This window comes from Leisingera sp. ANG1 (genome assembly GCF_000203975.2).
In the GTDB taxonomy this organism is placed as follows: Bacteria; Pseudomonadota; Alphaproteobacteria; order Rhodobacterales; family Rhodobacteraceae; genus Leisingera.
In genome coordinates, this window is sequence record NZ_AFCF02000005.1 from 54381 (window position 1) to 109821 (window position 55441).

The 55441-nt window shown below is 62.7% G+C and carries 59 protein-coding genes (2 of these 59 only partly in view); 21 read left to right on the top strand and 38 right to left on the bottom strand.

Annotated features, from left to right (window positions below; all coding sequences use genetic code 11):
- Positions 1-353: the 3' portion of a GcrA family cell cycle regulator gene (locus tag GC1_RS08725; protein WP_019296091.1), read on the top strand. The gene continues 244 nt to the left of window position 1, outside the view; only the last 353 of its 597 coding nucleotides appear in the window; the start codon falls outside the window, past its left edge; its stop codon occupies positions 351-353.
- A gap of 507 nt (positions 354-860) precedes the next feature.
- Here GC1_RS08725 and GC1_RS08730 read toward each other — a convergent pair.
- From GC1_RS08730 to GC1_RS08760, 7 genes are all read right to left on the bottom strand, one after another.
- Positions 861-1271, bottom strand: a complete 411-nt coding sequence (locus GC1_RS08730; RefSeq protein ID WP_019296090.1) for a universal stress protein — start codon at positions 1269-1271, stop codon at positions 861-863.
- Positions 1272-1385: 114 nt separating this feature from the next.
- Entirely contained in the window at positions 1386-2678 is a 1293-nt protein-coding gene (locus tag GC1_RS08735) for a TRAP transporter large permease (protein ID WP_019296089.1), read from the bottom strand.
- Positions 2675-3166 (bottom strand): TRAP transporter small permease subunit, encoded by a 492-nt coding sequence (locus GC1_RS08740; protein ID WP_237754578.1) that lies wholly within the window; start codon positions 3164-3166, stop codon positions 2675-2677. Before GC1_RS08740 ends, GC1_RS08735 begins: the two co-directional genes overlap by 4 nt.
- Before the next feature lie 191 nt (positions 3167-3357).
- On the bottom strand, positions 3358-4365 hold the full coding sequence (gene dctP, locus GC1_RS08745) for a TRAP transporter substrate-binding protein DctP (RefSeq protein WP_019296087.1): 1008 nt from the start codon (positions 4363-4365) through the stop codon (positions 3358-3360).
- Between the two features lie 69 nt (positions 4366-4434).
- Complete coding sequence (ald, locus tag GC1_RS08750) at positions 4435-5550, bottom strand: alanine dehydrogenase (RefSeq protein WP_019296086.1); 1116 nt, start codon at positions 5548-5550, stop codon at positions 4435-4437.
- Between the two features lie 25 nt (positions 5551-5575).
- Complete coding sequence (locus GC1_RS08755; RefSeq protein WP_019296085.1) at positions 5576-7087, bottom strand: CoA-acylating methylmalonate-semialdehyde dehydrogenase; 1512 nt, start codon at positions 7085-7087, stop codon at positions 5576-5578.
- A gap of 32 nt (positions 7088-7119) precedes the next feature.
- On the bottom strand, positions 7120-8442 hold the full coding sequence (locus tag GC1_RS08760) for an aspartate aminotransferase family protein (RefSeq protein WP_019296084.1): 1323 nt from the start codon (positions 8440-8442) through the stop codon (positions 7120-7122).
- Positions 8443-8586: 144 nt separating this feature from the next.
- Between GC1_RS08760 and GC1_RS08765 the strand changes: the two genes are divergently transcribed.
- Complete coding sequence (locus GC1_RS08765) at positions 8587-9153, top strand: cupin domain-containing protein (protein ID WP_052260512.1); 567 nt, start codon at positions 8587-8589, stop codon at positions 9151-9153.
- A 397-nt stretch (positions 9154-9550) separates the two neighbouring features.
- Here the strand turns inward: GC1_RS08765 and GC1_RS08770 are convergent, their stop codons facing one another.
- The gene (locus GC1_RS08770; protein ID WP_029204805.1) at positions 9551-10069 is read right to left on the bottom strand and encodes a YHS domain-containing (seleno)protein; all 519 of its coding nucleotides are present in this window, start codon (positions 10067-10069) and stop codon (positions 9551-9553) included.
- A gap of 273 nt (positions 10070-10342) precedes the next feature.
- Between GC1_RS08770 and yghU the strand changes: the two genes are divergently transcribed.
- Positions 10343-11218 (top strand): glutathione-dependent disulfide-bond oxidoreductase, encoded by an 876-nt coding sequence (gene yghU / locus GC1_RS08775; protein WP_019296081.1) that lies wholly within the window; start codon positions 10343-10345, stop codon positions 11216-11218.
- 69 nt (positions 11219-11287) lie between these two features.
- Here the strand turns inward: yghU and GC1_RS08780 are convergent, their stop codons facing one another.
- From GC1_RS08780 to GC1_RS08790, 3 genes are all read right to left on the bottom strand, one after another.
- Complete coding sequence (locus GC1_RS08780; protein WP_019296080.1) at positions 11288-11701, bottom strand: ester cyclase; 414 nt, start codon at positions 11699-11701, stop codon at positions 11288-11290.
- Positions 11702-11793: 92 nt separating this feature from the next.
- On the bottom strand, positions 11794-12597 hold the full coding sequence (locus tag GC1_RS08785) for an SseB family protein (protein WP_019296079.1): 804 nt from the start codon (positions 12595-12597) through the stop codon (positions 11794-11796).
- The gene (locus GC1_RS08790; RefSeq protein WP_019296078.1) at positions 12594-13211 is read right to left on the bottom strand and encodes a uracil-DNA glycosylase family protein; all 618 of its coding nucleotides are present in this window, start codon (positions 13209-13211) and stop codon (positions 12594-12596) included. The genes GC1_RS08785 and GC1_RS08790 overlap by 4 nt, the downstream gene beginning before the upstream one ends.
- A gap of 241 nt (positions 13212-13452) precedes the next feature.
- Between GC1_RS08790 and GC1_RS08795 the strand changes: the two genes are divergently transcribed.
- The 4 genes from GC1_RS08795 to GC1_RS08810 are packed head-to-tail and all read left to right on the top strand — an operon-like array spanning position 13453 to position 18114.
- A complete protein-coding gene (locus GC1_RS08795) occupies positions 13453-14112 on the top strand; it encodes an ABC transporter ATP-binding protein (protein ID WP_019296077.1) in 660 nt (219 codons plus the stop codon).
- A complete protein-coding gene (locus GC1_RS08800) occupies positions 14090-15748 on the top strand; it encodes a capsule polysaccharide transporter (RefSeq protein ID WP_019296076.1) in 1659 nt (552 codons plus the stop codon). Before GC1_RS08795 ends, GC1_RS08800 begins: the two co-directional genes overlap by 23 nt.
- A gap of 15 nt (positions 15749-15763) precedes the next feature.
- Complete coding sequence (kdsA, locus tag GC1_RS08805) at positions 15764-16597, top strand: 3-deoxy-8-phosphooctulonate synthase (RefSeq protein ID WP_019296075.1); 834 nt, start codon at positions 15764-15766, stop codon at positions 16595-16597.
- A 20-nt stretch (positions 16598-16617) separates the two neighbouring features.
- Positions 16618-18114 (top strand): phosphomannomutase/phosphoglucomutase, encoded by a 1497-nt coding sequence (locus GC1_RS08810; RefSeq protein ID WP_019296074.1) that lies wholly within the window; start codon positions 16618-16620, stop codon positions 18112-18114.
- 213 nt (positions 18115-18327) lie between these two features.
- Here GC1_RS08810 and GC1_RS08815 read toward each other — a convergent pair whose 3' ends face one another.
- A complete protein-coding gene (locus tag GC1_RS08815; RefSeq protein ID WP_029204803.1) occupies positions 18328-20244 on the bottom strand; it encodes an AsmA family protein in 1917 nt (638 codons plus the stop codon).
- A 128-nt stretch (positions 20245-20372) separates the two neighbouring features.
- Positions 20373-21785, bottom strand: coding sequence for a pentapeptide repeat-containing protein (locus tag GC1_RS22835; protein ID WP_237754579.1), 1413 nt, complete (start codon positions 21783-21785; stop codon positions 20373-20375).
- A 271-nt stretch (positions 21786-22056) separates the two neighbouring features.
- Here GC1_RS22835 and rimO point away from each other — a divergent pair, with 271 nt between their 5' ends.
- Positions 22057-23472 (top strand): 30S ribosomal protein S12 methylthiotransferase RimO, encoded by a 1416-nt coding sequence (gene rimO / locus GC1_RS08830; protein WP_019296071.1) that lies wholly within the window; start codon positions 22057-22059, stop codon positions 23470-23472.
- 88 nt (positions 23473-23560) lie between these two features.
- Here the strand turns inward: rimO and GC1_RS08835 are convergent, their stop codons facing one another.
- On the bottom strand, positions 23561-25111 hold the full coding sequence (locus GC1_RS08835; protein ID WP_019296070.1) for a P-loop ATPase, Sll1717 family: 1551 nt from the start codon (positions 25109-25111) through the stop codon (positions 23561-23563).
- Between the two features lie 150 nt (positions 25112-25261).
- Here GC1_RS08835 and GC1_RS08840 point away from each other — a divergent pair, with 150 nt between their 5' ends.
- Positions 25262-25504, top strand: coding sequence for a CDGSH iron-sulfur domain-containing protein (locus GC1_RS08840; RefSeq protein ID WP_019296069.1), 243 nt, complete (start codon positions 25262-25264; stop codon positions 25502-25504).
- A gap of 2 nt (positions 25505-25506) precedes the next feature.
- Here the strand turns inward: GC1_RS08840 and GC1_RS08845 are convergent, their stop codons facing one another.
- The 5 genes from GC1_RS08845 to GC1_RS08865 form a co-directional block, all read right to left on the bottom strand.
- On the bottom strand, positions 25507-25788 hold the full coding sequence (locus GC1_RS08845) for a DUF6455 family protein (protein WP_019296068.1): 282 nt from the start codon (positions 25786-25788) through the stop codon (positions 25507-25509).
- Positions 25785-26045, bottom strand: coding sequence for a DUF6455 family protein (locus GC1_RS08850; protein WP_019296067.1), 261 nt, complete (start codon positions 26043-26045; stop codon positions 25785-25787). Before GC1_RS08850 ends, GC1_RS08845 begins: the two co-directional genes overlap by 4 nt.
- Before the next feature lie 14 nt (positions 26046-26059).
- Positions 26060-26323: a DUF6455 family protein gene (locus GC1_RS08855; RefSeq protein ID WP_019296066.1), complete on the bottom strand. Its 264-nt coding sequence runs from the start codon at positions 26321-26323 to the stop codon at positions 26060-26062.
- A 98-nt stretch (positions 26324-26421) separates the two neighbouring features.
- Positions 26422-26805, bottom strand: a complete 384-nt coding sequence (locus GC1_RS08860) for a YigZ family protein (RefSeq protein WP_019296065.1) — start codon at positions 26803-26805, stop codon at positions 26422-26424.
- Between the two features lie 2 nt (positions 26806-26807).
- Complete coding sequence (locus GC1_RS08865; RefSeq protein WP_019296064.1) at positions 26808-27521, bottom strand: M48 family metalloprotease; 714 nt, start codon at positions 27519-27521, stop codon at positions 26808-26810.
- A gap of 149 nt (positions 27522-27670) precedes the next feature.
- Between GC1_RS08865 and GC1_RS08870 the strand changes: the two genes are divergently transcribed.
- The gene (locus GC1_RS08870) at positions 27671-27907 is read left to right on the top strand and encodes a hypothetical protein (protein ID WP_019296063.1); all 237 of its coding nucleotides are present in this window, start codon (positions 27671-27673) and stop codon (positions 27905-27907) included.
- Positions 27908-27924: 17 nt separating this feature from the next.
- Here GC1_RS08870 and GC1_RS08875 read toward each other — a convergent pair whose 3' ends face one another.
- Entirely contained in the window at positions 27925-28206 is a 282-nt protein-coding gene (locus GC1_RS08875) for a DUF167 domain-containing protein (protein ID WP_019296062.1), read from the bottom strand.
- Positions 28207-28403: 197 nt separating this feature from the next.
- Here GC1_RS08875 and GC1_RS08880 point away from each other — a divergent pair, with 197 nt between their 5' ends.
- Both GC1_RS08880 and GC1_RS08885 read left to right on the top strand, forming a co-directional pair.
- Positions 28404-28982: a nitroreductase family protein gene (locus GC1_RS08880; protein ID WP_019296061.1), complete on the top strand. Its 579-nt coding sequence runs from the start codon at positions 28404-28406 to the stop codon at positions 28980-28982.
- Positions 28979-29668 carry an EI24 domain-containing protein gene (locus GC1_RS08885; protein WP_019296060.1) on the top strand — a complete coding sequence of 230 codons (690 nt, stop codon included), beginning with the start codon at positions 28979-28981 and terminating at the stop codon, positions 29666-29668. Before GC1_RS08880 ends, GC1_RS08885 begins: the two co-directional genes overlap by 4 nt.
- 320 nt (positions 29669-29988) lie before the next feature.
- Here the strand turns inward: GC1_RS08885 and GC1_RS08890 are convergent, their stop codons facing one another.
- Together GC1_RS08890 and mce are read right to left on the bottom strand one after the other, a co-directional pair.
- A complete protein-coding gene (locus GC1_RS08890; RefSeq protein ID WP_019296059.1) occupies positions 29989-30264 on the bottom strand; it encodes a DUF1467 family protein in 276 nt (91 codons plus the stop codon).
- A gap of 56 nt (positions 30265-30320) precedes the next feature.
- Positions 30321-30725: a methylmalonyl-CoA epimerase gene (mce, locus tag GC1_RS08895; RefSeq protein WP_019296058.1), complete on the bottom strand. Its 405-nt coding sequence runs from the start codon at positions 30723-30725 to the stop codon at positions 30321-30323.
- 177 nt (positions 30726-30902) lie between these two features.
- Here mce and GC1_RS08900 point away from each other — a divergent pair, with 177 nt between their 5' ends.
- Together GC1_RS08900 and GC1_RS22685 are read left to right on the top strand one after the other, a co-directional pair.
- Positions 30903-31622: a response regulator gene (locus GC1_RS08900; RefSeq protein ID WP_019296057.1), complete on the top strand. Its 720-nt coding sequence runs from the start codon at positions 30903-30905 to the stop codon at positions 31620-31622.
- A 1-nt stretch (position 31623) separates the two neighbouring features.
- Positions 31624-31767 carry a hypothetical protein gene (locus GC1_RS22685; RefSeq protein WP_019296056.1) on the top strand — a complete coding sequence of 48 codons (144 nt, stop codon included), beginning with the start codon at positions 31624-31626 and terminating at the stop codon, positions 31765-31767.
- A gap of 259 nt (positions 31768-32026) precedes the next feature.
- Here GC1_RS22685 and GC1_RS08905 read toward each other — a convergent pair whose 3' ends face one another.
- The 5 genes from GC1_RS08905 to GC1_RS08925 all read right to left on the bottom strand — a co-directional run bounded on the left by GC1_RS08905 (position 32027) and on the right by GC1_RS08925 (position 38795).
- Positions 32027-33253 carry a DUF1501 domain-containing protein gene (locus tag GC1_RS08905; RefSeq protein ID WP_019296055.1) on the bottom strand — a complete coding sequence of 409 codons (1227 nt, stop codon included), beginning with the start codon at positions 33251-33253 and terminating at the stop codon, positions 32027-32029.
- Positions 33254-33268: 15 nt separating this feature from the next.
- Positions 33269-34654, bottom strand: coding sequence for a DUF1800 domain-containing protein (locus GC1_RS08910; protein WP_019296054.1), 1386 nt, complete (start codon positions 34652-34654; stop codon positions 33269-33271).
- 258 nt (positions 34655-34912) lie between these two features.
- Complete coding sequence (aspS, locus tag GC1_RS08915; protein ID WP_019296053.1) at positions 34913-36697, bottom strand: aspartate--tRNA ligase; 1785 nt, start codon at positions 36695-36697, stop codon at positions 34913-34915.
- Between the two features lie 350 nt (positions 36698-37047).
- Positions 37048-37701, bottom strand: coding sequence for an aminotransferase class IV family protein (locus tag GC1_RS08920; protein WP_029204813.1), 654 nt, complete (start codon positions 37699-37701; stop codon positions 37048-37050).
- Positions 37644-38795 carry an aminodeoxychorismate synthase component I gene (locus GC1_RS08925; RefSeq protein ID WP_019296051.1) on the bottom strand — a complete coding sequence of 384 codons (1152 nt, stop codon included), beginning with the start codon at positions 38793-38795 and terminating at the stop codon, positions 37644-37646. The genes GC1_RS08920 and GC1_RS08925 overlap by 58 nt, the downstream gene beginning before the upstream one ends.
- 201 nt (positions 38796-38996) lie before the next feature.
- Here GC1_RS08925 and carB point away from each other — a divergent pair, with 201 nt between their 5' ends.
- Positions 38997-42353, top strand: a complete 3357-nt coding sequence (carB, locus tag GC1_RS08930; protein WP_019296050.1) for a carbamoyl-phosphate synthase large subunit — start codon at positions 38997-38999, stop codon at positions 42351-42353.
- A 177-nt stretch (positions 42354-42530) separates the two neighbouring features.
- Here carB and GC1_RS08935 read toward each other — a convergent pair whose 3' ends face one another.
- The 3 genes from GC1_RS08935 to GC1_RS08945 all read right to left on the bottom strand — a co-directional run bounded on the left by GC1_RS08935 (position 42531) and on the right by GC1_RS08945 (position 45068).
- Positions 42531-43250 (bottom strand): trypsin-like serine peptidase, encoded by a 720-nt coding sequence (locus GC1_RS08935; RefSeq protein ID WP_019296049.1) that lies wholly within the window; start codon positions 43248-43250, stop codon positions 42531-42533.
- A gap of 632 nt (positions 43251-43882) precedes the next feature.
- Positions 43883-44611, bottom strand: a complete 729-nt coding sequence (gene arsH / locus GC1_RS08940; RefSeq protein WP_019296047.1) for an arsenical resistance protein ArsH — start codon at positions 44609-44611, stop codon at positions 43883-43885.
- Positions 44604-45068 (bottom strand): hypothetical protein, encoded by a 465-nt coding sequence (locus tag GC1_RS08945; protein ID WP_019296046.1) that lies wholly within the window; start codon positions 45066-45068, stop codon positions 44604-44606. The genes arsH and GC1_RS08945 overlap by 8 nt, the downstream gene beginning before the upstream one ends.
- 369 nt (positions 45069-45437) lie before the next feature.
- Between GC1_RS08945 and GC1_RS08950 the strand changes: the two genes are divergently transcribed.
- Entirely contained in the window at positions 45438-46043 is a 606-nt protein-coding gene (locus tag GC1_RS08950; RefSeq protein WP_019296045.1) for a thymidine kinase, read from the top strand.
- A gap of 72 nt (positions 46044-46115) precedes the next feature.
- Here the strand turns inward: GC1_RS08950 and GC1_RS08955 are convergent, their stop codons facing one another.
- The 8 genes from GC1_RS08955 to GC1_RS08990 all read right to left on the bottom strand — a co-directional run bounded on the left by GC1_RS08955 (position 46116) and on the right by GC1_RS08990 (position 51665).
- Positions 46116-47069 carry a 2-hydroxyacid dehydrogenase gene (locus GC1_RS08955; RefSeq protein ID WP_019296044.1) on the bottom strand — a complete coding sequence of 318 codons (954 nt, stop codon included), beginning with the start codon at positions 47067-47069 and terminating at the stop codon, positions 46116-46118.
- 1 nt (position 47070) lies between these two features.
- Complete coding sequence (locus GC1_RS08960; protein ID WP_019296043.1) at positions 47071-47409, bottom strand: tRNA-binding protein; 339 nt, start codon at positions 47407-47409, stop codon at positions 47071-47073.
- Positions 47402-48217, bottom strand: coding sequence for a pyrroline-5-carboxylate reductase (gene proC / locus GC1_RS08965; RefSeq protein WP_019296042.1), 816 nt, complete (start codon positions 48215-48217; stop codon positions 47402-47404). The genes GC1_RS08960 and proC overlap by 8 nt, the downstream gene beginning before the upstream one ends.
- A 40-nt stretch (positions 48218-48257) precedes the next feature.
- Entirely contained in the window at positions 48258-48758 is a 501-nt protein-coding gene (locus tag GC1_RS08970) for a YbjN domain-containing protein (RefSeq protein WP_019296041.1), read from the bottom strand.
- 295 nt (positions 48759-49053) lie between these two features.
- Positions 49054-50130 (bottom strand): DUF2652 domain-containing protein, encoded by a 1077-nt coding sequence (locus GC1_RS08975; protein ID WP_019296040.1) that lies wholly within the window; start codon positions 50128-50130, stop codon positions 49054-49056.
- Between the two features lie 135 nt (positions 50131-50265).
- Positions 50266-50817, bottom strand: coding sequence for a 2OG-Fe(II) oxygenase (locus tag GC1_RS08980; protein WP_019296039.1), 552 nt, complete (start codon positions 50815-50817; stop codon positions 50266-50268).
- Positions 50818-50935: 118 nt separating this feature from the next.
- Positions 50936-51289 (bottom strand): hypothetical protein, encoded by a 354-nt coding sequence (locus tag GC1_RS08985; protein WP_019296038.1) that lies wholly within the window; start codon positions 51287-51289, stop codon positions 50936-50938.
- A 130-nt stretch (positions 51290-51419) separates the two neighbouring features.
- On the bottom strand, positions 51420-51665 hold the full coding sequence (locus tag GC1_RS08990) for an accessory factor UbiK family protein (protein WP_019296037.1): 246 nt from the start codon (positions 51663-51665) through the stop codon (positions 51420-51422).
- Positions 51666-51777: 112 nt separating this feature from the next.
- On the opposite strand from GC1_RS08990, the gene lgt reads away from it, so the two are divergent.
- From lgt to GC1_RS09010, 5 genes are all read left to right on the top strand, one after another.
- Complete coding sequence (gene lgt, locus GC1_RS08995) at positions 51778-52677, top strand: prolipoprotein diacylglyceryl transferase (protein ID WP_019296036.1); 900 nt, start codon at positions 51778-51780, stop codon at positions 52675-52677.
- Positions 52674-53741, top strand: a complete 1068-nt coding sequence (locus GC1_RS09000; protein ID WP_019296035.1) for a class I SAM-dependent methyltransferase — start codon at positions 52674-52676, stop codon at positions 53739-53741. The genes lgt and GC1_RS09000 overlap by 4 nt, the downstream gene beginning before the upstream one ends.
- On the top strand, positions 53738-54493 hold the full coding sequence (gene pgeF / locus GC1_RS09005; RefSeq protein WP_019296034.1) for a peptidoglycan editing factor PgeF: 756 nt from the start codon (positions 53738-53740) through the stop codon (positions 54491-54493). Before GC1_RS09000 ends, pgeF begins: the two co-directional genes overlap by 4 nt.
- A gap of 298 nt (positions 54494-54791) precedes the next feature.
- Positions 54792-54926: a hypothetical protein gene (locus GC1_RS22960; RefSeq protein WP_019296033.1), complete on the top strand. Its 135-nt coding sequence runs from the start codon at positions 54792-54794 to the stop codon at positions 54924-54926.
- 266 nt (positions 54927-55192) lie between these two features.
- Positions 55193-55441 carry the start of a Hint domain-containing protein gene (locus GC1_RS09010; RefSeq protein WP_019296032.1) on the top strand. Its footprint extends 528 nt past the window's final position, so the window shows 249 of its 777 coding nt (coding positions 1-249); it begins with the start codon at positions 55193-55195; the stop codon falls past the right edge of the window.

Here is a 55441-nt window from a genome sequence, read left to right on the forward strand (position 1 = left end):
AGCCCAAGACCGAACCGGCCCGCCCGGCCGCGGCCCAGCCCTCCGCGGACGCCAAGCCCGCAACCCCGGCCCGCCGCCAGATCATCCCGGCCGGCCAGCCGCTGCCGCCGCAGCCCTCCGCCAATGAAATCAGCCCCGAGGCGCTGGCCAAGGTCAACGAGATCGAGAAGAAGGCCAAAAAGCTGGGCCTGATGGAGCTGACCGAGCGCACCTGCAAATGGCCGGTGGGCGACCCGGCGACCGAGGACTTCTGGTTTTGCGGCCTGCCCGCGCAGCAAGGCAAGCCCTACTGCGAGGCGCATGTGGGCGTGGCCTTCCAACCGATGTCCTCGCGCCGCGACCGCCGCCGCTGAGGCTTGGCCGCTTTAGTGAATTTGGCCCCGGCATTGCGTCCGGGGCTTTTCTTTTTGAGGCCCGCCTTTTGGCAATTAGTGCTACGTGGCAAAAGGCGTTCAGCTGTCGCAAGAGCATCTAGCGGCAGATATCCCCCACGCAACCCAAACATCAGCCAAACATCGGGCTGTGTCCGCGTTGCTTAGAGAGCAGGCATGTCAATTCATCGGGTTGGATAACACTTATGCGGCGCGGAGGCTGAATTCGCTGCTCATACGCTTATGGCCGGATCAGGTGCTCTCATTACGGCCAATCCTTAAAGAATGGGCAGAACATTGCGAACCCGCCATGCAAGGGTTCCGGAATGCGCGCTGGAGGGCGTCGCAAACACGCCCTCTATCTAGCTGTCCCAAGTCAGGTGGCAGCCAATTAGTCCAATCGGCATAATTAAGAAATGCTCCAACCCTGCTTTGACTGCAAACCATTTGCACAGGGCTGGCTGTTCGATCAGCGGCCGTTATAAGCCGTTACAGGCGGAGGACATGAACCGAACAATGAGCGTGGCGGACGACCAGCGCGGCGGTCGAGCCCAAAAAGAACTCCTTCATCCCCGGTTTGTGCGAGGCAAGGACGATACAGTCGATTTTGTGTTTGTTGGCATATTCCGTTATAGCTCGGCCCGCTGACTGGCTTTCCAGAATGACGGAGTTCACACCCGCTTCACCCTGCAACCGGTCAGCCAGGCTTGCCTGGGCTTTCTGGTAGGATTTTTCGACAACATTTTGCTCCATGTAATACATGATCTGCTTGTTCGGCGGCTCGTGAATATGGGCTGCGGTGATCTTTCCACCCTCGGACAGGAGGGCACGTGCTGTGGAGAGTGCCTGTTCGCTGATGCCATGTTCCAGGGACAGCGCTACGAGTATGTTGCTATACATGGTGTTCCTCTTGTGTTCAGTTTCTGGGGCTGAAGGTTCGCGGCTGCCTGTCCGGCATCCGCCGCCGGCAGGGGAACGCCCCCGGTCCGGGGGGCGCAGGAATAGGTGGCCCCCTTATTTGCTGAGCAGGAGGTCGGGCAGGAAGAGCGCCAGTTCCGGGACAAAGGTCGTCAGCATCAGCGTCGGCAGCCAGGCGAAGATGATAAAGATCAGCGTCGGCCACAGCATGCGCGAGACCGGTTCGTCACAGACCTGGGCACCAAGATAGAGAAGCGGCGCCGTGGGTGGTGTGATGTTCGCCATGCCCAGGTTCACGCCGATCACGGCAGCAAAATGGATCGGGTCCATTCCGGTGCTCTGCGCGATGGGCAACAGGATCGGGGTCGCCAGAAGCAGGCCAGAGATATCATCCATCAGCATCCCGATCAGGATCATCACGATGTTGATCATCAGCAGGATCACAATCGGGTTGTCAGATACGGAATAAACAAGATCTTTGGCCAGTTGCGGTGCGCCCTGCGAGATCAGGTTGTCCGACACGATCAGAACCATGAAGATCATGACCATCACCACGCCGATTGTGACGCCGGAATTCTGGATGGTCTGGGCCAGCGTTTTCCAGGTCAGGCCGCGGTAGAAGTAGATCGCAATCGGGATCGAATAGACCACGGCGATGCCGGCGGCTTCGGTCGGGGTCATGATACCGCCGTAGATCCCTCCCAGAATGATCAGCGGCATCATCAGCGCAGGTCCCGCCAGGCGCGCCTGGCGGCCAAAGGTGGGCAGAAAGGGCCTGGGGCGTTCTGTCAGGTTAATGCCATCGTATTTACGCAGCATGAACTGGTTCACGACAATCAGCAGTGTGATCAGGATGAACGCGGGGATCACGGTGGACAGAAAACATTTCAGCACGTGCTGCTGTGCCACCCAGCCATACAGGATGTGCGACGAGCTTGGCGGGATCAGAAGGCCCAGAGGGCTTGCCGCCACGATCAGAGCGGCGGACTGCCCGCCGGGATAGTTGGCCTTTTTCAGGTGCGGCATCATGATGCCGCCGATGCAGGTCAGGGTGGCGTTGGCGCTGCCGGAAATCGAGCCAAAGACCCCGCAGGCCAGGACGCCCGCAGCGCTCAGCCCGCCCTTGATATGGCCAATGAACATTTCGGCGAGTGAAACCAGAGGCGCCGCGATCCGCCCTTTTTCCATGATGCCACCCGCAATCATGAAGAGCGGGATGGCCAGCAGAACCAGTGACCGGATTCCCGTGGACCCCGTCGGCAAGTACCCTGTGATCGATTGATCACCGACCATGGCAATGAAAATCAGGACCGCCCCGAAGGCCACAAAAACGCTGACCCCAAGAAGCAGCATGGCGCAGACGATAAGAAGACTACCGGTGATGATCATTTTGCGGCCTCCTTGGCAGCAGCTGATTTGAGCGGGAGACCGAGACCCTGACGGATATGCACGTAGAGATAGGCAGTGGTGAACATCGCCATGAAGCCAAAGGCGATCATGATTCCGATCCGCCAGGTGACAAAGGGGATGCGCAGCACAGGGGTTGCGCGCAGCCGCGGGAACGAGAAGTCGTCAAGCAGCGAGACATAGCACGCGTACATGAGAAACAGGATCACCAGCAGCTCGACCGTCAGCACGATGAACCCGCGCCACCAGATCATCCGCGGGTTTTGGATGACGATGCCCAGAATATCCGCGTTGATATGCAGATTGCGCGCAGAGGCCAGAACAGCGCCTGCAAAGAAGCCCACGATGCTAATGCCCAACAGCCATTCTTCGTAGGCGAAAAGATCGCCGCCAAAGCCGTATCTGATGACAACAACCGCGCCAAAGGTGAATGCCATCAGGAACCCTGACACCATTACAATCTGTCTCATGAGAAATGCGATCGCCTTCATCGGGTAGCCAATGATGGCCGGCAATTCGTCGGTTATTTTGTTCCGAATGCCGTGAACTTCGTTCCCGGCGGCTGGTGGTTGTTCGCTTACCGAAACGGACATCTTTCTCCCTCCCATTGTTTTGCTCAAGAACAAAAAAGGGCCAGCTGGTCTGCCGGCCCTTTTCCTGATCAGTTGTTCTTGGCTGCCAGCAGGCGGTCGATGATGTCCTGACCAACGCTTTTTGCCATCTGCGGCCAGACCGTTTCCTGAACATGTGCGGCCATCGCAGCCTGTTCTTCATCGCTCAGGCGAAGGATGGTGTAGCCCTTATCAAGCAGCTTCTGACCGAAAACCTCGTCATTCTCTCGGTTGTAGCTGAAGAAATCATTCGACGCTTTGGTCAGGGCCGCCTGCAACGCTTCACGCTGTGCGTCGTTCAGCTTGTCCAGCGTCCGCTGCGATGCATAGAACGTTGTCAGTTCGGAGATCGAGTTGTACTCGACGAAGTGGGTACCGACATCCGACTTGGCGAAGATGGAGTAGGTCGCGGTTTTGGTGCAGCAGATCGCACCATCGACGATACCGGCTTGAAGCGCCGGGAAGATGTCCCCCCATGCCATGGTTGTTGCCTGGTAGCCCAGTTCTTCAACCATCGACTTCACAACGCTGGACGACCAGACACGAATGTTCATGCCTTTGTCTTCAAAGCTGCTCCAGTTCTGGGGCTCTTGCGAAGCAACGATGCCGATGAACCCTTCAGGGTTCTGAGCCATCACCCGGACGCCGTATTCGTCGGTGATCTCCTGCAGGATGGTGTTGAACTCGGAATCCATGTTGAGCAGCGTATTTTCCATGTCATCCCATCCTCCAAGCAGGAACGGCATGGACAGGAACTCAAGGCGCGGATCGGTGTCGGCGTAGATAAAAGCCGAAGCCAGATCGATGTTGCCGCGGGCGACATCTTCGAACAAGGCTTCACCGGAACCGAGCTGGTTTGCAGGGAACACGTCGATCTTCAGGCCAACATCGGCTGCTGCAACATCTGCGGCAACCTGTTCCATCATTTTTGTGCCCTGGTGGTCGATCGGGAACACGCCTGCGAAACGCAGGGTCATGTCTTCGGCGAAAGCCGCGGTCGACATCAGAGTGCTCAGCGCGCCAGCGGCCAGACCTTTGGTAATCTTGTTGAAACTCATCGGGTAGTTCTCCTCCTGTTTGACGAATAACGCCCGCACAGCGGCATGCTGTTGCGGGCGCGGATTTGCTTAAGTCAGCAAATTTCGGGGATCCTCGAAGCCGTATCCGAGGTCATCGGCCACAGCCTTGCAGGTCACCTCGCCGTAGGCCACGTTCAGGCCGTTCAGCAGGTGATGGTTGTCGGCCAGCGCTTGCTGCCAGCCCTTGTTCGCAATGGCGATGGCATGCGGCAGGGTCACGTTGTTCAGCGCATAGGTCGAAGTCCGGGCCACCGCGCCGGGCATATTGGCGACGCAGTAATGCACAACATCATCAACGACATAGATCGGGTCTGCGTGTGTCGTTGCCTTGGAGGTCGCAAAGCATCCGCCCTGGTCAATGGCAACATCCACGACCACTGCACCGGGTTTCATTTTCGCAATCAGATCGCGCGAAACAAGCTTGGGTGCGGCGGCGCCGGGGATCAGAACCGCCCCGATCACGAGGTCGGCATTGGAAACCTCTTCCTCCAGCGCGGCCTGGGTTGAGTAAACCACCTTGGCGGATGCCTCAAAGTGGTTTTCGAGTTTCTCCAGAACGGCCGGGTTCCGGTCCAGAATGGTGACGTCAGCATGCAGGCCAACTGCCATCTGCGCGGCATTGAAACCGACAACACCGCCGCCGATGACAACAACCTTGCCGGGCTTCACCCCAGGCACACCGCCCAGGAGAACCCCGCGCCCGCCCTGGGCCTTTTCCAGGGCACCGGCACCGGCCTGGATCGACATCCGGCCTGCAACCTGGCTCATCGGCTTCAGGAGCGGCAGACCGCCGCTATCGTCCGTTACCGTTTCATAAGCGATGCAGACCGCGCCAGAGTTCACCAGATCTTTGGTCTGCTCCGGATCTGGAGCCAGGTGCAGATAGGTATAGAGGATCTGCCCCTCGCGCAGCATCGCACGCTCCGCTGCTTGCGGCTCCTTCACCTTTACGATCATTTCGGCGTGGGCAAACACCTCGGCTGCGTTTGTTGCGATCTCCGCACCAGCAGCACGATAAGCATCGTCATCCGCGCCAATGCCCAGGCCCGCACCGGTTTCGACCAGCACCGCATGACCGTTCGTGATCAGCTCAGCCACGCTCTCGGGCGTCAGCCCGACGCGGTATTCGTGGTTTTTGATTTCCTTGGGTACACCGATGTACATTGTCTTCACTCCAGGAAAGAGAGGCTCACTTGGCCGTTGGCATAACGAATTCAGCACCTTCCGAGATGCTTTCAGGCCAGCGCTGCATGATGGATTTCTGCTTGGTGTAGAAACGGACGCCCTCTTCGCCATAGGCGTGCATGTCGCCGAACAGGCTCTTTTTCCAGCCGCCGAAGCCATGCCACGCCATCGGCACCGGGATCGGAACGTTGACGCCGACCATGCCGACCTGAACCTGTTTGCCGAACTCACGCGCGACGTTGCCGTCCCGGGTGAACAGCGACACGCCGTTGCCGAACTCGTGGTCGTTGATCAGCTGCAAGCCTTCGGCAAAGTTCGGCACGCGGACACAGGCCAGAACCGGGCCAAAGATCTCTTCGCGGTAGATCTTCATTTCCGGGGTAACGTTGTCGAACAGGGTGCCGCCCAGGAAATAGCCGCCTTCGTGCCCTTCGACGGTGTAGCCGCGGCCATCGACCAGCAGGTCAGCTCCTTCTTCGACGCCGCTATCGATATAGCCCTTGATCCGGTCGCGCGCGGCGGCGGTGACGATCGGGCCCATTTCTGCGTCCAGTTCGAGACCGTTCTTGATCTTCAGGGTCTCGGCGCGTTCTTTCAGCACCGGCATCAGCTTGTCCGCGGCATCGCCAACCAGCAGCGCAACCGAGATGGCCATGCAGCGCTCTCCGGCTGAACCGTAGGCTGCACCGATCAACGCGTCAGCTGCCTTGTTCATGTCGGCATCAGGCATCACCAGCATGTGGTTCTTGGCCCCGCCCAAGGCTTGGACGCGCTTGCCGTGGCGGGCGCCGACTTCGTAGATGTAGTTGGCAATCGGGGTCGAGCCGACAAAGGACACAGCCTTGACGTCTTCGTTTTCCAAAAGTGCATCCACGGCAACCTTGTCGCCCTGAACGACGTTGAACACGCCATCGGGGAAGCCTGCCTGCTTCATCAGATCCGCATAAAGCAGCGAAGCCGAAGGATCGGTCGGCGACGGTTTCAGAATGAAGGTATTGCCTGCGGCGATGGCGATCGGGAACATCCACATCGGCACCATGACCGGGAAATTGAAGGGCGTGATCCCGGCCACGACGCCCAGGGCCTGGCGTGTGGTCCAGTTGTCCATGCCGGTGGACACCTGCTCCGTGTAATCACCCTTAAGGAGCTGCGGGATGCCGCAGGCAAACTCGATGATATCAATGCCGCGCTCGACCTCGCCCTGGGCATCGGTGAAGACCTTGCCGTGTTCGACAGTGATGGCGCGGGCCAGGTCGTCCTTGTGCTGACGCACCAGCGCCAGGAAATTGTTCATCAGCCGGGCCCGGCGGATCGGCGGCGTGTTCGACCACGCAGGAAAGGCCGCCTTGGCCGCGGCGACCGCAGCGTTCACGGTTTCGACGGTTGCCAGGGACACATCGCCGGTATGTTCACCGGTTGCGGGGTTGTAGACGGCCTGGGTGGTTTCGCCGTCGGGAGCTGTGTTTTGGCCACAGATATAGTGGCCGATCGAAGCGATCGGGGCAGCATCTTTCATGATTGCAGTCCTTTGGATTTAGAGGGGAAAGGTCACGGAAGCTCAGCCAGAACTTCGCCAAGCGTCTGAACAAGCGTGTTGATTTCAGGTTCCGAGATGATCAGCGGCGGAGAAAGTGCGATGATGTCGCCGGTTACCCGGATCATGATCCCAGCGTCCCAGGCGCGTTTCATCGCCTCATAGGCTCGCTCGCCCGGCGCGCCTTCGCGCGGGGCCAGCTCGATGGCACCAACCAGCCCAAGGTTGCGGATGTCGATGACATTGGGCAGATCCCTCAGGCTGTGGAGCTGATCCTCCCACGGTTGCGACAGCAGCGCCGCGCGGCGGAACAGGTCGTTCTGTTCGTAGCTTTCCAGCGCCGCCAGTGCGGCTGCGCAGGACACCGGGTTGGCCGAGTAGGTGTAGCCGTGGAACAATTCGATCGGCGCGTCGGCGTTTTCCATGGCGGAATTGTAGATCGCGTCGGACACGATGACCGCGCCCATCGGGATGACGCCGTTTGTCAGCCCTTTGGCGGTGGTGATGATGTCCGGCGTAACGCCAAAATATTCCGACGCGGTTGCCGCACCCAGACGGCCGAACGCGGTGATGACCTCGTCAAAGATCAGCAGGATGCCGTGCCGGTCACAGATCTCGCGCAGCCGTTGCAGATACCCCTTGGGCGGCAGCAGCACACCGGTGGACCCTGCCATCGGCTCGACGATGACGGCCGCGATGGTCGAGGCATCATGCAGCGCAACGATGCGCTCCAGATCATCGGCCAGTTCGGCGCCATGCGCGGGGCAGCCGCGGGTGAATGCGTTCTTTTCCAGATCATGAGTATGACGCAGGTGATCGGTTCCGGTCAGGAGCGTGCCGAAGTGCATGCGGTTTTTCACGATGCCCCCGACCGAGATGCCGCCGAAGCCGGTGCCATGGTAACCGCGTTCGCGCCCGATCAGACGTGTGCGGGCGCTGTCGCCGCGCATCCGGTGGTAATGCAGCGCAATCTTGAGCGCGGTGTCGACCGACTCAGACCCCGAGTTGGTAAAGAACGCATGGCTCATCCCCTCGGGCATCATCGCCGTCAGCTTGCCCGCCAGCTCGAACGCCTGCGGGTGGGCAAACTGGAAATTCGGAGCGTAGTCCAGCTCGTGAACCTGCTTCTGCACCGCCTCTACAATCAGCGGATCACGATGGCCTGCATTAACGCACCACAACCCCGCGGTGCCGTCCATAATCCGGCGGCCGTCCGAGCTGGTGTAGTACATCCCTTCGGCAGACTGGATCATGCGGGGCTCGCGAAGGAAATCACGATTGGCCGAAAACGGCATCCAGAAAGACGACATGGTATTTGACTGAACGGGCATGTCCATTCCTTGCAAGGCAGATTATTATTTGATGAGAGATACTTGCAAAGTTTCACCCTTTCGCACACCCGGCTTTGTAGGAATGTGTAAGTCATTGAAAAACGGATCGGGCCGGCCTAAGGTGCTTTCGATCAGAAGCAGGAAATCACGATGAGCGACTCTTCGGCACCCGATCTGGAAACCGCAAGGCGCCTGCGATTGATTCGAACCTCAAAAGGTCTCAGCCAACGCGAGATGGCCAAGCGCGCGGGGGTGGGAAGCGGTACGATTTCCCAGATCGAGAGCGGATCAACCCAGCCTTCAGTGGCTCTGCTCAAGAAAATTCTCGCAGGGGTTGATGTTAACCTGGGTTTTTTCTTCAGCTTCGAACTGAAGAACGAGGACAACTTTTTCTTTCCTCACAGCGGTATGCGGGACCTGGGGTCGCCGGGCGTATCCTACCTGCTGGTCGCAGGTGAGCGGCGGAATCGAAAGCTGCAGATGCTGATTGAAGAGTACGGTGTCGGTGCAGACTCGGGCCGTGGAGCCCTGTCGCATGAGGGCGAAGAATGTGCGGTCGTAATTGAGGGGCGTCTGGAAGTCACAGTAGATGGGCAATCCCGAATTCTAGGCCCAGGAGACGCTTATTACTTTTCCAGCATCCTGCCACACCGGTTCCGCAACGCCGGGGACAAAGTGTGCAAAGTCATCAGCGCGTGCACGCCTTCATCGTTCTAGGCCGGGTCGGGTGTCCGGGCTAACGATGTTCCAAGATGGTATTTTCCTGGTGGTTCCGGCCGATTTGCCCAAATCATTGGTGCCAGGCAGTACATAGAATTGTGCCGAATGTTCACTAATGTCCTGCAGCCCGGGTCCCGGCTCTCTGAGGATGCTGTGTTGCACCTGACCGGAAGGTTTGACCAAGCTGCACTGCGGCGGCCATAGGCGGGACCAACGGCAGCTTGGCTCCGAACATGCTTCGGCCAATGGCGGCTTTACGCGTTTCCTTGCCGCTAACTGCCTAGTGCAGCATTTGGCGATGCGGGCTCAGAGCCGCCGATCGCTGGGCCTTGGCCCAATAGCAGCCTTGAATGGAGCATGCAGGCAAAGCCCTCGCCTTGCCTGCAAACGCTAATCAGTTCGCGACCGGGCCCTCAGATGTGAACTTCGGGATCACGCTGTCCGAGGCCGCCTTACCCTCAATGCCCGGCCAGTTGCCTTCGGCCAGGTTGATGTTGCCGGGGATGTCCTCTTCCCAGAAGCCAACCACCACGTCGGTGATGTTCAGATAGAGCTTGTCGTCGACGATGCGCCAGAGGTTCGGGTTGGCCGGTACCTTGCCGCCCTTGGAGACGCCATAGGCGCAGTGGCCGTCATACTGCGGCGCATAATAGGCCGGGTTGGCGGAGAACATGTCGCGGTTTTCTGCAGAGACGAAGGCCCAGGTGGCGCCGTTGTACTCGGCGGTGAATTCGGTACTGCCGCGCACCGGGGCGGTCTGCGGCGTGCCGACCGGGTTCATTTCCAGGCTGCGGTAGGCCACCACGTCGTAGCCGGACACCGCATAGCCGGTGCCATCGACATACTGTTCCCCGGCAAAGGCCGGCAGAGCAAAGGACAGTGCTGCCGCAGCAGCAAAAACAAGACGCTTCATGAAATCATCCCTTTCATCGGTGATCGCTTCAATTCGGGCACCGGTCCAACGCACCGGCCTTGGCACTGACATTACCGCCCCGGCAGCAAATGCGAAGGGGGGCTCACGGCTCTGTGTCCGGGAACGAGAGGACGTGAGCACATTGTAAAATTTCCGCGTGCAGACCTTCCAGTCATTGGAATTTCCGGAACACCCCTTATCTCTGGCTGAGCCGGTCGCCGCAGCGCGTGCGATTGAGACGCAACAGGAAACAATTGAGAGCAAGGCCGACAGATGAGCGACACCCCCTACACCCCGCCGAAAGTCTGGAAATGGGAACAGGCGAACGGCGGCGAATTTGCCTCGATCAACCGCCCGATTGCAGGCGCGACCCACGACAAGACGCTGCCCGCCGGCAAGCACCCCTTCCAGCTCTATTCGCTGGCGACCCCGAACGGGGTGAAGGTCACCGTGATGTTCGAGGAGCTGCTGGCCGCGGGCCACACAGATGCCGAGTATGACGCCTGGCTGATCAAAATCGGCGACGGCGACCAGTTCGGCTCCGGCTTTGTCGAGGTGAACCCGAACTCCAAGATCCCGGCCCTGCTGGACCGCAGCGGCGCGGAGCCAGTGCGGGTGTTCGAAAGCGGCTCGATCCTGCTGCATCTGGCGGAGAAGTTCGGGGCGTTCCTGCCCAAGGCGGGCGCGGCACGTACCGAGACCCTGAACTGGCTGTTCTGGCAGATGGGCAGCGCGCCCTACCTGGGCGGCGGCTTTGGCCATTTCTATGCCTATGCGCCGGAAAAGTTCCAGTATCCGATCGACCGTTTCACCATGGAAACCAAACGTCAGCTGGATGTGCTGGACCGGCAGCTGGCAGAGCGGGACTTCATTGCGGGTGACGAATACACCATCGCCGATATCGCCATCTGGCCCTGGTACGGCCAGCTGGTACTGGGTCGCAACTATGGCGATGCGGCAGAGTTTCTGGATGCGGCGAGCTACACCAACGTGGTCCGCTGGGCCAAGGCCATCGACGCTCGCCCGGCGGTGCAGCGCGGCCGCATGGTGAACCGCACCTCCGGAGATCCGGAAACGCAGCTGCATGAACGCCACAACGCCAGCGATTTCGAGACCCGCACCCAGGATAAGCTGGAACCGGCAGAATAACCCCCGCCTTCAAGGCTCAGGTTCAAGGATTGCCAAGCGCCCGCCTCGCCGCGGGCGCTTTTTTTCCGGCTACATCCAGCCCACCTGCGTCAGGGCATGCACATCGTTCCAGACCTTGGTCATGTGGCGGATTTTGCCGCCGTCAAAGTCCAGCACGTAGACATAGTCCGAAGCGACCGTCTTGCCCGTCGGCGCGCCGTTGCCGGCGTCCACCGTATGGGTGCCATGGAAGACTGCAAACAGGACCGCACGGCCGGCGTCCTCATCCACCGTGAGGGATTTGAACTCCGCATGGGCGTCCGGCATCGGTGTCAGCAGACCCTTGGCCCATTCGGTATAATCCGCAAGCGTCTTGATCTCCGCCAGCGCGTCCGCTTGGACCGAGAAGGTGGCGTCCGGCGTGCACCATTCCTGGCAAACTTCCCATCCTTTGCCCGCGTCACAGGCCTCGCAGAAATCATGTGCGGTTTGTTTGATAGACATCGTTTCCCCTCCCTGCTGGGTTGCCGGGCACGGGCCGCAGCCCTGCCCTTGCAGCAGCAGATAAGGCGAAAACGGCGGTGGGCGAGAAATGCCTATTTGAGCCGCGGCGGCTTTTCCGGGTCGCTGCCGGGTTTCACCGGTTTCAATTCCTGCGGCGCCTTAGGCTGCGGCAGGTCAAAACGCAGGCCGACGCGGGCCAGGCTGGCCGCCACCGGGTCCTCGGCCGCGAAGAAGCCCACATCCATCGCACCGGCCTCAATGCCGGAGAAGGTCAGCGCTTCGCTGGCGGCCTTGGCAAGCGAGGCCTGCGCGGCCTCCTTGGCACCGACGAAGCCCAACAGATGCCCTTGCCCGCCGCCAGCATAGCGCACACCGGCCAGATAGGCCGCCGCCGCCAGCCCGCCTGCGGTGGCAAGCTTGGCGTCCAGCGCCGTTAGCAGCGCCTCCGGCAGGCCCTTGGGAGCGGTGAATTCGGTGACGCCGGCCTCGACCTCCTGCGGTGCATGGCCCAGGGTCTGGTGCAGCCAGTTGATCGCCTCTGCCGGGATCAGGAAGGCGGAGGGCGCCACCTCCAGGTTCAGCCCCAGTCCAATTCCCTGGCCAATCCCCTGCCCGGCCAGCATCTGGCAAATCACCCGGCCTGACAGCGCTGCGTAAGGCACCGCCTGGCCGGCAAATTGCGCCAGCCGCTCCTCCCGGTCGAACACCAGAACGAAGGCGCCGTCCGGCGTCTCGAACAGCGCTGGTGAGATCTGCTCCCCCACGGCTTCTTCCTCCAGCATCAGGAACAGCTCCGCATCCGCCAGCCGTTCATAGAACCGCAGCCGGGCGGCATCATCCTCGGGCGCAGCCTCCATCGCGGCGTGGGCCAGATCCAGCGGGGTTTCATCTGTCATCGCATCAGCTCCTTCACCCGGGCCTGCAAAACCGGCAGCAGCTCCGCCTCGAACCAGGGGTTTTTCTTCAGCCATCCGGTATTACGCCAGGACGGATGCGGCAAGGGGAAGACCTGCGGCGCATGATCCCGCCAGCCGCGGACAACATCCGTCACCGGCCCCTTCAGCCCCAGGTGATAACGCTGCGCATGGGCGCCCACCAGCACCTTCAGCTGCACCTCCGGCAAGTGGCCCATCACCTGATGATGCCAGGTTTTGCCGCAGACCGCAGGCGGCGGCAGGTCAGCTTTCTTGTCGTTGTAACCGGGAAAGCAGAACCCCATCGGCACCACCGCGACGCGGTCCTTGTCGTAAAACTCCGCCTCGCTCAGCCCCAGCCAGGCCCGCAGCCGGTCGCCGGAAGGATCGGTAAAGGGCCGGCCGCTTTCGTGCACCCGCAGCCCCGGCGCCTGGCCTGCAATCAGGATGCGCGCTGCAGGGCGGAACCACACCACAGGGCGAGGCGCATGCGCGGTGGCGGTCGCTGCAAAGCGGTCCGCGCAGATCCGGCAGTTGCGAATCTGCGCCTTCAGCCGCTGGCTGGCCTTCATTGTTTCAACTTTGGAAACAGCCATCTTGCGCCCCGTAAGTCTGTTCTGCCTGCAATTTCCGGCACCTGCGGTCAGGACAGGCGGCAAATTGGTTAAGACTTGGTTGATGATTTATGTCACAATTCGACATAATAAGGCCAAATTCACCCCGTAGGCCATTAACACTCTTTTGATAAGAAAGGGCCATGGGCGCGCTGTAAGCGCCTGGGCAATGAGGCACAACAGAGCCCGCCACTGGGCCGCAAGGGCAGTACCGGAACAAGCGATGCTTGAGTTTGAAAACGTCAGCAAGTCCTTTTGGACAGGAACCCAGCGCAAGGTGATCCTTGACCGCGTGTCGTTCCGCATCGAGCCCGGCAAATCGCTGGGTGTGCTGGCCCCGAACGGCACCGGCAAAACCACCCTGATCAACATGATGGCAGGCCTCGAAAAACCCGACGAGGGCGAGATCCGCCGCAACTGCAAGGTGTCCTTCCCGCTCGGGTTCATGGGCGGCGTCATCAGCCGCCTGTCGGCGATGGAGAACTGCCGCTACATTGCCAAGCTTTACGGCCTCGATCCGGATTATGTGGAGGCCTACTGCCGCTGGCTCTGCGGGCTCAAGGAATATTTCGACCAGCCGGTGGGCACCTATTCCTCAGGTATGCGGGCGCGGTTCAGTTTCTCGCTGATGCTGGCGCTGGACTTCGACATCTACCTGATCGACGAGGGCATGCCCTCCACCACCGATGTGGAATTCAATCGCAAGGCCGGCGAGATCCTGCAGGAACGGCTGCAGACCACCACAATCATCATCGTCTCGCACCAGGCCAAGACGCTGGAAAAATTTGCCCGTTCAGCTGCCGTCCTCTTGCAGGGGCAGCTGCACATGTTTGACACTCTGGAAGAAGCGAAACAGCTCTATGACTACGAAACCGAGAGCTAAGAAGTTCCGCATCCGCCGCAGCGCCTCTGTTGCCGGCGCCGAGGCCCAGCCGCAAGCGCCGGAGCAGCCGCGCGCTGCCGCCGCTGCGCAGCCGGCAGCCCCGGCGGCCGCGCCTTCGGGGGCTGCAACGGCTGGCGACGGGGATGGCGGCGCGCCGATGTCCGGCATGGTCAGCTCGCCCCGCGAAACCAGGATGGAAACCGATATCGACGCGATCCGCCAGGAGGGTCTCACCGGCCGCCAGCTGCGCCTGGCACGGCGGATGGCGCAGAAGCACAACCTGCCCGCCACCTCGGATTTCGAAGCGGTGCGGATGCTGCGCGAGCGCGGCATCGACCCATTCAAACGCGCCAACATGCTGGAGCTGGTGGTGCCCCAGAACAAGGCGCAGCCTGCAGGCACCCCGCCCGCCCCCGGCTCGGTCCAGCTGCCGCAAACGGTTCCGGCCGGCAAAACCAACCTGCCCTCAACAGAGCTGAGCCCGGCAGAGCGGCGCGCCCGTGAAATCCAGGACATCCAGCGCGACATTGCCCGCCGCCGCCGCCGCAAACTGTCGCTGCTGGCGGCGCGGCTGGCGTTCTTCGTGATGCTGCCGACCCTGGCCGCTGGCTATTACTTCTATTCGGTGGCCACACCGATGTTCTCCTCCAAATCCGAATTCCTGGTGCTGAAGGCCGACAGCGCAGCCGGCGGCGTCGGCGGGCTGCTCAGCGGCACCCAGTTTGCCACCAGCCAGGATTCAATCGCGGTGCAAAGCTACCTGATGTCGAAAGAGGCGATGCTGCGGCTCGACGACGAAGTCGGCTTCAAGGCGCATTTCACCCAGGAATGGCTGGACCCGATCCAGCGGCTGGAGAGCAATCCGACCAATGAGGAGGCTTATGCCACCTACAACCGCAATGTGAAGATTGGCTACGACCCGACCGAGGGCGTGGTGCGGATGGAGGTGTCTGCCGCGGACCCCGAAGTGGCGGCGGAGTTTTCGCGCAAGCTGATTTCCTATGCGCAGGAGAAGGTAAACAACCTCTCGCAGCAGAAGCGCGCCGACCAGATGTCCGAAGCGGAGCAGGCCCTGCTTGACGCCGAGGCCCAGCGCCGCGCGGCGCAGGAACGGCTGGTGGTGCTGCAGCAGCAGGGCGCCGTCCTCGATCCCGAGGGCGTAGTGGCCTCGCTGCGCACCCAGATCAGCACATTTGAGATCCAGCTGGAGGAAAAACGGCTGGAGCTGGCCGCGCTTCAGGACAACGCCCGCCCGAACCGGGCCAAGGTCAGCGGCGCGGAGGCCGACATCCGGCGGCTGGAGGCGGTCATTTCCAGCCTCAACAACCGGATGGTCGATGCCTCGGCCGGCGAAAACTCGCTTGCCAACCTGCGCATCCAGATCCAGATGGCGCAGGCCGACCTCGCCACCCGCGACCTGATGCTGCAATCGGCCTTGCAGCAAGTGGAAACCACCCGGCTGGAGGCCAACCGCCAGGTCCGCTACCTGACCACCGCGGTGGAGCCGGTTGCCAGCGACGAGCCCTCCTATCCGCGCAAGTTCGAGAATACCGTTTTGGCATTCCTGATCTTTTCCGGTATTTACCTGATGTGTTCGCTCACCGCGTCCATCCTGCGGGAGCAGGTCTCATCGTAAAGCCATCGGGTACCCATGAAAAACATCGATATCGCCGGCCTCACCGTTGGCAATGACCGTCCGCTGACCTTCATCGCCGGTCCCTGCCAGCTGGAAACCGAAGACCACGCCCGGATGATTGCCGGGCAGCTCAAGGAAGCCTGCGACAAGGCAGGCGCCCAGTTCGTGTTCAAGGCCTCCTACGACAAGGCCAACCGCACCTCGCTGTCGGGCAAGCGCGGCCTTGGCATTGACGAGGGGCTGAAGGTGCTGGACACCATCCGCCGCGAATTCGGCGTGCCGGTGCTGACCGATGTCCACACCGAGGAACAATGCGCTGTGGCGGCTGAGGCCGTCGACATCCTCCAGATCCCGGCCTTCCTGTGCCGCCAGACCGACATGCTGCTGGCTGCGGGCAACACCGGCAAGGCGGTGAACATCAAGAAAGGCCAGTTCCTGGCGCCCTGGGACATGGCCAATGTGGTCGCCAAAGTCGAAAGCACCGGGAACACCAACATCCTGCTGACCGAGCGCGGCACTTCCTTTGGCTACAACACACTCGTGGCCGACATGCGCTCGCTGCCGCAGATGGCACAGGGCGGCTATCCGGTGGTGATGGACGCCACCCATTCGGTGCAGCAGCCCGGCGGCAAGGGCGGCTCCACCGGCGGCCAGCGCGAGTTTGCCCCGCTGATGGCCCGCGCAGCGGTCTCGCTGGGCATCGCCTCGGTCTTCATCGAGACCCATCAGGACCCGGACAATGCACCGTCCGACGGGCCGAACATGATCTACCTCGACCAGATGCCGCAGCTGATCGACAGCCTGATGCGCTTTGACGCGCTGGCCAAGGCCGACCCGATCCGTATTTGACCTAAAAAGAGATTTTCAACATGACCAAACCGCTGTCCGAGGTGACCCCGAACACCTGGAGCTTTCTGCGCGACGCGATGATCAAGCCGACGGGCTTCCGCGAATATGATGCGCGCTGGAAATACCCGGAAGAGATCAACCTGCCCGGCATGACCGCCCTGGGCCTGGGCCTCGGCACCCAGATGCGCAAGCGCGGGATCGACCCGGTGATCGCGGTCGGCAACGACTACCGCGACTATTCGCTGGCGATCAAAAACGCGCTGATCCTGGGCCTGATGCAGGCCGGCATCCAGGTCAAGGACATCGGCCCGGCACTGTCGCCGATGGCCTATTTCGCCCAGTTCCACCTGGATGTGCCCGCGGTTGCCATGGTCACCGCCAGCCACAACCCCAACGGCTGGACCGGCGTCAAGATGGGCTTTGACCGCCCGCTGACCCATGGCCCGGACGAAATGGGCGAACTGCGCGACATCGTGCTGAACGGCGAAGGCCAGCCCGCCCCCGGCGGCTCTTATGAGTTCGTGGAGGGCGTCAAGGAAGCTTACCTGGACGACCTGGCCGGCGGCTTCAAAATGTCCCGCCCGCTCAAGGTGGTCTGCGCCACCGGCAACGGCACCGCCTCGGCCTTTGCGCCGGAGCTGTTCAAGCGCATCGGCGTCGAGGTGGTCGAGAGCCACAACGAGCTGGATTACACCTTCCCGCATTACAACCCCAACCCTGAAGCCATGGAGATGCTGCACGACATGTCGGCATCCGTGAAGGCTTCCGGCGCCGATCTGGCGCTCGGCTTTGACGGCGACGGCGACCGCTGCGGCGTGGTCGATGACGAGGGCGAGGAGATCTTTGCCGACAAGGTTGGCGTGATCATGGCCCGCGACCTCAGCAAGATCTATCCGAACTCCACCTTTGTGGCGGATGTGAAATCCACCGGCCTGTTTGCCTCCGACCCGGAACTGCAGAAGAACGGTGTGACGGCGGACTACTGGAAGACCGGCCACAGCCACATGAAGCGGCGGGTGAAGGAAATCGGCGCCCTGGCAGGGTTTGAAAAATCCGGCCACTACTTCCTGGCGGAACCGGTGGGCCGCGGCTACGACTGCGGCATGCGGGTGGCGGTTGAGGTCTGCAAGATGCTGGACCGCAACCCGGATATGTCGATGTCGGACCTCAGGAAGGCGCTGCCCAAGACCTGGTCCACCCCGACCATGTCACCCTACTGCGCCGACACCGAGAAATACGCCGTGCTGGAGCGGCTGGTACAGAAGCTGGTTGCCAAGCATGAGGCGGGCGAGCAATTCGCAGGCCGGGCGATCAAGGAAGTTGTCACCGTGAACGGCGCCCGGGTGATCCTGGACAACGGCTCCTGGGGGCTGGTGCGGGCATCGTCCAACACGCCGAACCTGGTGGTGGTCTGCGAAAGCTCCGAAAGCGAAAACGAGATGCGGGCGATCTTTGCCGATATCGACGCGGTGATCCGCACTGAGCCGCTGGTGGGCGACTACGACCAGACCATCTGATCCCGGTTCACATGAGGGATTTCGCCTGCTTCGCAGGCGATCCGCGCCCGCCTTTGGCGGGCGCTTTTCTTTTGGCTGAGAAGCGACCTAAGGGCAGCTCTGCCCTTAGATGCGCGTTCCCCAGTTTAAGACGCCTGCAACCGCGTCAAGGGCGCGCCGGGCTGCGCCCGGAGGCCGCGCGCCCTTCCTTGACCCGGCTGCAGGCCCAATGGGTCAATCGCCGCCAAGCAGGCGCAGCAGCTGGTCGCGGGCTTCCTGTTCGATCCGCTGTTTCAGCACATCGTTCAGGTCCTGCTCGGGCGCGATTTCGGTTTCCAGGTCCAGCTCCTCGGCCAGTTTCTGGCGCACCCGGTCTTTGGCTTCCTGCTCGATCTCTTCGATCTTCGGCTGCAGCGCCTGGCTGAAATCCGGGCGGATGTCCGGATTGTCCCAGCTGCCGCGGATACGCACCGGAATAGTCAGCACCTGATCCCGGCCCGCCCGCACCAGCTGCGGCGTAAACAAATAGTCGATGTCGCGCGCCCCCAGCCCGATCCGGCCCTTACCTTCGGCCCGGAACCCCTTGAGCAGCACCAGCAAGTCTTCGTTGCGCAGGTTGCCGCCTTCGATCGTGTAGCTCGCGGTCAGCTGGTCGAACACGGTGCTGCCGCCATTGCCGCCTGAGCGCATCAGCTGCTCCAGGTCGAACCCGGTGAAGAAGCCCTTGCCCGCCTCCAGCCAGCCCTTGCCGCTCAGCGAGCGCATGATGGCCGCCACCGAGTTGCCGGAGCCGAGGAATTCCAGTTCGCCAAGCGCCTCGCCATTCAGCCGGTCATAGCCCGCGGTTTCACCCAGCGCGCGTTCCAGCCGGATACCGGTGAAGGTCATCTTGCCCGCCACCGACAGGCCGTTTCGGTTGTTGGCCACCAGCTGCCCCTGCACCTGGCCGCCGAACATCGCCGCCGGCAGAAATTTCAGCACCGCGCGGCTGCGCTCCACCGTCAGGTTCAGTTTGCTGGCCCCAAGGTTCACCCCGCCGGTGCGCAGGCTGTCAAACGTCAGGTCCACCACCGCATCCGTCAGCCCCAGCGCCGAGGCGTCAATCACGTCCTCCGGCCAGCCGCTGCTGCCGGAGGTGCCGCTGCCCGCGCCGCCAGCGCTGCCCGCAAAGGCCGTGAAATCCAGCGCCCCGCCCCGCAGCTGCGCGGTTATATTGGGGCGGTCCCTGAATTCCACATCCGCGGCACCGGTCAGCCGGTTGGCGCCCAGCTCCAGCGCCAGGTCCCGCATCGACAGCCGCCCGTCGGCGGTATAGGTCACATCGGCGCCAAACACCGCCTTCTGCGCCAGCGCATCCGGCAGGAACACCCCCAGCGCCACGCCGGTCTTCAGCGCATCCTCTGCCCCAAAGGTCAGCCGCCCGCTGGCCTCGCCATTGATACCGGCGTGGCCGTCAAACCGCCCCTTGCCGCCCGGTGCCGTGATGGTTGCGCCAACCGACGAAACCTCCCCCGCCAGGAAGGCTGCAAAGGTGCCGATCTCCGCGTCCACCTCCACCGGTTCCCCCGCCGGGCGCAGGGTGGCCTTGGCGTTCACGGTGCCTGCCGGGTCCGGCCACAACAGGCTGAGGTCGATGTTCTTCATCTCCACTGGCGCTTCGCCGTGGGCCGCATAGCGCAGCGAGGCCCCGGTCAGCTCCACCGCCTCGATCCGGAGCGGCAGCGCACCACCGCTTGCAGTGCCCGAGCCGCCCGCCGCCGCGCCGCTGCCGCCCATCACCCAGTTACCAACACCCTCCGCATTGGTCGCCAGATTGAGATGCGGCAGGATGGCAGAGACCTCGGTGACCCGCACATCGCCCTGGATCAGCTCGGCGGCGGAAACCCCGATGGTCAGCCGTTCGGCCTGCAGCATCGGCTCCGGCCCGGCCCAATCCGCATTGGAGAGCGTCACCGCATCGGCCTTGACGCCCAGCGTGGGCCAGAAGGTAAAGCGCACCTTGCCGCCAAACGCCAGCTTGCGCCCGGTCTGGGTTTCCAGCTGATCGGCGGCCAGCCGCGCGATCTTCTCGCCCGGCAGCAGCAGCACCAGCCCGGCCAGCAGCACCACCGTCAGCACCAGCGCCGTCACAACCCGGATTATCAGCTTCATCATCCCGCTCCCTTATGCCTTGCCCCATGTTCCCCAACGGGTTTTGCGCAGCTTACCGTGTGGGCGGGCGGGTGCAATGCACGAAGCCCCCGCACGGCATCAAAGCTTCGCGCGTTTGCGGCTGATGGTCAGCGCAACCGGAACCGCTGGCGCAGGCCCAAGCCGAGGAAAAACAGGAGCGGCAGGCTGGCGACGGACTGAACGCCGGAGAAGAATTGCAGGACGGCGGGCAGCGCCTTCAGTTCCTCCAGCAGGAACGTCCGCCCGAACCCGAACAGCGGAAACAGGTTGGAAAAGCTGAGCGCCATCGCCGACCCCATCGGGCGTTCGATCACGTCATGCGGCGCTGGCACGCAACAACCGGAGAAATAGCCCCAGAAGGCAGCAAATCCCAAGGCCCAGACGCCCAGCAGCCACAACGTTGGCCGCAGGATGGAATAGCCGTATTCGGAGAACAGGCCGAACAGCAGATAGGGCAGCCGCTGCCAGATGGAGCCGATCTTCCCGGCAAAGTGCATTTCCCGGCGGAAGAAGAAGTGCTCGTCTTCGGAGAGGCCTTGTTTGGCGAGGAGGTGTCGGATAGTGGCGCAGGTTTGGCGAACAATTTCAGGATTTTGCGTGGTTCTCTCCGGCCAAAAGGTCGTATTGTGGAGATACTCAAAATCTTCTATATCAGCAGGAGTGGGTTTTTGCCTTGCGGTAAAAGTCACACTATCAGGAAAGCTGGCATCGCCTAAATTGGGATAGATGTCAAAGAACTCAGCCCTCGAAAAGGTAATATACCTTCTAATTTCAGCTTTCCCAAAATCCACACGATCTTTCTTCACATCCCCCTTGAAACGTGCGCATGAGAAATCGGCACCTTCTTTAAACACTGACGCAAAAAAATGCACGCCACCAAAAAAGGAAGCGTACGCAAAATGCGCACCCCTTTCAAAAGATGTTCCTCCAAAAAAAGTAAACCCTTCAAACTTTGCACCCGAAAAACCACAACCATTTGAGAATACGGTGAGCCAAAACCGTATTTCACCTTTCACGACAACGTCATTAAATTCCGCCCGCCCGAAAAAATAGCAATTGTCAAAACCCACTTCCTGACCGAAATTTGACGCCCGAAAACTCACCTCTCTTGGAAACACCATTCCGTCACAATGGACTGTCGCTGAGAACGCAATACTTGAAAGGTCGATTTCTCGTACTGGTGAAGGTATCTCTGGCAACAGCACGGTTCCGGGGTTTCTGGAAAGGAAAGCCTTCGTAAATCTGCTAGACAACTCTTCAGAGTGATCGACCCAAGAATCCGGATCACCTGTATGTCTAGACACGACACTTTTTGCTAATTCTAGCTCCTCGAGTGTGAAACCTTGGCACGCCCAGGTATTCCATGCCCTTCGGTTCTTCTTATGAAGTTCCCAATCAATCCTATCCCCCTCCTGCTCCCCATAAAGCGTCATCAGCACATACCAGGGGTTCTCGTTGGCGGGGGTCAGCTTGGGCTGCGGGGCGGCCGGGGCATCCGACGTTTCAATCTCATCACGCATCAATCGCTCTCGTCATGCAAACAGGCTTTCCCGCAGGCTACGGGCTTTGGCGCTCCACCTTCAACACCTAACGGAGGGCAGCCCCCGGCCTCAGGCGGGGGCGAAGCCCCCTCCCGTGGGGGAGGTCGGGGGGTGCCCGGCCTATAGTCCGGGCAAGGGGAAAATGCAGCCTCTGGTGCACAGGGGTGTGCACAGGGGGTGTACAGGCGGTGCACGGCCGGCACCCCCTGTTTTCCTTGCCTCCTGCCGCATTCCTGATATATGCGCGCGCATGACCAGCACCCCGTCCAGTAACCCGCCCAGCCTCCGCCCTGACCTTGCCCCGGAACCGCAGTTCCGTGAGGTGCCCCGTGACGGCCAGCCGACCCTCGGCATGGTGTCGCTCGGCTGCCCCAAGGCGCTGGTGGACAGCGAGCGGATCCTGACAAGGCTGCGCGCCGAAGGGTACGGCATCTCGGCCGATTACGCCGGCGCCGACGCGGTGATCGTCAACACCTGCGGCTTCCTCGACAGCGCCAAGGCGGAAAGCCTGGAGGCGATCGGCGAGGCGCTGAAGGAAAACGGCAAGGTGATCGTGACCGGCTGCCTCGGCGCCGAGCCGGACTATATCCGCGAGCACCACCCGCGCATCCACGCGGTCACCGGCCCGCACCAGTACGAGCAGGTGCTGGACGCGGTGCATTCCGCGGTGCCGCCCAGCCCGAACCCTTACGTGGACCTGCTGCCCGCAGCCGGTGTGAAACTCACCCCGCGGCACTTCAGCTACCTAAAGATTTCAGAGGGTTGCAACCACAAGTGCAAGTTCTGCATCATCCCGGACATGCGCGGCAAACTGGCGTCGCGCCCGGTGCACGCGGTGCTGCGCGAGGCGGAGAAACTGGTTGAGGCCGGGGTGCGCGAACTCTTGGTGATTTCGCAGGACACCTCTGCCTACGGGCTGGACCGCAAGTATTCCACCCACCCCTGGAAAGGCGCCGACGTGCGCAGCCATATCCTCGACCTGTCCCGAGAGCTGGGCAAGCTGGCCCCGGCAGAGGACCTGTGGGTGCGGCTGCACTATGTCTACCCCTACCCGCATGTGCGTGAGCTGATCCCGCTGATGGCGGACCCGGACAACGCGCTGCTGCCGTACCTGGACATCCCCTTCCAGCACGCCCACCCGGACGTGCTGCGCCGCATGGCCCGGCCCGCCGCCGCCGCCAAGACGCTGGACGAGATCACCGCCTGGCGCGCGACCTGCCCCGATATCACCCTGCGCTCCACCTTCATCGTCGGCTTCCCCGGTGAGACCGAGGCGGAGTTCCAGCATCTGCTCGACTGGATGGACGAGGCGCAGCTGGACCGGGTGGGTTGTTTTAAATACGAAAACGTCGACGGCGCGCGCTCCAACGACCTGCCGGACCATGTGCCGGAAGAGGTGAAGCAGGAGCGCTGGGAGCGGTTTATGGAGAAGGCCCAGGCGATCTCCGAGGCCAAGCTGGCGGCCAAGGTTGGCCAAACGATGCAAGTGATCGTCGACGACATCGACGAAGACGGCATCGCCACCTGCCGCACCAAGGCCGACGCGCCGGAGATCGATGGCAACCTGTTCATTGATGAGGGAACGGACGGGTTGCAGGCCGGTGATCTGGTAACCGTTGAAGTAGATGAGGCGGGGGAGTATGACTTGTGGGGGCGACTTCTTTAGCCACCCACATTGCAAAGATTTTTTACTTTTCCCGATCAAAGGATATGAGGGGGCCTAAAGCCCACCTCATTAGAGCAGAAAATACCACTCATCCCGCACCTCTTTCGTCAATCAATGTCAGGTGCTTCCACAATGATTTGTGGATCATCATTCTCTCTGCATCATTGAGAGCCGTATTTCCCCTAAAAACGAATCTAGTTCTGTACTGCGGCTTTCCTGATCTCATTCGAACGACAAAGTCATTCCCCACAACGCCAATGCGATACAAATCGGTGAGTATCTTAGAAAGAGAATATTTTTCAACGAGCTCTTGAACCGGCCTGTCGTTCCTATGTCGCTTCAAAACCCTATCTTCAAGCTCGCTCTTCAAAAACCTCGCCTTGAAGCCTAGGAACAATTTCTCGATAGCCTTAATTTCCGCCGGAGAGTAGACAGCCTGCAGTTCTTCGGTGATCTCTATCCAAGTTTGCTTTGAATACTCCGTTGACGTCTCATCAAAATGCGCGGAAGAGAAGGAGTTTGCCTTTGAGTCATACTCTCGGGCCACTTTTAGCAGCCTCACAATATCTCTAGGCCGAAAGTATGACGCCCTCAAGATAAAGGCAAAAAACTCCTGATTGTTAATTTTTTCAGGGAAAAATTTCTTACGGACATCACATTCATCTACACCGCAAGATTTTGCAATTTTCTTGTAAATTAAGTTCAAAAGAGGATGATCAGCTCGCTCTTTGCCAATGTCCCAAGTCAGCACTACACCGTAGTCATCGATATCCCTATTTATTTCATGCCCCATCTCCATAACAGAGTTAATAACCTCAGTCCTCAGAGCGGCACATGTGACGCATGGCTTTTCAAACTCTGCCATTTTGGCGTTCACGGACGTTATAGCGGAAATCAAATCACGAAGAATCCGCCTGTCCCGATCAAACTTGTCGTCACTTTCGTGGTAGAGTTCCAATTCATCAAACAGAAGGTAAACAGAGCAGGGAAAATTAATTTCTGATATCAGATCCTCACAAGCACGATTTAGGTCACTGATATTTACGCGAATCTCTTCAGAAGAAGTTTCTGCTGTTATTCCCAACTCTACGGAAACCCCCAGAACCTCCCCAGAAACGTTCAAGCATCCATTTTTAATCGATGAAAAAAGTTTAGATAGAGAGCCTACGCGTCCAGACGTTTGATTTGTCAACTTCGAAAGAGATTCAATCTCCGCTCCAGCAGCCCCGGACTTCAACAGCGCAGCAGTCATCCTCTTGTAAATATACCACTTCCATGGCTCCTTGAAATCTTGGTGGAAGCTGTGCTCACCATCGGTATCAACGATTTGATAACCGGAAGCATTTGAAAGCGTTTGCCGGTCGTCCTCCGTCACGTTTGACTTAAACAGTACGACTTCACTAAAGTTTCCTTTTTGCCGCTGCATCTCGTGAAAATATCGCAAAACAGCAGTTTTCCCTGTCCCCTTCAAACCGATCACAAAGAACTGAACTCCAACTTCAAAACTTTGAAAGTCTACATTATCAACTTTCAGAAAGCTGTCGGCGAAATAGCTCGTCTTCAAGCGAGCATCTTTTAGAAGTTCATTCTTTGCATCTATCTCACCAAAATTAAGATCCTTCAAAATAACGTCAGACATAGGGTGGTCTCCCGGAAAATTGGTTTCTTCGTAAAGGCTATATCCCCACACGACGTGACAACTTTAGCCTGAAACATCAAGTGTTTTCTCCACGTCAGAACAAACTATTGTTAGGCTGCATTTACAACCATCCAGGGAGAGCACCCAGCCATGTCAGACACTCCGGAAATCGCCCAGAAAGCCCCCTTCCCCGTCGAGGTGACGGAGGGAAAGACCTATTTCTGGTGCGCCTGCGGCAAGTCCAATCGGCAGCCGTTCTGCGATGGCTCGCACAAGGGCACGGATTTCGAGCCGGTGAAGTATAAGGCGGAGAAGGACGGCAAAGTGTTCTTCTGCGGCTGCAAGCACTCGGGCAAGAAGCCGCTCTGCGACGGCAGCCATTCCAAGCTTTAGGGTCAGGGACCGGGCATCAGCCGCTTGAAGACACCGGCGCTGGGGCAGAACTCCGGCACCGCGGGCGCGTCATCTCGGCGGGCAGACAGCCATAGGGCGCAGGACTTGCTGCAGCCGGCGCTGCGGCAACTGGTGACCATGCGGGCATAATCCAGACCGCTGAGGCGGCCTGCCTTCACCGCCGCGTCCAGGTCGACGCCTGCGGCCTCTGACACGGCGCGCAGCAGCCACAGGTGGCGGAAGATATTGCCGAGGCCCTCTGCCTCCGCTGCCATGTCCTTCATGCGCCGCGGCCCTTCAGCTGCATCAGCTGGTCCGCATTGCGGCAGCCGGGCATCGGCGCACCGGCGCGGGTATTGGCATCCAGAAAGGCCTCGCACTGCGCGGGCGCATCGCATCCGCGGCAGCGGGTGATCATCGCCGCCCAGTCCTCGTGGCTGATGGCGCCGGAGGCAAAGGCGGCGGACAGGTCAACGCCCGTGGCCTGGCCCATCCGGGCCATCAGGCGCAGATGGTAAAGGGGATCGCCCAGCGGCTGCATGGCATCAGCTCCTGTTACGCGTGGCTTTCGTTCAGATAGCCGAGCAGGTCGCGGTTGCGGCAGAAATCCGGGGCATCAGCGCCCGGGCGCTGGCCCTCTGCCAGCCATTTGCGGCAGGCGCCGACGCCGCCGCAGCGGGTGCAGCGCAGCACCGCCTCGGCAATCTCGTCAAAACGCAGGGTGCCGGAAACGGCCTCTTCCTCCAAGTCCAGCCCGACGGAGCAGGCCATCCGGTCAAACAGTTCGGCGTGGGTTTTCAGGTCAGCTTCGGCGGTCATCGCGCATACCCCGTAATCATGCATTGCCGGGGCAGCTTAGCGGCAGGCGGCGGGTGCGGATTTGACTCAGGTCAACCGGCGGGAATTTTCACGCTGGGCTAACTGCTCCGGTGGTCCAGATAGGCGCGTACCGCGTCCTGCACCCGGCGGAAACGGTCGCCGCCCAGCTTCTTGCCGCCGTACCAGCGGGTAACGATGATCACATGATCGCTGATGCCCTCGCGCTCCAGCATCCGCAGGATCACCATGCCGGCGCCGCTTTCGCCGTCATCGGCCTTGAGCCCGCCTGCGGGCAGCATCGCAGCCCAGGTGTTGTGGGTGGCCTTGGCATAGGCGCGATCAGACTTCAGCTCCGCCAGAACCGCATCCACCTCCTCCCGCGAGGTGACCCGTGCGCCGGTGACCGCGTATTTCGAGCCGCGGTCCGTCAGCACCACGCCGAGCTTTTCCAGCGCGGGGGCGGAGGTATCCCTGGCAGCCACGGTCAGTTCAGGTTGTTGCGGTCGATTGTCGCCTGCACCACCCGCACCCGGTCCGGGTTGGCCGGGTGGGTGCCGAGGAACCGGTCGCCCGGATCCGGCAAGCGGTTGAAGAAGCGCACGCCGACGCTGGGCCGGTAGCCGGACTTGTGGGTGATGATGGTGCCCAGCTCATCCGCCTCCAGCTCAAAATCCTTGGAATAGGTGCGGGCGCCGACAAAGCCGCCGATATCCTGCGCGGTTGACACGCTGGCAGACCCGCCCCCCGCCAGCGCGGTGATCAGCCCGGCGCCGACGCTGACCAGCGCAGAGTTCTGCGCCTGCCGCGCCAGGTGGCCGCGGATGTGGTGGGCTGCCTCATGCGACATCACAAAGGCCAGCTCGTCATGATTGGCAATCTGCCCCAGCATCCGCCGGGTGAAGGTGATCACCGGGCGGCCGTTGCGGTCGAGGCTCTGGTAGGCGTTGGGGGCGGCGTTCGGGTTCGGATCGATGCGGATCAGGAAATCGCAGTTCAAGCCCTGAGTGCGGCTGCGGCATTCGCGTTCTGCCACCGGCTCCACCCGGCGGGTGACAGCGGCAAAGGCACTGCTGGCCTCACCCGGCGCCAGCCCCTGCACCGGCTGCTGCGGCGCGGTCCCGACAGGTTGGGGCCCCGGTTCCACCACCATGTTGCAGGCGCTGGCAGTCAGGGCAATCAAACACAGAAAACGGCGCATGGCACATCCTTTTGACAGTCGTCCGCACATTATCGCGCAAGCCCCGGGGATGGCAATTGCCCGGCGGCGGAAGTTCGCCGTTACATTGGAATGATCGCCAGCAATTGCAAGGCCTTGCCAGCAGGTCGCGCGCAGTGCAGGCTGGGGGCATGTTTACCATCGAACATGAATTCGACTCGACGGTCATCACCCTTGTTGACGAGAACAACACTCCGCTCAACGAGGATGTAACCATCAATTCCTTTGCCGAATGCGTGACGGTCGAGCAATACGACCCGCGCACCGACAGCGTGCAGAAAATCACCCTCTCGCACCTGATGGTGCGGGACCTGGCCGCCGCCCTTGACCTGCCAGAAGGGGTCTACCGGCTGGTGGGCGAAGACTAACGCTCAGGCTCTGATCCTCAGCCTGGCCCGGTGTAGACGAACACCTTGTCCCGGGAAGTTGCGCCGCGGCGCAATTCCAGGTTCGACGCCGCGGTGCCCATCGCCGCGGCCAGCAGGCTGCGGATGGCTTCGGTTGCCTTGCCGTTTTCCGGCGCCGCGGTGACAGAGACCTTCAGTGTGCCCTCTGCCTGCACGATGGCATTGCGCGCCGCCTTGGGCGTCGCGCGCAATGCTATCTCTGCACCCGTAACGCACATATGGCTCAGATCCGGCAGGTCTTTCTTTCTTGGCTTCCCCATGCAGCAACACATGCCCTGTGCCGGCGGCAAAAGCCATAGACTTTGCCGCCCTCCCGCAGCTATCACCCACACAGCGAAACCCAAGCCCCGCCGCCTGCTGCATTTCCGGCACAGATGGTTCGCAAGGCCCGTTGGCTCTTGAAAAAACACCCCCAGCTGCCGAGATAGGCAGCAACAGATGTAAAAAGGTTTCACATATGCCTGCACGCAATGACGCAGCCCTTGATTTTCTGCTGTCGCGCCGCTCCCGCCCGGCCAAGACGCTGGTAGCGCCAGCACCTTCGCGCGAAGAGCTGCTGCCGATCCTGACCGCCGCCGCCCGTTCCCCCGATCATGGCAAGCTGGAGCCCTGGCGCTTTGTCGTGGTAGAGCAGCCCGCGATGGCGCGGCTAGCGGAGCTGACAGAGGAATGCGGCCAGCGCCTTGGCAAAAGCCCGGAGGATACCGCCAAGGGCCGCAGCCAGTTCGACCAGGGACAGCTGGCCGTGGTAGTGATCGAGGTGCAAAAGGACAGCCCCAAGATCCCAGCCATCGAGCAGACCTACTCCGCCGGCGCCGTTTGCCTGGCGCTGCTGAATGCGGCGCTGGCTGCCGGCTGGGGTGCCAACTGGCTGACCGGCTGGGCCAGCCATGACAGGGGCTTCTGCGAAGCCGCCTTTGGCCTCGCAGAGAACGAGCGCATCGCCGGCATCATCCACATCGCCACCGAAAGCTCCGCCCCGCCGGAGCGCCCGCGCCCGGACCTTGAGGCCATCACAACCTGGATGAGCGCATGATCTTCACCGCCTTTTTCAAGACCCTCGGCCAGACCGGCGACCCGCGCTTCCGAAAGGTGCTGTTTCTGGGGCTGGGGCTGACCATTGCCTTGCTGATCGCGGCCTACGCGGGCTTCCTGATGCTGATCCAATGGCTGGTCGGCCCTGAGGCCACGCTGCCGGTCCTGGGCGAAGTCACCTGGCTCGACGACCTCCTGTCGTTCGGCTCGCTGTTCTTCATGCTGTTCCTGTCGGTCTTCCTGATGGTGCCGGTGGCCTCCGCCATCACCTCGATGTTCCTGGAGGAAGTTGCTCAGGCGGTGGAGGACAAGCACTATCCCGCCCTTCCCCCGGCGGCCAAGGTGCCGTTCTGGGACGCGGTCAAGGACACGGTGAACTTCCTCGGCCTGCTGATCGGGGCCAATATCCTGGCGCTGTTCCTCTATGTGATGTTCCCGCCCGCGGCGCTGTTCATCTTCTGGGGCCTCAATGGCTTCCTGCTGGGCCGGGAATATTTCACCCTCGCCGCCGCCCGCCGGGTCGGCACTGCTGAGGCCAAGAAGTTGCGCCGCCGCCATTCCACCACCATCTGGGCCGCTGGCACGCTGATGGCCGTGCCGCTGTCGGTGCCGCTGGTGAACCTGGTGATCCCGATCCTGGGCGCCGCCACCTTCACCCACATCTACCACGCGCTGGCCCGCCGCTAGGCCAGCGCTGCCCACCCCGGCCGCAGCCGGGTCAAGGCCGGCGCCAGCCGCCGCGCGCACGCGCGGTTCCGCCTTGACGCGGTGGAGGCCGCAATACACTTGCGATAGCGCCTTGAGGGGCAGCCCTGCCCCTCAAGCGCTTCTCAGCAGAAAATCCATTCATCTGATTTTGTTACCCCGGCCCGCTCCAGCCCGCCGGGCTGGCCGCAACCGCGCCGCGCGCCAGCGCGGCGCCATGCCCAACCGGCCGTGAGGCATATCAATGCCTCCCGGGCCAGGCGGGAGATCCTGTTGTCTTGGTAGTCAGATGCGGAACCGGATCACTGCTGTTCCGGCATCATCCCCATCCAGTCGAAATCATGCACAGAGATCACGCCGGAGATGATGATCGCGCAGATGACAGCCCACAGCACTGCGGCGACGCCGGTGGTGATCCAGGCCTTCTGCTTCAGGAAGTGCTTTTCCGGGGCGCCTGCATGGGTGCCGGGCACCACTTCACCCTTGTCGCCCTGGGTCTCCAGCCGGATTGGGATGATCACCAGGAAGGTCATGAACCAGATCACCGCATAAAGCACGATTGCGGATGTAATGCCCATTTCCCTGATCTCCCGGAATTGCCCTGCCCCGCAGCCGGGACAGGGTGCTCATAGCGTCAAACTTCTTCGAGTTCCACCAGGCAGCCGTTGAAATCCTTGGGATGCAGGAACAGAACCGGCTTGCCATGGGCGCCGATCTTCGGCTCGCCAGAGCCCAGCACCCGCGCGCCTTCGGCCTGCAGGTGGTCGCGGGCCGCCAGGATATCCTCGACCTCGTAACAGACATGGTGGATGCCGCCGGCCGGGTTCTTTTCCAGAAAGCCGTTGATGGGGGAGTTCTCTCCCAGCGGATACAACAGCTCGATCTTGGTGTTGGGCAGTTCGATGAACACCACGGTGACGCCGTGATCCGGCTCATCCTGCGGGTCGCCCACCTTGGCGCCCAGCGCGTTACGGTATTGCGCCGAGGCGGCCTCCAGGTCGGGGACAGCAATGGCAACATGGTTCAAGCGGCCGATCATCTCAGTTGTGCTCCTCTCACAAACATTCCTCCGCTGCGGTTATGGGGCCATTGCTGCGCCGCGGCAAGTGCGCCAATCCGCACGGCAGAGGCCTGCGGGCACCGGCGCGCGCTGCGTTAACGAGTAATTAGCCTCGAATCCCTAGCGTCAGAACATATCCCGCAAGGAGGATACGTTATGGACGATTCGGAACTGTTTGCTGCCGCCCAGCGCCTGCCCACCACCCGGCGCCCGCTTCTGGGGCTGACCATCCTGGTGGTCGAGGACAGCCGCTTTGCTTGTGAGGCGCTGCGCCTTCTGTGCCTGCGCAGCGGCGCACGGATCCGGCGCGCCGATTGCCTGAAATCCGCCCGCCGCCATCTGCAGGTCTACCGCCCGTCGGTGCTGATCGCCGATGTTGGGCTGCCGGACGGCTCCGGCCTAGACCTGATCCGCGAACTGGAGGATGCCAGCCCGCGCCCCAGCGTGATCCTTGCCACCTCCGGCGACCCCAGCCTGGCAGAGGCCGCGATTGAGGCTGGCGCTGCAGGTTTCCTGGAAAAGCCGATCACCTCGCTGGCGGCCTTCCAGCAGGCGGTGCTGTCCAGCATGCCCGCAGACCGCCAGCCTTCCGGCCCGCGCCTGCTGGACGACGAAACGGTGCAACCGGACCTGATCGCCTTCCGCGATGACATGGCCCATGCCGCCGACGTGCTGAACATGGGGCAGGAGGAAAAGACCCTGGCCTATCTGGCGCAGTTCGTGGGCGGCGTTGCCCGCAGTGCCGGCGACAGGCCGCTGGCCGATGCCGCCGACCGCTTGGCGCGGTCACGGCAGAAGGGCAAGCCGCTGTCACAGGACGCCGCCACGCTGGCCGGCCTGGTGCAGGAGCGGCTGCAGCGCCGCGCGGCGATCTGACATGGCCGAAGCCTGCCTTATCGCCCTCGCCACGCTGATCATCGTCCTTTACGGCCAGGTCCGGCTGGAGGCCCGCGCCATCCGCCGCAACCGCAGCAGCAAGGCCCATGACCGCACCCTGATCCTGCAGACCGGCAAGCGCTAGGCGCCAGCGGGCGCTCCGCAGGTCCAGCTCTTTCCGGCAGCCGCCGGGAAACGCCCCGCGGCCTGCACATCTGTCACCGGTTTCTGCCTGCACCCGCCACTCCGCGGCGCCGTAACCGCCGGCCCAACTCCCGCGCTCCCCCAAATCACTCGCATCCGCAGTTCTCCCGCGCCCGCAGCCTCCCGGCTTGCGCCGGGCCGCTTGGCGGCCTTGGGCCCGGACCGGCGGGAGCACAACCCCCTGTCAGGAACTTTAACTGCTACAGCAGCAGGCCCGGGTCTGCGCCCATGTCCAGACCGGGGAAAACATTGGCCTGCAAACCGCTCCTGCCAGCACCGGTCAGCCCGTGCAGCAGCCAGGCCAGCTGGCCGCGCACATCCGCGGTCGGCATCAGATCGCGGCGGTCATAGAGATCCGTCTCCGCCAATCCCGGCCAGCGCCCCAGCACCCGGCCGCCGCGGATGGCGCCGCCCGCCAGCAGCATCGCGCCGCCGGTGCCATGGTCGGTGCCGCCGGTGCCGTTTTCCCGCACGGTGCGTCCGAACTCGCTGACAGCCACAACCGCCGTCTTCCCCCAGGCTTGCGGCCCCAAGCCGCTTTGCAGGGTCAGAATTGCCTCGGACAGCCGCCCTAGCGCATTTTTCAAGCCATTGGCCTGCCGCTGATGGGTATCCCAGCCGTTGATCGAGAACGCCGCAATCCGGGTCTCGCCGCGCAGCTGCTGCGCTGCATAGGCGGCAACTTCCTGATGCGCCTTGCCCTTCGGCGCGGTCATCATGGACATCATCATATCCTCGCCCTCATCGCTGCTGCCATCCTCCTGACCCAAGTCCAGTGAAAGATCCTGACGGGTCAACTCCAGCGCCTCATTCAGGGCCGCACGGAACAACGGGTCCTCCTCCATCAAGAGGCCGGCCAGCCGCTCCGCCTGCGGGCTCATCGCCAATCCGGCCCCCGGCGCCCATTGCGAGACCGGCGCGCCGCCTTCCATCAGCAGCATCCGCTCCTGACCGATGGCAAAGGCGGTGCGCGCCTCCACCCCCGGCAACTGCTGCAACAGCCGGTTCAGCCAGCCCCCCTCCGCTTCGCCCGGCCCGGCGGTACCGGCCTCCAGCAGGTCCTGGCCGTCAAAATGGCTGCGCCGGTCGCGGTAGGGGGTTGAGACCGCCTGCACAAAGCCCAGCTGGCCAGCACGCCACAGCGGCAGCAGCGGTGCCAGCGCCGGGTGCAAAGCGTAGAACCCGTCCAGGTCCGCAGCCCCCGCCGCCGGGCCGCCTGCCAAGCTCTGCCGCAACCCGGCATAGTCCGGGTCGCCATAGGGCTGCACCACATCCAGCGCATCCATGCCGCCGCGCAGGATGACCACCACCAGCCGTGTGTCCCAGGGCGCAGCGGCAAAGGTGACCGGGGTCAGCAGCGGGCTGGCCGCCAGCGAGCAGCCCAGGGCGGCGGAACGGGCCAGAAGCGAACGTCGGGTCATCTGCATCTGCAAATCCTCCTGTCAGCGGCGCTGGAACGCGGGAGAAGAGAGGATCAAGCCGATCCCCTCGGCTTGGGTTTCTGCCGCTCGGGCAGCAAAGCGGACCCTCTCATTGGCGTATCCGCCCAAGGCGTTCTGCGCAAAGTCCCGCGGATCCGGCAGCTCTTGCAGCAGCCGCCGCGGCGCTGCCATCGCCCAGCGCAGCCGGGCGGCCAGCGCCTGCGGGGTGATCCAGGCGGTGTCTGCCTCCGGCCAGCCGTCCGGGCCGCTGGAAAACTCCCATCGCTGCCCCATCGGCGTCAGCGGCGCGAGCAGCAGGCGGTTCTTCTGCCCGGGCTTGAATGTCTCAATTCGGGCTGCAGGCACGGCCAGTGCCCGGCAGGCAGAGGCAACAAAATCAAACGGCGGTTTCACGTTTTTCAGTTCGGGAGCCCAGGCCTGCGGATGCTCCAGCAGCGCCTCGTAAACCGCCAGCAGGGCCCCATCCGATTCCAGGTAGCGGGCAGCCATATGATCAACCAGCGCCGTCTCCGGCGTGTCAGACACAAAATGCACCGCCAGTTTCCGCGCGAGATGGCGCGCGGTGGCGGGATGGCGCGCCAGGTCGCGCAAGACCTCCAGCACCTGTTCCAGCTTTGGTTTGCCGCCGCCATAGGTCCCCCCCAGAACGGCTTCGGACCCCGGCTCAGTCATTCCCGGCCGGAACACGAAGCTTGCCTCTTTCGAGATGCTCAGCCCCGTGAACAGTTCCGCCAGCTGCCGCACATCTGCCTGGCTGTAGGGCCCGTCCACTCCCAGTGTGTGCAGTTCCAGCACCTCGCGGGCCAGGTTTTCGTTCAGCCCGTTCAGCCGCTTGCGCCGCGCTGCTGCGCGGCTGCCGGGGCCGGAGGAGCGGCTCTGATCCAAGTATTGCAGCATCAGCGGGCTGGTAGCCGCGGCAATCAGCATGTCCTCGAACCGGCCCACCACATGAGGACGGATCACACTCTCGGCATAAGGAGCAGCCAGATGCCGCCAGGCGCCGGTCTTGCCCTGCGCGGTGAAATGGTCAGCCCAGAACAGGGCCAGTCTCTCCCGAAAGCCATCCCTGGAATGGACCATGCGCAGCAGCCGCTGGCCATGCCATTCGAAACGCAGGCGGTTCTGGGAGCGGCGGTAGCTTTTGAACGCTTGCTGAGCCGCCTCGGCCCCGGCTGCATCCTGCTGCTCTTTGCGCGCACGCCGCAGCTGGCGGTATTCCTGGACACCGGCAGCGACGTCTTCAAACCTGCTCACCGGAAACCGCTGTGCAATGACATCTGTTTCCTGCAGCCGCTCCAGCATGTCTGCGGCCGACGCCGGCGGCGGCAGCAGCGGCGACAGCCCTGCACCAAAACGGATTTCAGCCAAATAGCCGTCGAATTGCATGGCCCTGCTTGCCCCCGGACTGTCAGTACACCTGCAGGTTAGAGCATCACCGTCCCCGCCCACAGGTGAATTTCAAGTGATACGCAAGTTTCCGCGGTTTGCCATATAACTTATCGGAAAACCGATTTCCGGCGCGGAAAACGGCCAGGAAAACACCTGTGTTGCTGGCCGGAATTTTCGCAGAATTCCGGCTGCGCCCCGGCGGCAAAGGAAAAGGCCCGGGCAAATACCCGGGCCTCAACAAAATCCTCGCGGCAGTTACTGATCCTGCGGAATCACCCGCAGCCCCAGCTCCATCAGCTGCTCGCTCAGCGGCTCCGACGGTGCCGACATCATCAGGTCCTCGGCGCGCTGGTTCATCGGGAACATGATGACCTCGCGGATGTTGGCCTCATCGGCCAGCAGCATCACCATGCGGTCGATGCCGGCCGCGCAGCCGCCGTGCGGCGGGGCGCCGTACTGGAAGGCGTTGACCATACCGCCAAAGCGCTTCTTCACCTCGTCTTCGCCGTAACCGGCAATTTCGAAGGCCTTGAACATGATCTCCGGCTTGTGGTTCCGGATCGCGCCGGACACCAGCTCATAACCGTTGCAGGCGAGATCGTACTGGTAACCCTTCACGGCCAGCGGATCGCTCAGCAGCGCGTCCATGCCGCCCTGCGGCATCGAGAACGGGTTGTGCTCGAAATCGATCTTGCCGGTTTCCTCGTCCTTCTCGTAGATCGGGAAGTCGACGATCCAGGCAAAGGCAAAGCGGTCCTTGTCGATCAGGCCCAGTTCCTCGCCGATCACGGTGCGGGCCTTGCCTGCGACGCCTTCAAACGCTTTCGGCTTGCCGCCCAGGAAGAAGGCCGCGTCGCCGACGCCCAGGCCCAACTGCTGGCGGATCGCCTCGGTGCGCTCGGGGCCGATGTTCTTGGCCAGCGGGCCTGCGGCCTCGATCCCCTCGCCCTGGTCGCGCCAGAAGATATAGCCCATGCCCGGCAGGCCTTCGCCTTGCGCAAACTTGTTCATCCGGTCGCAGAACTTGCGCGAGCCGCCGGTCGGCGCCGGGATAGCGCGGATTTCGGTGCCTTCGTTTTCCAGCAGGTTTGCAAAGATCGCGAACCCGGAGCCGCGGAAATGCTCGGAGCAGTCCTGCATCTTGATCGGGTTGCGCAGGTCCGGCTTGTCGGTGCCATACCATTTGGCAGCATCCTTGTAGGAGATCTGCGGCCAGTCGGCGGCGGCGTCCACCTTGCGGCCCTGCCCGAATTCCTCGAACACGCCCGCCATCACCGGCGCGATGGTGTCAAAGACGTCCTGCTGGGTCACAAACGACATTTCCATGTCCAGCTGGTAGAAGTCCGCGGGTGACCGGTCAGCGCGCGGGTCCTCGTCACGGAAGCAGGGCGCGATCTGGAAATACTTGTCAAAGCCCGAGACCATCATCAGCTGCTTGAACTGCTGCGGCGCCTGCGGCAGCGCGTAGAATTTGCCCGGATGCAGGCGCGACGGCACCAGGAAGTCGCGCGCGCCCTCGGGGCTGGACGCGGTGATGATCGGGGTCTGGTATTCGTTGAAGCCGATGTCCCACATGCGCTTGCGGATCGACTGGATCATATTGGCGCGCAGCACCATGTTCTTCTGCATCTTCTCGCGGCGCAGATCCAGGTAGCGGTAGCGCAGGCGGGTTTCCTCCGGGTATTCCTGCTCGCCGAACACCATCAGCGGCAGTTCCTCGGATTTGCCCAGGATTTCGATGTCGCGGATGAAGACTTCGATCTCACCGGTGGAGATTTTCGGGTTCACCAGGCTCTCGTCGCGGGCCATGACATTGCCGTCGATCCGGATGCACCATTCGCTGCGCACCTTCTCGATCTCGGCAAACACCGGGCTGTCCGGGTCGGCCATCACCTGGGTCACGCCGTAGTGGTCGCGCAGGTCGATGAACAGCAACCCGCCGTGGTCGCGGACGCGGTGAACCCAGCCGGACAGGCGGACGGTTTCACCGACGTTGGATTTGTTCAGTTCGGCGCAGGTGTGGCTGCGGTAGGCGTGCATGGCTCGGCCTTTCGTTATGCGGGTCGCGGGTCCTTGGGGACCGTCATTCGGGAAATGCGCATTCGGGCGCTTAAATTCGTCCGGGGTGGTACACAAGGTTGCAGCGCGCTTGTCAAGCAAACAGGGGCATTTCGGCGCGGACGAACACCTGAAATCGGCGGTTCCGGACGCTATCGGGGATCTCCCGCCCCCTCCAGCCCCGCCGCTGCCGCGACGGGACCTTCAGCGTTGGGCCAGGCGCCGCGCCTGCGGCGCGGCGTGCAGCGCACCGTCAGGTGCGCTGCCGGGCCCAAGGTCAACGGCCCGCTGGCGCCAGCCAGGGGGCCGGTTGTGCGCGGGAGCACTGCCTGTCAGACCAGCCGCACCGGGATCAGCCCGCGCAGCGAGTTGCCCATGTGGATGGCTTGCGCACGCTTCAAGTCCTGCAGACCCAGAACCGCCTCCTGGCACTTTTCACGCTCCAGAAGCACTTGCCGCAGGATGCCCGGCAGCAGGCCGCAGGAAAGCCGTGGCGTCACCATCCAGCCATCGGCACAGGTCACAAAGACATTAGTGATGGTCCCCTCGCAAACCTCGCCGCGCTGATTGAGGAACAGCAGCTCATCTACGCCATCCGGCAGCGCGGCCCGCGCAGTGTCATAAAGCGTGCGGCGGGTGGTCTTGTGCTGCAGCCAGAAGTCACCGGCCTCCACCCGGGTCTCTGCAATGCCGAGGCGCCATTCAGACGGGGTGTTTCCCAAAGGAGCCGTGGTCAGCGCCAATCGCCCCTCCGCATCCAGCGTCAGGCGGCAGCGCAGCGGCGCATCGCCGGCAGCCTCTGTCAGAACCGCTTGAGCCTCATCAGGATCAAAGGGAATGCCAAAGGCCGCCGCGCTGCGCTCCATCCGGGTCAGATGCGGCTGCAAATACCGGAACCCCTGCCCCGGATGCCAGCCCAGCGTCTCGATCAGGCGGAAAGCGGGATCGTTCTGGACGGCGTCACGCGGGCGAACCGGGCTTTCCATAGCGCTTCCTCATATTCCGATTCCGCGGTGCTGTCCCAAACCACGCCGCCACCCACATTGAGCGTCGCGCGGCCGTCCTCCAGCATCAGGGTGCGGATCGCCACGTTGAACTCGGACGACCCGTCTGGCGCTGCCCAGCCAATGGTGCCGCAATAGATGTCGCGCGCCCAGGGCTCCAGCTCCGCCAGGATCTCCATCGACCGGATCTTGGGCGCGCCGGTGATGGACCCGCAGGGGAACAGAGCGGCAAAGATCTCTGCCAGCCCGGCATCACGCCGCAATTTTGCCCGCACCAGCGACACCATCTGATGCACGGTGGCGTAGCTTTCCACCGCAAACAGCTCCGGCACATGCACGGACCCGGTCTGCGCCACGCGGCTGATGTCATTGCGCAAGAGGTCGACAATCATCAGGTTCTCGGCGCGGTTCTTCTCGTCCTGGCGCAGGAAGTCGCGGCGGCGGGCGTCCTCGACGGGATCGTCGCTACGCGGCTGAGTGCCTTTCATCGGGCGGGTCTCAATCACGCCCTCCGCATCGGTGCGGAAGAACAGCTCCGGCGAGCGCGACAACAGGTCCGGCAGCCCGTCCTGTTCGACTAGAACGCCGTGGCCAACTGCCTGTTTCGCCTGCAAGGCCGCATAGAGCTCCTCGGAAGAGCCATAGGCCTCTGCATCAATCGGGAAGGTCAGGTTGGCCTGGTAGATGTCACCCTTGCCGATATTGCGCTTCACTTCGGCGAAGGCCTCGGTGTAACGCTCCTGGCCCCAACGAGGGGTAATACCCTCGAGACCCGCATCGCTCCCCCGCGGCCGGGCGTTGCTCTCGGTGTTTTGCAGCAGCGGCTCCTTATAAACCCCAAAGCAGATCAGCGGCAGCCGACGTCCCTCGGGCATCCGGCACGCCAGCTTCTCCTCCAGCGCATAGCCCAGCTCATAAGACGCATAACCCGCCAGCCAGTGCCCGGCGTCCCGCGCCGCATCCAGCGCAGCCAGTGCGGCAGGCACCTCTTCCGGCCCGTCCGCGCGGATCATGCGCAGCGGCTGGTCAAAGCATGTGCCAGCCCCCTTGGGGCCCCGGTCAAAGCGAATCCGCACTGAAAAAATCTCCGCGAGTTTCTTGCCCCCACATATATCTGTTCGCTATGCGAACAAAAGGGGTGGATGCGGCATTTCCAATTCCGTTTCCGATACCCCTTGAACCTTTCGGCGCGGTCCCTATAACGCAGGACAATTTGGGCGCACGCCAGCGCCCGTGATTCAAAGCCTGCCCGCGCGAAAAACCAGAGGAAGCCTGCCATGCCCAAAAGAACCGACATCCAGTCGATCATGATCATCGGGGCAGGCCCCATCGTCATCGGGCAAGCCTGCGAGTTTGACTACTCCGGCGCCCAGGCCTGCAAGGCGCTGCGCGAAGAGGGCTACCGGGTCATCCTGGTGAACTCCAACCCGGCCACCATCATGACCGACCCGGGCCTGGCCGACGCCACCTATATTGAGCCGATCACCCCCGAGGTTGTCGCCAAAATCATCGAGAAAGAGCGCCCCGACGCGCTGCTGCCGACCATGGGCGGCCAGACCGGCCTCAACACCTCGCTGGCGCTGGAAGAGATGGGCGTCCTGGAAAAGTTCGGCGTTGAGATGATCGGCGCCAAGCGCGACGCCATCGAGATGGCCGAAGACCGCAAGCTGTTCCGTGAGGCGATGGACCGCCTCGGCATCGAAAACCCCAAGGCCACCATCGTCACCGCGCCCAAGCGTGAAAACGGCACCGCGGACCTGGACGAAGGCGTCCGCATCGCGCTGGAAGCCCTCGATGAAATCGGCCTGCCCGCGATCATCCGCCCCGCCTTCACCCTCGGCGGCACCGGCGGCGGCGTGGCTTATAACCGCGACGACTACATCCACTTCTGCCGCTCCGGCATGGATGCCTCGCCGGTGAACCAGATCCTGGTCGACGAAAGCCTCCTGGGCTGGAAAGAGTATGAGATGGAAGTGGTCCGCGACAAGGCGGACAACGCGATCATCGTCTGCTCCATCGAAAACGTCGACCCGATGGGCGTGCACACCGGCGACTCGATCACCGTCGCCCCGGCGCTGACGCTGACCGACAAAGAATACCAGATCATGCGCACCCACTCGATCAACGTGCTGCGCGAGATCGGCGTAGAGACCGGCGGCTCCAACGTGCAGTGGGCGGTGAACCCCGCCGACGGCCGCATGGTGGTGATCGAGATGAACCCGCGGGTCTCGCGTTCATCCGCGCTGGCCTCCAAGGCAACCGGCTTCCCGATTGCCAAGATCGCTGCCAAGCTGGCGGTGGGCTACACCCTGGATGAGCTGGACAACGACATCACCAAGGTGACCCCGGCGTCGTTTGAGCCGACCATCGACTATGTCGTCACCAAAATCCCGAAATTCGCCTTCGAGAAATTCCCGGGCTCCGAGCCCTACCTCACCACTGCGATGAAATCCGTGGGTGAGGCGATGGCCATCGGCCGTACCATCCATGAATCGCTGCAAAAGGCGCTGGCCTCGATGGAATCGGGCCTCACCGGCTTTGATGAAGTCGCTATAGACGGCGTCGGCGCAGGCCCGTGGGAACCGGCAGGCGACAAGGCCGCGGTGATCAAGGCCATCGGCCAGCAAACCCCCGACCGCATGCGCACCATCGCCCAGGCGATGCGCCACGGGTTGTCTGATGACGAAATCCAGACGGTCACCAAATTCGACCCCTGGTTCCTGGCCCGCATCCGCGAGATCGTCGAGGCCGAAGCGGAAATCCGCACCGACGGCCTGCCGTCGGATGCTGCCGGCCTGCGCGCGCTCAAGATGCTTGGCTTCACCGACGCCCGCCTCGCCAAGCTGACCGGCCAGAAAGAAACCGACGTCCGCAAGGCCCGCCGCGCCGCTGGCGTCAACGCTGTGTTCAAGCGGATTGACACCTGCGCCGCCGAGTTCGAGGCGCAGACCCCCTACATGTACTCGACCTACGAGGCCCCGGCATTCGGCGACGTCGAATGCGAGGCGCGCCCGTCGGACAAGAAGAAAGTCGTGATTCTCGGCGGCGGCCCCAACCGGATCGGCCAGGGCATCGAGTTCGACTACTGCTGCTGCCACGCCTGCTTTGCGCTGACCGGTGCGGGCTATGAAACCATCATGATCAACTGCAACCCGGAAACCGTGTCGACCGACTATGACACTTCGGACCGGCTGTATTTCGAACCGCTGACGTTCGAGCATGTGATGGAGATCCTGCGGGTAGAGCAGGACAACGGCACCCTGCACGGCGTCATCGTGCAGTTCGGCGGCCAGACACCGCTGAAACTGGCCAACGCGCTGGAGGCTGAGGGCATCCCGATCCTGGGCACCTCCCCCGACGCCATCGACCTGGCCGAGGACCGCGAGCGCTTCCAGGCGCTGGTCAACCAACTGGGCCTGAAGCAGCCGAAGAACGGCATCGCCTCCACCGACGAACAGGCGCTGGAAATTGCAGGTGAAATCGGCTTCCCGCTGGTGATCCGCCCGTCCTATGTTCTGGGCGGCCGGGCGATGGAAATCGTCCGCGACATGGCCCAGCTGGAGCGCTACATCGCCGAGGCGGTGGTGGTTTCCGGCGACAGCCCGGTTCTGCTCGACAGCTACCTGGCCGGCGCGGTGGAGCTGGACGTGGACGCGCTCTGCGACGGCAAGAACGTGCATGTGACCGGCATCATGCAGCACATCGAGGAGGCCGGCGTGCACTCCGGCGACTCTGCCTGCTCGTTGCCCCCCTACTCGCTCGAGAAGGACATGATCGAGCAGATCAAGGTCCAGACCAACGCCCTGGCGCTGGCGCTCAATGTGGTCGGCCTGATGAACGTGCAGTTCGCGATCAAAGACGATGAAATCTACCTGATCGAGGTGAACCCGCGTGCCTCGCGCACTGTGCCGTTTGTCGCCAAGGCAACCGACAGCGCCATTGCCTCCATCGCCGCCCGGGTGATGGCCGGCGAGCCGCTGACCAACTTCCCGATGCGCGCGCCGTACCAGCCGGACGCAGGCTATGACGTCAACACCCCGATGGCCGACCCGATGACCCTGGCGGACCCGGACATGCCCTGGTTCTCGGTCAAGGAAGCGGTGCTGCCCTTTGCCCGTTTCCCGGGCGTTGACACCATCCTCGGCCCGGAAATGCGATCCACCGGTGAAGTCATGGGCTGGGACCGCTCCTTTGCCCGCGCCTTTCTGAAGGCGCAGATGGGCGCCGGCATGGTGCTGCCGTCCTCGGGCCGCGCCTTCATCTCGATCAAGGACGCCGACAAGGGCAAACTGATGCTGGAAGCGGCGCAGATCCTGGTCGAGCAGGGCTTCACCCTGGTTGCCACCCGCGGCACCCAAAGCTGGCTGGAAGGCCAGGGCGTCGCCTGTGATCTGGTGAACAAGGTCTATGAGGGCCGCCCGCACGTGGTCGACATGCTGAAGGACGGCGACGTCCAGCTGCTGATGAACACCACCGAAGGCGCGCAAGCGGTCGAAGACAGCAAGGAAATGCGCTCCGTCGCGCTCTATGACAAGATCCCCTATTTCACCACCGCAGCCGGTTCCAACGCCGCTGCGCGTGCGATCAAGGCCCAGGCCGAAGGGGATGTCGAGGTGAAGTCGCTGCAGGGCTAACCCCCCGCGGACGCCCTGCCGTCACGGATTTAAACAGAAAGGCCCCGGGATCCCCCGGGGCTTTTTGCTTTGCTGTGCGGCGCTTACGCCGGATATGGAAACAGCCCCGGGGGAACCAATCGGGGCTGTTTCGCATTCTGATGCCGCGCGCCGGCGGCAACAGTATCTGTGCGCGGGTCAGCCCGCCTGGCGGATCAGCGCCTGCAGTTCATGGCCCAGCGGCGCTGCCAGCGACACACCGCGGCCGCTCATCCGCGCCTTGGAGGAGATCACCGACACCAGCTGCGGCAGCCGTCCAGGCCGTGTCTGCAGCACCGGCGAGCCGGAGGCGCCGAAGTCAACCCGGCAGGTGGTAATGACCGAGCTCTGGCGAGCCGACAGCACCTGGCAGGCGCTTTGCAGCCGGGGCGAGGTGGCGTTGCTGTGCGAATAGGACATGACGTCCACCTGCGCTCCCTTTTGCGGCGCGGCGGCCAGCGACAGCGGGCGGACCACATCGCCGCTGATCGCGCGGTCCAGGCGCAGCACGGCAATGTCGGTGCCGGTCTGGAACTGGCTGGTCTGGCCGTGACGGTAGCCGGGGTGGATCACTGCCTTGGCCACCTTGCGGGCGGCCTTGGACTGGCGGCCGTTAAGGCCAGCCTCGAACCGGATGCTGCGCGGGTTAACCTGGCGGCCATGGCGGACATCAAACATGCAATGGGCCGCTGTCACCACCAGATCCGGCGCAATCAGCGTCGCCGTGCACATCGCGCGGCCGCCAATGTTCAGACGGCCCACCGCCTGCCACCCCGGCACCGTCTGCACTGCGGTCCCCTTCCCTCCTGCGGCCGCGCTGCCGGCGCTGCAAACGGTTGCGATGGCTAAAGCGGCGGCTATTCCCAGTAGTCGTTTCATAACTTTCACTCCATGTTCCCACATCTCCAATGTCGGTGAGCTGTGAGGCTGGAATGGGGCCTGCTGCGGTGCCGCGCTGGCAGAAAGATGCGCAGAATATGACAGGGTTAACAGGGTCTTAACAGGCGCTCGTTTTGCCGGAACTTGCGCCTGTAAACTCCTTATTTACTTAACGGGCGCCGGCAAATTTTGGAAAATTCCCTTAAAAACACAGGAAAATCCTATCCGTTTCGTTAGGAGGAAAATCTGCGGTTTTCGCTGGTTTTACGCAATTTCCGGCGCCGCTGGTAACTTCGCGGCCCAATTGCGGCGCAAATGAGCCTTAACAACCGGCTAATGGCCGGAAACAGCAGCGCCCAATTGCTTAACCGCAGGGCACACCCATAAGGGGAACCGGCCCGCAGCCTGTCGCCCGGCGCTTCACCGCCGCCGCGCTTGCGCCGCGGGTTTGCCTGCGGCAAGGATGGGAAATCCACCTTTCAAAGGAGCCCCCGAATGCGCCTGACCCTGCTGCTGACCGCCCTCCTGGCCTTGGCCGCCTGCGATGTGCCGCTGATCCCGCTGATTTGAACAACAAAAGCCCCGGCGCTGCCGGGGCTTTGTTCATCTGGCCGCGGGCACCCTGCCCCGGGTTATTTCTGCGACACCCGCTTGTGCACCTCTTCGGCGCTTTCGACCCGCTCGGAATAACGGTCGGTCAGGTAATCCTTGCGGCCGCGCACCAGCCAGGTGAATTTCACCAGCTCTTCCATCACATCCACCAGGCGGCGGTAGAACGGACCCTCAGGCAGGCGCGCGCCCTCCTCAAATTCCAGCCAGGCCTTGGGGATCGAGCTTTGGTTCGGGATCGTCACCATCCGCATCCAGCGGCCCAGGATCCGCATCTGGTTCACGGCATTGAAGCTTTGCGAGCCGCCCGACACCTGCATCACCGCCAGCGTCTTGCCTTGGGTGGTGCGGATGCCGCCCTGCAGGGACAGGGGCAGCCAGTCGATCTGCAGCTTCATGATGCCGGTCATCGCGCCGTGGCGCTCCGGGCTGGACCAGACCATGCCCTCGGACCAGACCGCCAGCTCGCGCAGCTCCGCCACCTTGGGATGCTCCGCCGCGCCCGCATCATCGGGCAAAGGCAGGCCTGAGGGGTCGAAGATCCGCGTCTCGCAGCCAAGCGCACGCAGCACCCGTGCCGCCTCCTCTGCCGCCTTGCGGGAATAGCTCACCTCGCGCAGGGAACCATACAGCAGCAGGATACGCGGCGGATGGCGCGGATCATCCGGTGCTGCCAGCGTCTCCACGTCGATTCCATGCAGCTGCCCTTCCGCAATGCCGGGCAGGTCGCTCAGATCCGGTGTGTCAGGCACTTTCTTCTTCCAGATGCAGCTTCATGTCCAGCAGCACCTGCTGCAGCAGCACCGTCTCGCGCAGCAGGCGCTTGGCCTCGTTCACGGTGATGATGCCGTCTTCCATTGCAGCCTGGTATTCGCACATCAGCTGGGCAAACCGCTGGCTGAGAGCAATCACGTCCGAGTTCACACCGCCGCTGCGGCCGGTTTCCTCAGCACTGCCGTTGCCGTTGTAGGACAGCGTGATGTTCTTCAGATCCGCCAGCGCCGAGGTCACATGCGGAAAGGACGCCGCACTTTCCAGCTTGGCCACCGCATCCACTGGCATAAACCGGTCGGCGTGCTCTGCATTGTCCGAATAATAGCGCCCCAGCGTCGCCTTCGACTTGCCGGTGATCTGGCAGGCGGCTTCGATGCCGACATCCTTCACCAGCGCTTCTGTGTGCTTCTTCAGATACGTCCCGATTTCAGCCATATACGTCCTACCTGGCTTGCCCGCCGCCCCTTAGGGGAACGAACTGATTGTTTTCCCATTTCTGAGTTGTAGAGGAATTGCGATACCTTATCCATCCCTCAGGTTTTCAGGGATTTAGCAAGTGACATGGTGCAATTGGCATCTGTTGTCCAGTGCAAAGCAGGACGGAGTGAGTGACGGCCTGCCTTCAGGGTAATTGGTCTGCCCGGAACTTGCGCTCTCCGGGGCAAATGGCGTTGGCCGCTAACAGGGGTTTTGTTCCACCCCGGCCGCGTCTGCCCCGGTGAGCCTTCTCAGGCCGCAAGCCCTGCACTGTTTCCGCCAAGAAACCGGTTTCCCCGGCGCCGCCATGCGGGTAAACCCGCCGCCATGGCCAAGCTCTATTTCAACTACTCCACCATGAACGCGGGCAAGTCGACGGTACTGTTGCAGGCGTCGCACAATTACCGCGAAAACCATATGGAGACCTACCTGCTCACCGCCCGCCTGGACGACCGCGCAGGTATGGGCAGAATCGCTTCCCGCATCGGCATCGGCGAGGAGGCGGACATGTTCGCCGCCGGTGACGACCTTTTTACCCGCATCAAGGCGCGCCTGGCCCGCGGTCCGCTGGCCGCGATTTTCGTGGATGAAGCCCAGTTCCTGGAGCCTGCGCAGGTCTGGCAGCTGGCCCGCGTGGTCGATGATCTGCGGGTGCCGGTGCTGGCCTACGGATTGCGGGTGGATTTCCAGGGCAACCTTTTTCCCGGCTCCGCCACCCTTTTGGCGCTGGCAGATGAAATGCGCGAGGTCCGCACCATCTGCCATTGCGGCAAGAAGGCCACCATGGTGGTCCGTCAGGACGATCAGGGCCGGGTGATGACCGAGGGCGACCAGGTACAGATCGGCGGCAATGAAACCTATGTCTCGCTCTGCCGCCGCCATTGGCGCGAGGCGGTGGGAGACCTGCCTCAAAGAAAAACAGCAGCGGAATAACCCGCTGCCGCTTCTTTCTGGTTCAAAATACTCCCGGGGTCCGGGGCGGAGCCCCGGTCCCAAAAACCGGCCTCAGACCCGGTTCGGCAGCGCCTCGCCAGCCAGATAGGCCGCAACATTGTCCAGCGCCATATGGCCCATGTTGCTGCGCACTTCCTCCGTCGCGGTGCCCAGATGCGGCAGCAGGGTGGCGTTGTCGAGATCAATCAGCGCCTGCGGCACCTTGGGTTCGAACTCATAGACATCCAGACCCGCGCCGCCGATGCGGCGGTTCTGCAGCGCGTCGATCAGCGCCGCCTCCTCCACCACTTCGCCGCGGGCGATGTTGATCAGATGGGCGTGGGGCTGCATCGCGTTCAGCACCTCTGCGTTGATCAGATGCGTGGTTTCGGCCCCGCCCGGCACCGCCACCACCAGGAAATCGACCTCGCCTGCCATGGAAATCAGGCTCTCGGCCCGGTCCGCCGGGAAGTCCAGATCCTTCTCCGAACGCGCCACATAGGACACATCCATGCCAAAGCCGAAATGGCAGCGCCGCGCAATCGCTTGGCCGATCCGGCCCATGCCGGCGATGCCGACGCGTTTGCCGGTGGCGTGCAGGCCCAGCATCTGGGTCGGGTGCCAGCCCTCCCAATCGCCCTTGCGCAGCATCCGCTCGCCCTCGGAAGCGCGGCGCGCCGACATCAGGATCAGCGTCATCGCGATATCGGCGGTGGCATCAGTGACCGCGCCCGGCGTGTTGGTCACCTCGACACCCGCCGCCCGCGCGGCCTCCACGTCGATGTGGTTGTAGCCGACGCCGAAGTTGGCCAGCAGCTTGCAGCGGGGCGTGCCCGCCTTGGCAAAGATCTCCGCGGTGAACTTGTCGCCCAGCGTCGGCACCACGATGTCGAACTCGCTAAGCGCGCGCAGCATCTCCGCCTCGCTCATCACCGCGTTGGTCTCACGGATTTCCAGATCAGCAAACGCCTCCCGCGCCCGTGCCGTGACCGCTGCCGTCATCGGCCGCGCAATCCAGATTTTCATCTCAGTGCATCCTCCCGCCCAGCGGGACCTGTCCATCAGGCCCGGCCAGGAATATCTCTCCGTTTTCATCCGGCAGGCCCAGAACCAGGATCTCTGACATGAACGTGCCGATCTGCCGCGGCGGGAAGTTTACGACGGCCAGAACCTGCTTGCCCACCAGCGTTTCCGGCATGTAATGCGCCGTAATCTGCGCTGAGCTCTTTTTTACGCCAATATCCGGCCCGAAATCGACCCAGAGCTTGATTGCCGGCTTGCGCGCCTCGGGAAACGGCTCCGCACGGATGACTTCACCGACCCGGACATCGACTTTCAGGAAGTCGTCAAAGGAAATCTCAGCCACGCGACAGCTCCTTGGAGCGGTTGGTTGCCGCCGCCACCGCACGGTTCAGCAGTGCCGGGAAGCCGTCGTCATCATCCATCAGAACTTCCAAAGCGGCCTGGGTGGTGCCATTGGGGCTGGTCACATTGATGCGCAGCTGGCTGGGGCTTTCCTCTGCCGCCTCTGCCAGCGCGCCGGCGCCTGCGACGGTTGCCTTGGCCAGCTGCATCGCCAGTTCGGCGGGCAGCCCCTGCGCCTCGCCCGCGACGGCCAAGGTTTCGATCAGGTGGAACACATAGGCGGGACCGGAGCCGCTGACGCCGGTGACGGCATCCATCTGGCCCTCGTTGTCCAGCCGTACAACCTGACCCACGGCCTTCAGCAGCCCTTCGGCCCGGTCGAGGTCGGCGTCGCTGGTGTGACTGTTGCCGATAATCGCGGTAATGCCGCGCCCGACGGCGGCCGGCGTGTTCGGCATCGCCCGCACGATCGGCGACTGCGCACCCAGCACATCCTCGAAGGTTGCGATCGAGGTGCCTGCCGCCACCGAGATGAACAGAGTGGAACCATTGCCGTAGCTCTGCAGCGTGGGCAGCGCCTCGCCCATCATCTGCGGCTTCACCGCGATCAGCACAATGCCCGGCGCCGCGGGCAGTTCTGCGTTGATGTGAACCCCGGTGCCCTTCAGCCAGTCCGACGGGTGCGGGTCGATCACCCAGACCGAGGATGCGGGCAATCCGCCCTCCAGCCATCCGGCCAGCATCGCCGATCCCATCTTGCCGCAGCCCAGCAGCACCAGGCCGCGTGCAGCAATATCCTGCATATCCATCTTAAGCCCCTCCCCTTGGTGTCAGGTTCAGGGCACAGGTTTACGCCCGGCCGTAGGCCTCTGCAATGGCGACCTGCATCGCCTCCTGCGGGCTGCGCTGGCCCCAGACCGCTAGCTGGATCGCCGGATAGTAGCGCTCCGCATTGGCGACGGCTGCATTCAGCATCGCGTCGATCTGCTGCGGGCTGGCCATTTGGCCGCCGGACAGCATCAGCCCGTAACGGAACAGCATCAGCTTGTGGTCTGCCCAATAGGTAAAGGAGCCTTCCCAGCACTGGTCGTTCATGCAGTTGATCAGCTCATAAAGCCGCGGCAGTTCTGCCTCCGGCGGCTCCATCTCAAAGCTGCAGACCAGCCGCAGGCATTCTTCATAGCCCGACCAGGCCAGCGTCAGCGAATAGGTGCGCCACTGCCCTTCCACCGACATCGCAATCTGATCGTCCCCGACCCGGTCAAAGTCCCAGTCGTGGTGCGACGCCAGATGCTCAACGATGTCGATCGGATGGACGTCTTCTTCCAGGTGAAGCTCGGATAGTGCCATGATGCCACCTCTCTTTTTGCCTAGCACATCAGGGCACATAGGCACCCTATAGCTAGGTTTTTGTGCTATGGGCCGGGGAGGCATCCCCGCTCCCATACTAGATATGGTGGAGCCGAAAAGGTGATCTGGCAACCCTTTATTTTGGGGATATCTGCAATAACTTGTGGATGAAGTATCCACAGCCCCCTAAATGCCGGCTGCGCGACTATGAAACGGGCGGCCGCAAAGGTAAAGCCCGGACAGCCGCCCGCGCCCTGTATTTTGTGCCTTGATCTACCCCTTGTGAATTGCCGGTTCAGGACAGCCGCGACACCTGCGGGTCCATCGCGTCAAAGGATACCGGCCAGAATTCCGAAAGGAACCCGGCGGCCTCCTGCTCTGAGGCCTCAGAGCGGTTGCCCGCGCGGTCATAGGCCCGGCCCATCGTATAGCGCAGCGCAGTCCCGTCCCCGTCCGGCGTCAGCTGGTAGGTCTCGGGCAGCTCAACGCCGTCCCGGGCCGGGTCCTTGATCCGGGTCGAGAAATAGTCGAAGGGCTGCCAGTCCGTGATCCTGTACACAAACTCCGCCAGCGAATGGGCGCAGTGATAGACCGATCCCGGCCCCAGGCGGCCTTGCGGGTTCTCCATCCGCATAGCGCTGACCTGATCCATCCACCGCAGCTTGAACTCCGGCGCAGTCAGCGCCTCCCAGACCAGCTGCGGCGAGGCGTCGAACCGGCGCCGGTAAGTCCAGACCCCGTCTGACTCCTCCAGGAAATCCCGCTCCTGCCCGGCCCTGAAGTGCTCCCAGGCGCGGGCCAGGTCATAGACCTGCATGGAGACATCGCCGAAATGCTCGATAGCTTGCGAATAGGGCTGCATCGCCGCCTGCAGCTGCATCGCCTCTACCGCCGCATCGCTGAACAGCGCATAGCTGCGCACGCCGGTTTCCGCCGCGGCCTCGGTCTTGGTCATCCGGTGCACCAGGATCACATCTGCGCCAGACAGATCCTTGACCGGACCCACCTGCATCTCGTCAAAGGCGCCGTAGTGGACGATCACCTTCAGATCCAGCCCGCCCGCATTGGCGCAGGCGCGGCAGGGGCATGTGGTATTGGCCACGATATCCTGCCGCCGGGCGGCGAACGCGTTATAGAGGTTCTCGCAAAACGTGAGCATCAGATCGCCGGAGACCAGCTCAGCCCGGGATGAATAGGCCAGCACTGCGTCGCCTTCCAGTTTCCAGAAATGCAGCGGCTCCCCGACCTGCTCCGCCACCGCCTGCAGCAGCGACTGCAGGATCGGATTGGCGTGGTCCAGCTCAGATGAAGTCAGAAACTGCGTGTAGCCGGAAATATCCGCAATCAGCATATAGCCGTTTTGTGCCGTCATCTTACCAGTCCCCCGCTGAACAAACCCCGGGCGCCGCAAGGGCAGCCCGGGACCAGTATAGCAGAACACATCGCAATTTGCGCATGAATGACGGTCCGCGCGTGCCATAGGCCGTGCGACAGGTCTGTCAGCCCTTCAGCGGAAGGCCGGGCCATGCGCCCAGACGGTCAGCGACTTGCGGGTGCCGCGGGTGACCGGCGTCACCTGATGCAGCAGGAAACTCGGGAACACCGTGGCGCTGCCCTGCACCCGGCTGGCGGCCACCACATGGGCGCCCGGCATGATTTCCAGATCGCCGCCGTCATAAGATCCGGGCTTGCTCAGTTGCACCACCAGGCTCAGCTTGCGCTTGCCCGCCACCGGCCCGTCGCCGATGTCGGAATGCCAGGCGAAATGGCCCGCATCGTCAGCCTTGTAACTGGCCGCCTGCGGGCTTTCGGCAAACTCGCGAAGATCAAAGCCGAAGCGCTCCTTGTTGGCGCGGCGCACCACAGAGATCAGCCGGTCCATCACCCAGCCGGTGCCCGGCACATCGTCCAGCCACACCACGCTGCCGCGGCGCAGGTTGTGATCGCGGGTCTGGCCGACCAGCAGCGCTTCGCTGTCCGGCGCCTCCTCTGATTTGCGGATGATTTCGGCGCATTCCTGCGTGCTGAACGCCCCCGGCACCGTATAGACAGAAACCATGCTGTGATCCTCTGATGAAACTGAGGCAGCATGTACCGCCCGGCCTGCAAACCGCTGCGCAGTTTTCGACCCCGCAGGCGGAAAGCGACCAGTTTTTATCCACAGGCCCGCAGGGCAGCTATGCGCGGGAGACAGACCGCCGCACCACAAACCCGTTTTTGACGATTTCGGTGGCAAAGCCGCGGGCTGCGAAATACGCGGACAGCTCGCGTGCGAGTTCAGTTCTTACAAACATAACTTCGCTCCACTCGGAGAAGTGAAGCTCTACCTGCTCGAACTGATCCAAAAGCCTGTCAGAAAGCGCCTCGTGCGGCTTTATGGCAAACAATGCGCTATTCGGCACCGCTGCATTCCGCTTCCAGAGGCTTTTGGCAAAGGCTCGGTGAGCTGGAAGGTCGGCTAGCCAGAACGCTTCGCCGCATGGCGGCAACTCGTTTCCGCTAAGCTCTTCGATTGCAACGGTGATGCGCATTTTGCTTACTTTTAGCCTCCGTGTCCTCCTGCACGCTAAAGCTTAATGCGAAAACAAAAAAGCCCGCCACAGGTTTCCCTGCAGCAAGCCTTATAACACCATACGGCGGGCAATCTGCCCGCGCCCTGGCTTACTTCTGTGCGGCTTCCAGCGCGTCCAGACGGGCCTTCAGCGCTTCATTTTCCTCGCGCGCTTTCTGGGCCATTGCGCGCACTGCGTCGAATTCCTCGCGGGTGACGAAGTCGCGGTCGGCCAGCCAGCGGTCGATCATGCTTTTCAGCGCGGTGTCCGCCTCATCCTTGGCGCCCTGGGCCACGCCCATCGCGTTGGTCATCAGCTGCGAAATATCGTCCAGGATCTTGTTGCGGGTCTGCATGTTCTTCTCCGTCTCGGGGTTGATCCCTATATGGGGAAGCGCGCGCGCGGCTGCAAGCCGTTGACTTTCCCCCCGTTGACTTCCCCCAAGGACCAAAGGCATTCAGTCGCCCATGCAGGCCATGATCCAATTCCCCGACCTTTCGCCCGAGATTTTCTCGATCGCCATCGGCTCCTTCGAGTTTGCCCTGCGCTGGTATGCGCTGGCCTATATCGCGGGCATCGTCATCGCCTGGCGCCTCGCCGTGGCCGCCCTGCGCCGCCCCGGCCTCTGGCCCGCAAACCAGCCGCCGATGAAACCGCAGCAGGTCGAGGATCTGCTGACCTGGATCATTCTCGGCGTGATCCTCGGCGGGCGTCTGGGTTTCGTGCTGTTCTACCAGCCGACTTATTACCTGGCGAACCCTGCGGAGATCCTGAAGATTTGGCAGGGCGGCATGGCCTTTCACGGCGGCCTCATCGGCGTGATCGTGGCAACCCTGATCTATGCTGCACGCCACAACATCCCGAAACTGCAGATCGCCGATCTGGTCGCCCATACCGTCGCGCCTGGCCTGCTGCTGGGGCGGCTGGCGAACTTCATCAATGCAGAACTTTGGGGCCGCCCGACCGATCTGCCCTGGGGCGTCGCCTTCCCCGGCCAGGCGGCACAGGACTGCGGCCAGGCGCTGGGAGAGCTCTGCGCCCGCCACCCTTCGCAGCTATATGAGGCGCTGATGGAGGGGCTGATCCTTGGCGCCCTGCTCTTGTACCTTGCCTGGCGCCGCGGCGCCTTCCACACCCCGGGCCGCCTCATGGGCGTGTTCCTCGCGGGCTATGGCCTTGCCCGCTTCATTGTCGAGTTCTTCCGCCAGCCGGACGCCCAGTTCGTCACCCCCGGCAACCCGCTGGGTCTGGCCTGGCACATTGACGGCATCGGCCTCACCCAAGGCCAGGCGCTGTCGCTGCCGATGATCGCCATCGGCCTCTGGTTCCTGATCCGCGCCCGCCGCGCGGCCCGGAGCACCGCATGAGCCTGGGGGACCACCTTGCCGCCCGCATCCGCGCCGATGGCCCGATGTCCGTCGCCGACTACATGGCGGACTGCCTGCTGCATCCGCAGTTCGGCTATTACACCACCCGCGACCCGCTGGGCGCCAAGGGCGATTTCACCACCGCGCCTGAGATCAGCCAAATGTTTGGCGAACTCCTCGGCCTCTCCCTCGCCCAGGCCTGGCTGGATCAAGGCGCGCCTGCGCCCTTCACTCTCGCCGAACTCGGCCCCGGCCGCGGCACCCTGATGGCGGACCTGTTGCGCGCCACCCGCGGCGTGCCTGGTTTCCACGCCGCCATGCAAATCTATCTGGTCGAGGCATCGCCAGCCCTGCGCGCGGCTCAGGCCAAGACCCTGGAGGGCTACGCGCCCCAGTGGCTGGACAGCGTAGACGCCCTGCCCGATCAGCCGCTGGTCCTGGTGGCCAACGAGTTCTTCGACGCCCTGCCCATCCGCCAGTTCCTGCGCGCAGGCGACGGCTGGAGCGAGAAACGCATCGGCCTGCAGGACGGCGCGCTGGCCTTCGGCCTCAGCCCCGCCGCGCCGCAGCCCGCGCTGCAGCACCGGCTGGAAGACACCCGTGATGGCGATCTGGTGGAACTGTGCGAGGCCGCTGCCCCCATCACCCAATCCATCGCCGCCCGAATCGCCGCTCATGGCGGCGCCGCGCTGATCGTGGATTACGGCGACTGGCGGGCGCTGGGAGATACGCTGCAAGCTTTGCGCGCGCATGAACCCGCCGATCCGCTGCAGACCCCGGGTGAGGCCGATCTGACAGCGCATGTGGATTTCGAGGCGCTGGCGCTGGCCGCAAAAACCGCTGGTTGCGCCTTTACCCGCCTCACCCCGCAAGGCGTGTTCCTGGAACGGCTCGGCATCACCGGCCGCGCCCGCGCCCTGGCCGCCCCCCTTCAGGGCGAAGGTCTGGAAACCCTGATCGCCGCACATCGGCGGTTGACGCATCCGGACGAAATGGGAAACCTGTTCAAAGTGCTCGGCCTCTACCCGCCTCAGGCCGCCCCATTGCCAGGATTGAACCCATGACGCTTGAAATTCTCACGTCCGATCTGCTTGGCCCGGTGCGGCACGGTTTTTTCACCCGCAGGGGCGGTGCGTCTTCCGGCATCTACCGCGGCCTGAACTGCGGCCTTGGCTCCACCGACCAGCGCGAGGCGGTGCAGATCAACCGCAACCGCGTCGCCGCCGCGATGGAGGTGCCGCCGGAAAACCTCAGCGCCGTGCACCAGGTCCACAGCGCCGATGTGCAGGTGGTGAAAGAACCCTCGCAGGAGCGCCCGCAGGCAGACGCGATGGTCACCAATGTTCCGGGGCTGGCGCTGTCGATCCTGACCGCCGACTGCCAGCCGGTACTGTTCTCCGACCCCGATGCGGGCGTCATCGGCGCCGCCCACGCAGGCTGGCGCGGCACCCTCGACGGGGTTTTGGAAGCCACTTTGGAAGCGATGGAAGGCCTCGGCGCGCGGCGCGAAAACACCGCCGCGGTGATCGGCCCGACCATTTCCCAGCGCGCTTATGAGGTCGGCCCCGAGTTCTTTGACGACTTCATGATGCAAGACGACGCCTACGCCCGCTTCTTTGCCAATGGCGAAGGCGACCGCTACCTGTTCGATCTTCCCGGCCTTGGGCTGCACAAACTGCGCCAGGCGGGGATCGGCGCGGCTGAGTGGAGCCGCCACTGCACCTATTCGGATGCGGAGAAGTTCTTCTCCTTCCGCCGCGCCACCCATGCCAAAGAGGCCGACTACGGCCGTTTGATCTCCTGCATCCGGCTTTAAGCCCGCGTTAACCAATGCCGATCTGCGCAATTGTGGCGGATTTTATTAAATTCCGCCGCATTCACTGTTTCCGCTACGGAAACCCGCCATGCCGCGCTGGCATTATCCTTTGAAATCAGCCTCCTGCAATCGCAGGTGAAGCGGCAGGCCGGCCGGCCCCCGGCCCGCGGCTTGGCCGAAAATGCCCCCGGCGGGTCATAATCCGGGCGCAAAGATTACCCATAATCAGGTCAGAACAAACAAAACCGCAGCCGCCCGGCGACACGGGTGCAGCTGCAGGGCGAAGGACAGACTGACCATGAAGATGAACAAGCGTTTCATTGCCTCGATCACCCGCTCCGCCAAGAGCGAAACCGTGACCCTGCCCTGGGTTGCCGCCCGCCGCCGCCGCGGCCAGGCGCAGCTTCAGCCCGCAGCACGGAAACTGGGTTAACGCCGGGGACGGATGCCCCGGCAGCGGCACCCCTGGCGCAGCTGCGCCAGCCCGGCCAGCCGCCAACGGGGCATCCAACCGGCCTGAAGGCGCGGCCCGCTGAAACTGCCGCAGCACCGCCGCCCGCCGTTAACCAGTTTGATTCAGATTTTTTGACAATTCGAATTAATTGCTGCCAATTTGGGCGCATCATATCGTTCAAGCACGTCTGTGTTGCCGGTGGGGGCCGATGCAAGCGGGCAGTTTGAAAGGAGAGGTCTGCTGTCATGACCATCCCGCACTCGCTGCACAGGGCTGCAGCCAATGCCGTCGAAGCCACTGCAATCCTGCAGGACCCCGCTGCGCTGCGCAGCGCAAACAAACCGCAGCTGCGCCGCTATGAGGTCAGCTGCCTGCTGCCCGGCGGCGGCATCTCTGAAACCCGCCATATCGCCCCGGCCCTGCCGCTGTTCGAGGACGCCTTCAGCGCCTTCTCCCGCGGTTCGCTGGTGGAAACGGCACAAGGCCCGATCGCG

Coding starts and splice junctions, on each gene's coding strand:
- GC1_RS08730 (WP_019296090.1), bottom strand. CDS start 1,271: ATGTATAGCAACATACTCGTAGCGCTGTCCCTGGAACATGGCATCAGC.
- GC1_RS08735 (WP_019296089.1), bottom strand. CDS start 2,678: ATGATCATCACCGGTAGTCTTCTTATCGTCTGCGCCATGCTGCTTCTT.
- GC1_RS08740 (WP_237754578.1), bottom strand. CDS start 3,166: ATGAGACAGATTGTAATGGTGTCAGGGTTCCTGATGGCATTCACCTTT.
- dctP (WP_019296087.1), bottom strand. CDS start 4,365: ATGAGTTTCAACAAGATTACCAAAGGTCTGGCCGCTGGCGCGCTGAGC.
- ald (WP_019296086.1), bottom strand. CDS start 5,550: ATGTACATCGGTGTACCCAAGGAAATCAAAAACCACGAATACCGCGTC.
- GC1_RS08755 (WP_019296085.1), bottom strand. CDS start 7,087: ATGAAAGATGCTGCCCCGATCGCTTCGATCGGCCACTATATCTGTGGC.
- GC1_RS08760 (WP_019296084.1), bottom strand. CDS start 8,442: ATGGACATGCCCGTTCAGTCAAATACCATGTCGTCTTTCTGGATGCCG.
- GC1_RS08765 (WP_052260512.1), top strand. CDS start 8,587: ATGAGCGACTCTTCGGCACCCGATCTGGAAACCGCAAGGCGCCTGCGA.
- GC1_RS08770 (WP_029204805.1), bottom strand. CDS start 10,069: ATGAAGCGTCTTGTTTTTGCTGCTGCGGCAGCACTGTCCTTTGCTCTG.
- yghU (WP_019296081.1), top strand. CDS start 10,343: ATGAGCGACACCCCCTACACCCCGCCGAAAGTCTGGAAATGGGAACAG.
- GC1_RS08780 (WP_019296080.1), bottom strand. CDS start 11,701: ATGTCTATCAAACAAACCGCACATGATTTCTGCGAGGCCTGTGACGCG.
- GC1_RS08785 (WP_019296079.1), bottom strand. CDS start 12,597: ATGACAGATGAAACCCCGCTGGATCTGGCCCACGCCGCGATGGAGGCT.
- GC1_RS08790 (WP_019296078.1), bottom strand. CDS start 13,211: ATGGCTGTTTCCAAAGTTGAAACAATGAAGGCCAGCCAGCGGCTGAAG.
- GC1_RS08795 (WP_019296077.1), top strand. CDS start 13,453: ATGCTTGAGTTTGAAAACGTCAGCAAGTCCTTTTGGACAGGAACCCAG.
- GC1_RS08800 (WP_019296076.1), top strand. CDS start 14,090: ATGACTACGAAACCGAGAGCTAAGAAGTTCCGCATCCGCCGCAGCGCC.
- kdsA (WP_019296075.1), top strand. CDS start 15,764: ATGAAAAACATCGATATCGCCGGCCTCACCGTTGGCAATGACCGTCCG.
- GC1_RS08810 (WP_019296074.1), top strand. CDS start 16,618: ATGACCAAACCGCTGTCCGAGGTGACCCCGAACACCTGGAGCTTTCTG.
- GC1_RS08815 (WP_029204803.1), bottom strand. CDS start 20,244: ATGAAGCTGATAATCCGGGTTGTGACGGCGCTGGTGCTGACGGTGGTG.
- GC1_RS22835 (WP_237754579.1), bottom strand. CDS start 21,785: ATGCGTGATGAGATTGAAACGTCGGATGCCCCGGCCGCCCCGCAGCCC.
- rimO (WP_019296071.1), top strand. CDS start 22,057: ATGACCAGCACCCCGTCCAGTAACCCGCCCAGCCTCCGCCCTGACCTT.
- GC1_RS08835 (WP_019296070.1), bottom strand. CDS start 25,111: ATGTCTGACGTTATTTTGAAGGATCTTAATTTTGGTGAGATAGATGCA.
- GC1_RS08840 (WP_019296069.1), top strand. CDS start 25,262: ATGTCAGACACTCCGGAAATCGCCCAGAAAGCCCCCTTCCCCGTCGAG.
- GC1_RS08845 (WP_019296068.1), bottom strand. CDS start 25,788: ATGAAGGACATGGCAGCGGAGGCAGAGGGCCTCGGCAATATCTTCCGC.
- GC1_RS08850 (WP_019296067.1), bottom strand. CDS start 26,045: ATGCAGCCGCTGGGCGATCCCCTTTACCATCTGCGCCTGATGGCCCGG.
- GC1_RS08855 (WP_019296066.1), bottom strand. CDS start 26,323: ATGACCGCCGAAGCTGACCTGAAAACCCACGCCGAACTGTTTGACCGG.
- GC1_RS08865 (WP_019296064.1), bottom strand. CDS start 27,521: ATGCGCCGTTTTCTGTGTTTGATTGCCCTGACTGCCAGCGCCTGCAAC.
- GC1_RS08870 (WP_019296063.1), top strand. CDS start 27,671: ATGTTTACCATCGAACATGAATTCGACTCGACGGTCATCACCCTTGTT.
- GC1_RS08875 (WP_019296062.1), bottom strand. CDS start 28,206: ATGGGGAAGCCAAGAAAGAAAGACCTGCCGGATCTGAGCCATATGTGC.
- GC1_RS08880 (WP_019296061.1), top strand. CDS start 28,404: ATGCCTGCACGCAATGACGCAGCCCTTGATTTTCTGCTGTCGCGCCGC.
- GC1_RS08885 (WP_019296060.1), top strand. CDS start 28,979: ATGATCTTCACCGCCTTTTTCAAGACCCTCGGCCAGACCGGCGACCCG.
- GC1_RS08890 (WP_019296059.1), bottom strand. CDS start 30,264: ATGGGCATTACATCCGCAATCGTGCTTTATGCGGTGATCTGGTTCATG.
- mce (WP_019296058.1), bottom strand. CDS start 30,725: ATGATCGGCCGCTTGAACCATGTTGCCATTGCTGTCCCCGACCTGGAG.
- GC1_RS08900 (WP_019296057.1), top strand. CDS start 30,903: ATGGACGATTCGGAACTGTTTGCTGCCGCCCAGCGCCTGCCCACCACC.
- GC1_RS22685 (WP_019296056.1), top strand. CDS start 31,624: ATGGCCGAAGCCTGCCTTATCGCCCTCGCCACGCTGATCATCGTCCTT.
- GC1_RS08905 (WP_019296055.1), bottom strand. CDS start 33,253: ATGCAGATGACCCGACGTTCGCTTCTGGCCCGTTCCGCCGCCCTGGGC.
- GC1_RS08910 (WP_019296054.1), bottom strand. CDS start 34,654: ATGCAATTCGACGGCTATTTGGCTGAAATCCGTTTTGGTGCAGGGCTG.
- aspS (WP_019296053.1), bottom strand. CDS start 36,697: ATGCACGCCTACCGCAGCCACACCTGCGCCGAACTGAACAAATCCAAC.
- GC1_RS08920 (WP_029204813.1), bottom strand. CDS start 37,701: ATGGAAAGCCCGGTTCGCCCGCGTGACGCCGTCCAGAACGATCCCGCT.
- carB (WP_019296050.1), top strand. CDS start 38,997: ATGCCCAAAAGAACCGACATCCAGTCGATCATGATCATCGGGGCAGGC.
- GC1_RS08935 (WP_019296049.1), bottom strand. CDS start 43,250: ATGAAACGACTACTGGGAATAGCCGCCGCTTTAGCCATCGCAACCGTT.
- GC1_RS08945 (WP_019296046.1), bottom strand. CDS start 45,068: ATGGCTGAAATCGGGACGTATCTGAAGAAGCACACAGAAGCGCTGGTG.
- GC1_RS08950 (WP_019296045.1), top strand. CDS start 45,438: ATGGCCAAGCTCTATTTCAACTACTCCACCATGAACGCGGGCAAGTCG.
- GC1_RS08955 (WP_019296044.1), bottom strand. CDS start 47,069: ATGAAAATCTGGATTGCGCGGCCGATGACGGCAGCGGTCACGGCACGG.
- proC (WP_019296042.1), bottom strand. CDS start 48,217: ATGGATATGCAGGATATTGCTGCACGCGGCCTGGTGCTGCTGGGCTGC.
- GC1_RS08970 (WP_019296041.1), bottom strand. CDS start 48,758: ATGGCACTATCCGAGCTTCACCTGGAAGAAGACGTCCATCCGATCGAC.
- GC1_RS08975 (WP_019296040.1), bottom strand. CDS start 50,130: ATGACGGCACAAAACGGCTATATGCTGATTGCGGATATTTCCGGCTAC.
- GC1_RS08980 (WP_019296039.1), bottom strand. CDS start 50,817: ATGGTTTCTGTCTATACGGTGCCGGGGGCGTTCAGCACGCAGGAATGC.
- GC1_RS08985 (WP_019296038.1), bottom strand. CDS start 51,289: ATGCGCATCACCGTTGCAATCGAAGAGCTTAGCGGAAACGAGTTGCCG.
- GC1_RS08990 (WP_019296037.1), bottom strand. CDS start 51,665: ATGCAGACCCGCAACAAGATCCTGGACGATATTTCGCAGCTGATGACC.
- lgt (WP_019296036.1), top strand. CDS start 51,778: ATGCAGGCCATGATCCAATTCCCCGACCTTTCGCCCGAGATTTTCTCG.
- GC1_RS09000 (WP_019296035.1), top strand. CDS start 52,674: ATGAGCCTGGGGGACCACCTTGCCGCCCGCATCCGCGCCGATGGCCCG.
- pgeF (WP_019296034.1), top strand. CDS start 53,738: ATGACGCTTGAAATTCTCACGTCCGATCTGCTTGGCCCGGTGCGGCAC.
- GC1_RS22960 (WP_019296033.1), top strand. CDS start 54,792: ATGAAGATGAACAAGCGTTTCATTGCCTCGATCACCCGCTCCGCCAAG.